At 72.2% G+C, this 53,655-nt stretch carries 65 protein-coding genes (1 of these 65 running past the window's edge); 23 read left to right on the top strand and 42 right to left on the bottom strand.

What is annotated here, in order from left to right; translation table 11 throughout:
- Positions 1-11: 11 nt before the first annotated feature.
- Positions 12-872: a PaaX family transcriptional regulator gene (locus FCN18_RS06895; RefSeq protein WP_228713702.1), complete on the top strand. Its 861-nt coding sequence runs from the start codon at positions 12-14 to the stop codon at positions 870-872.
- A gap of 152 nt (positions 873-1,024) precedes the next feature.
- On the opposite strand, the gene FCN18_RS06890 is transcribed toward FCN18_RS06895, so the two are convergent.
- Genes FCN18_RS06890 through FCN18_RS06880 form a run of 3 tightly spaced genes read right to left on the bottom strand, consistent with a single transcriptional unit; the run spans position 1,025 to position 2,453 of the window.
- Complete coding sequence (locus FCN18_RS06890; RefSeq protein ID WP_137093893.1) at positions 1,025-1,642, bottom strand: maleylpyruvate isomerase family mycothiol-dependent enzyme; 618 nt, start codon at positions 1,640-1,642, stop codon at positions 1,025-1,027.
- An 11-nt stretch (positions 1,643-1,653) separates the two neighbouring features.
- Positions 1,654-2,127, bottom strand: a complete 474-nt coding sequence (locus tag FCN18_RS06885) for an SRPBCC family protein (RefSeq protein ID WP_137093891.1) — start codon at positions 2,125-2,127, stop codon at positions 1,654-1,656.
- Positions 2,124-2,453, bottom strand: a complete 330-nt coding sequence (locus FCN18_RS06880) for an ArsR/SmtB family transcription factor (protein ID WP_137093889.1) — start codon at positions 2,451-2,453, stop codon at positions 2,124-2,126. The genes FCN18_RS06885 and FCN18_RS06880 overlap by 4 nt, the downstream gene beginning before the upstream one ends.
- Before the next feature lie 179 nt (positions 2,454-2,632).
- On the opposite strand from FCN18_RS06880, the gene FCN18_RS06875 reads away from it, so the two are divergent.
- The 3 genes from FCN18_RS06875 to FCN18_RS06865 all read left to right on the top strand — a co-directional run bounded on the left by FCN18_RS06875 (position 2,633) and on the right by FCN18_RS06865 (position 5,104).
- Positions 2,633-3,277 (top strand): alpha/beta hydrolase, encoded by a 645-nt coding sequence (locus FCN18_RS06875; RefSeq protein ID WP_112270664.1) that lies wholly within the window; start codon positions 2,633-2,635, stop codon positions 3,275-3,277.
- 26 nt (positions 3,278-3,303) lie between these two features.
- A complete protein-coding gene (locus FCN18_RS06870) occupies positions 3,304-4,086 on the top strand; it encodes an alpha/beta fold hydrolase (protein ID WP_112270286.1) in 783 nt (260 codons plus the stop codon).
- Positions 4,087-4,312: 226 nt separating this feature from the next.
- Positions 4,313-5,104, top strand: coding sequence for a class I SAM-dependent methyltransferase (locus FCN18_RS06865; protein WP_137093887.1), 792 nt, complete (start codon positions 4,313-4,315; stop codon positions 5,102-5,104).
- Positions 5,105-5,188: 84 nt separating this feature from the next.
- Here the strand turns inward: FCN18_RS06865 and FCN18_RS06860 are convergent, their stop codons facing one another.
- Positions 5,189-5,629 carry a DUF6292 family protein gene (locus FCN18_RS06860; protein ID WP_137093884.1) on the bottom strand — a complete coding sequence of 147 codons (441 nt, stop codon included), beginning with the start codon at positions 5,627-5,629 and terminating at the stop codon, positions 5,189-5,191.
- Positions 5,630-5,733: 104 nt separating this feature from the next.
- Between FCN18_RS06860 and FCN18_RS06855 the strand changes: the two genes are divergently transcribed.
- Entirely contained in the window at positions 5,734-6,093 is a 360-nt protein-coding gene (locus FCN18_RS06855; RefSeq protein ID WP_369973568.1) for a helix-turn-helix domain-containing protein, read from the top strand.
- Positions 6,094-6,100: 7 nt separating this feature from the next.
- A complete protein-coding gene (locus FCN18_RS06850; protein WP_206077821.1) occupies positions 6,101-6,523 on the top strand; it encodes a hypothetical protein in 423 nt (140 codons plus the stop codon).
- 44 nt (positions 6,524-6,567) lie between these two features.
- On the opposite strand, the gene FCN18_RS06845 is transcribed toward FCN18_RS06850, so the two are convergent.
- Complete coding sequence (locus tag FCN18_RS06845) at positions 6,568-6,963, bottom strand: DUF4383 domain-containing protein (RefSeq protein WP_137093882.1); 396 nt, start codon at positions 6,961-6,963, stop codon at positions 6,568-6,570.
- Positions 6,964-7,259: 296 nt separating this feature from the next.
- On the opposite strand from FCN18_RS06845, the gene FCN18_RS06840 reads away from it, so the two are divergent.
- The 3 genes from FCN18_RS06840 to FCN18_RS06830 all read left to right on the top strand — a co-directional run bounded on the left by FCN18_RS06840 (position 7,260) and on the right by FCN18_RS06830 (position 11,730).
- Entirely contained in the window at positions 7,260-7,934 is a 675-nt protein-coding gene (locus FCN18_RS06840; protein WP_112270281.1) for an IclR family transcriptional regulator, read from the top strand.
- Between the two features lie 118 nt (positions 7,935-8,052).
- Positions 8,053-10,365, top strand: a complete 2,313-nt coding sequence (locus FCN18_RS06835) for a cytochrome P450/oxidoreductase (RefSeq protein ID WP_137093880.1) — start codon at positions 8,053-8,055, stop codon at positions 10,363-10,365.
- 33 nt (positions 10,366-10,398) lie between these two features.
- Positions 10,399-11,730 (top strand): MFS transporter, encoded by a 1,332-nt coding sequence (locus FCN18_RS06830; protein ID WP_112270279.1) that lies wholly within the window; start codon positions 10,399-10,401, stop codon positions 11,728-11,730.
- Between the two features lie 257 nt (positions 11,731-11,987).
- Here FCN18_RS06830 and FCN18_RS06825 read toward each other — a convergent pair whose 3' ends face one another.
- Positions 11,988-12,203: a helix-hairpin-helix domain-containing protein gene (locus tag FCN18_RS06825; RefSeq protein ID WP_112270278.1), complete on the bottom strand. Its 216-nt coding sequence runs from the start codon at positions 12,201-12,203 to the stop codon at positions 11,988-11,990.
- A 54-nt stretch (positions 12,204-12,257) separates the two neighbouring features.
- Positions 12,258-13,007 (bottom strand): nucleotidyltransferase domain-containing protein, encoded by a 750-nt coding sequence (locus FCN18_RS06820; RefSeq protein ID WP_113641939.1) that lies wholly within the window; start codon positions 13,005-13,007, stop codon positions 12,258-12,260.
- A 44-nt stretch (positions 13,008-13,051) separates the two neighbouring features.
- Between FCN18_RS06820 and FCN18_RS06815 the strand changes: the two genes are divergently transcribed.
- Together FCN18_RS06815 and FCN18_RS06810 are read left to right on the top strand one after the other, a co-directional pair.
- Positions 13,052-13,720, top strand: coding sequence for a formylglycine-generating enzyme family protein (locus FCN18_RS06815; RefSeq protein WP_113641938.1), 669 nt, complete (start codon positions 13,052-13,054; stop codon positions 13,718-13,720).
- Between the two features lie 48 nt (positions 13,721-13,768).
- On the top strand, positions 13,769-14,638 hold the full coding sequence (locus FCN18_RS06810; protein WP_112270272.1) for a 3-hydroxybutyryl-CoA dehydrogenase: 870 nt from the start codon (positions 13,769-13,771) through the stop codon (positions 14,636-14,638).
- 147 nt (positions 14,639-14,785) lie between these two features.
- On the opposite strand, the gene FCN18_RS06805 is transcribed toward FCN18_RS06810, so the two are convergent.
- From FCN18_RS06805 to FCN18_RS06740, 14 genes are all read right to left on the bottom strand, one after another.
- Positions 14,786-15,292 (bottom strand): pyridoxamine 5'-phosphate oxidase family protein, encoded by a 507-nt coding sequence (locus FCN18_RS06805; RefSeq protein ID WP_137093878.1) that lies wholly within the window; start codon positions 15,290-15,292, stop codon positions 14,786-14,788.
- Positions 15,293-15,314: 22 nt separating this feature from the next.
- The gene (locus FCN18_RS06800; RefSeq protein ID WP_112270268.1) at positions 15,315-15,797 is read right to left on the bottom strand and encodes a nitroreductase family deazaflavin-dependent oxidoreductase; all 483 of its coding nucleotides are present in this window, start codon (positions 15,795-15,797) and stop codon (positions 15,315-15,317) included.
- Positions 15,798-15,884: 87 nt separating this feature from the next.
- Positions 15,885-16,487 (bottom strand): Asp23/Gls24 family envelope stress response protein, encoded by a 603-nt coding sequence (locus FCN18_RS06795; protein WP_112270266.1) that lies wholly within the window; start codon positions 16,485-16,487, stop codon positions 15,885-15,887.
- Positions 16,484-17,020 carry a DUF6286 domain-containing protein gene (locus FCN18_RS06790; protein ID WP_137093876.1) on the bottom strand — a complete coding sequence of 179 codons (537 nt, stop codon included), beginning with the start codon at positions 17,018-17,020 and terminating at the stop codon, positions 16,484-16,486. Before FCN18_RS06790 ends, FCN18_RS06795 begins: the two co-directional genes overlap by 4 nt.
- A gap of 12 nt (positions 17,021-17,032) precedes the next feature.
- Entirely contained in the window at positions 17,033-17,389 is a 357-nt protein-coding gene (locus FCN18_RS06785) for an Asp23/Gls24 family envelope stress response protein (protein WP_112270262.1), read from the bottom strand.
- A complete protein-coding gene (locus FCN18_RS06780; protein ID WP_110336139.1) occupies positions 17,386-17,562 on the bottom strand; it encodes a hypothetical protein in 177 nt (58 codons plus the stop codon). Before FCN18_RS06780 ends, FCN18_RS06785 begins: the two co-directional genes overlap by 4 nt.
- A gap of 28 nt (positions 17,563-17,590) precedes the next feature.
- Positions 17,591-17,872 (bottom strand): hypothetical protein, encoded by a 282-nt coding sequence (locus tag FCN18_RS06775; protein WP_228713700.1) that lies wholly within the window; start codon positions 17,870-17,872, stop codon positions 17,591-17,593.
- Complete coding sequence (locus tag FCN18_RS06770) at positions 17,869-18,189, bottom strand: hypothetical protein (protein WP_113641933.1); 321 nt, start codon at positions 18,187-18,189, stop codon at positions 17,869-17,871. The genes FCN18_RS06775 and FCN18_RS06770 overlap by 4 nt, the downstream gene beginning before the upstream one ends.
- A 3-nt stretch (positions 18,190-18,192) precedes the next feature.
- Positions 18,193-18,660, bottom strand: a complete 468-nt coding sequence (locus FCN18_RS06765; protein WP_112270258.1) for an Asp23/Gls24 family envelope stress response protein — start codon at positions 18,658-18,660, stop codon at positions 18,193-18,195.
- A gap of 26 nt (positions 18,661-18,686) precedes the next feature.
- Entirely contained in the window at positions 18,687-19,142 is a 456-nt protein-coding gene (locus FCN18_RS06760; RefSeq protein WP_137093874.1) for an Asp23/Gls24 family envelope stress response protein, read from the bottom strand.
- A 123-nt stretch (positions 19,143-19,265) separates the two neighbouring features.
- The gene (locus FCN18_RS06755) at positions 19,266-19,841 is read right to left on the bottom strand and encodes an anti-sigma factor (protein ID WP_137093871.1); all 576 of its coding nucleotides are present in this window, start codon (positions 19,839-19,841) and stop codon (positions 19,266-19,268) included.
- The gene (locus tag FCN18_RS06750) at positions 19,832-20,404 is read right to left on the bottom strand and encodes an RNA polymerase sigma factor (protein ID WP_112270255.1); all 573 of its coding nucleotides are present in this window, start codon (positions 20,402-20,404) and stop codon (positions 19,832-19,834) included. The genes FCN18_RS06755 and FCN18_RS06750 overlap by 10 nt, the downstream gene beginning before the upstream one ends.
- A 124-nt stretch (positions 20,405-20,528) precedes the next feature.
- The gene (locus tag FCN18_RS06745) at positions 20,529-21,500 is read right to left on the bottom strand and encodes a phosphotransferase enzyme family protein (RefSeq protein ID WP_137093869.1); all 972 of its coding nucleotides are present in this window, start codon (positions 21,498-21,500) and stop codon (positions 20,529-20,531) included.
- Positions 21,497-21,826 (bottom strand): hypothetical protein, encoded by a 330-nt coding sequence (locus tag FCN18_RS06740; RefSeq protein ID WP_137093867.1) that lies wholly within the window; start codon positions 21,824-21,826, stop codon positions 21,497-21,499. The genes FCN18_RS06745 and FCN18_RS06740 overlap by 4 nt, the downstream gene beginning before the upstream one ends.
- Before the next feature lie 84 nt (positions 21,827-21,910).
- Between FCN18_RS06740 and FCN18_RS06735 the strand changes: the two genes are divergently transcribed.
- A complete protein-coding gene (locus FCN18_RS06735; protein ID WP_206077820.1) occupies positions 21,911-22,744 on the top strand; it encodes a siderophore-interacting protein in 834 nt (277 codons plus the stop codon).
- Positions 22,745-22,869: 125 nt separating this feature from the next.
- Here the strand turns inward: FCN18_RS06735 and FCN18_RS06730 are convergent, their stop codons facing one another.
- Together FCN18_RS06730 and FCN18_RS06725 are read right to left on the bottom strand one after the other, a co-directional pair.
- Complete coding sequence (locus FCN18_RS06730) at positions 22,870-24,315, bottom strand: DUF4389 domain-containing protein (RefSeq protein ID WP_137093865.1); 1,446 nt, start codon at positions 24,313-24,315, stop codon at positions 22,870-22,872.
- 691 nt (positions 24,316-25,006) lie between these two features.
- Complete coding sequence (locus tag FCN18_RS06725; RefSeq protein ID WP_137093863.1) at positions 25,007-25,318, bottom strand: hypothetical protein; 312 nt, start codon at positions 25,316-25,318, stop codon at positions 25,007-25,009.
- 212 nt (positions 25,319-25,530) lie between these two features.
- Between FCN18_RS06725 and FCN18_RS06720 the strand changes: the two genes are divergently transcribed.
- Positions 25,531-25,725, top strand: coding sequence for a hypothetical protein (locus tag FCN18_RS06720; RefSeq protein ID WP_137093861.1), 195 nt, complete (start codon positions 25,531-25,533; stop codon positions 25,723-25,725).
- A 110-nt stretch (positions 25,726-25,835) separates the two neighbouring features.
- Here the strand turns inward: FCN18_RS06720 and FCN18_RS06715 are convergent, their stop codons facing one another.
- Both FCN18_RS06715 and FCN18_RS06710 read right to left on the bottom strand, forming a co-directional pair.
- Positions 25,836-26,057 (bottom strand): PLDc N-terminal domain-containing protein, encoded by a 222-nt coding sequence (locus FCN18_RS06715; protein WP_112270248.1) that lies wholly within the window; start codon positions 26,055-26,057, stop codon positions 25,836-25,838.
- Between the two features lie 44 nt (positions 26,058-26,101).
- Positions 26,102-26,830 carry a class I SAM-dependent methyltransferase gene (locus FCN18_RS06710; protein WP_137093858.1) on the bottom strand — a complete coding sequence of 243 codons (729 nt, stop codon included), beginning with the start codon at positions 26,828-26,830 and terminating at the stop codon, positions 26,102-26,104.
- Positions 26,831-26,934: 104 nt separating this feature from the next.
- Between FCN18_RS06710 and FCN18_RS06705 the strand changes: the two genes are divergently transcribed.
- Entirely contained in the window at positions 26,935-28,290 is a 1,356-nt protein-coding gene (locus tag FCN18_RS06705) for an MFS transporter (protein ID WP_137093855.1), read from the top strand.
- A gap of 13 nt (positions 28,291-28,303) precedes the next feature.
- Here the strand turns inward: FCN18_RS06705 and FCN18_RS06700 are convergent, their stop codons facing one another.
- On the bottom strand, positions 28,304-28,780 hold the full coding sequence (locus FCN18_RS06700; RefSeq protein ID WP_112270243.1) for a hypothetical protein: 477 nt from the start codon (positions 28,778-28,780) through the stop codon (positions 28,304-28,306).
- An 89-nt stretch (positions 28,781-28,869) separates the two neighbouring features.
- On the opposite strand from FCN18_RS06700, the gene FCN18_RS06695 reads away from it, so the two are divergent.
- Positions 28,870-29,622: a TetR family transcriptional regulator gene (locus tag FCN18_RS06695; RefSeq protein WP_228713698.1), complete on the top strand. Its 753-nt coding sequence runs from the start codon at positions 28,870-28,872 to the stop codon at positions 29,620-29,622.
- A gap of 93 nt (positions 29,623-29,715) precedes the next feature.
- On the top strand, positions 29,716-30,474 hold the full coding sequence (locus FCN18_RS06690; protein WP_137093853.1) for a phytanoyl-CoA dioxygenase family protein: 759 nt from the start codon (positions 29,716-29,718) through the stop codon (positions 30,472-30,474).
- 11 nt (positions 30,475-30,485) lie between these two features.
- On the opposite strand, the gene FCN18_RS06685 is transcribed toward FCN18_RS06690, so the two are convergent.
- On the bottom strand, positions 30,486-31,433 hold the full coding sequence (locus FCN18_RS06685; RefSeq protein ID WP_113641926.1) for an Lrp/AsnC family transcriptional regulator: 948 nt from the start codon (positions 31,431-31,433) through the stop codon (positions 30,486-30,488).
- A gap of 174 nt (positions 31,434-31,607) precedes the next feature.
- On the opposite strand from FCN18_RS06685, the gene FCN18_RS06680 reads away from it, so the two are divergent.
- Together FCN18_RS06680 and FCN18_RS06675 are read left to right on the top strand one after the other, a co-directional pair.
- Entirely contained in the window at positions 31,608-33,119 is a 1,512-nt protein-coding gene (locus FCN18_RS06680) for a peptide MFS transporter (protein ID WP_137093851.1), read from the top strand.
- Positions 33,116-34,330, top strand: a complete 1,215-nt coding sequence (locus FCN18_RS06675; protein ID WP_137093849.1) for a metal-dependent hydrolase family protein — start codon at positions 33,116-33,118, stop codon at positions 34,328-34,330. The genes FCN18_RS06680 and FCN18_RS06675 overlap by 4 nt, the downstream gene beginning before the upstream one ends.
- Here the strand turns inward: FCN18_RS06675 and FCN18_RS06670 are convergent.
- Positions 34,323-35,738, bottom strand: coding sequence for an amidase (locus tag FCN18_RS06670; protein WP_137093846.1), 1,416 nt, complete (start codon positions 35,736-35,738; stop codon positions 34,323-34,325). The two genes, FCN18_RS06675 and FCN18_RS06670, sit on opposite strands and share 8 nt — an antisense overlap.
- Positions 35,739-35,798: 60 nt before the next feature.
- On the bottom strand, positions 35,799-36,218 hold the full coding sequence (locus FCN18_RS06665) for a hypothetical protein (RefSeq protein ID WP_137093844.1): 420 nt from the start codon (positions 36,216-36,218) through the stop codon (positions 35,799-35,801).
- Between the two features lie 176 nt (positions 36,219-36,394).
- On the opposite strand from FCN18_RS06665, the gene FCN18_RS06660 reads away from it, so the two are divergent.
- Positions 36,395-36,685, top strand: coding sequence for a DUF1905 domain-containing protein (locus tag FCN18_RS06660; protein ID WP_112270230.1), 291 nt, complete (start codon positions 36,395-36,397; stop codon positions 36,683-36,685).
- A gap of 311 nt (positions 36,686-36,996) precedes the next feature.
- Here FCN18_RS06660 and FCN18_RS06655 read toward each other — a convergent pair whose 3' ends face one another.
- The 4 genes from FCN18_RS06655 to FCN18_RS06640 all read right to left on the bottom strand — a co-directional run bounded on the left by FCN18_RS06655 (position 36,997) and on the right by FCN18_RS06640 (position 41,797).
- On the bottom strand, positions 36,997-38,007 hold the full coding sequence (locus FCN18_RS06655) for a M14 family zinc carboxypeptidase (RefSeq protein ID WP_137093842.1): 1,011 nt from the start codon (positions 38,005-38,007) through the stop codon (positions 36,997-36,999).
- 629 nt (positions 38,008-38,636) lie between these two features.
- Complete coding sequence (locus FCN18_RS06650; RefSeq protein ID WP_112270226.1) at positions 38,637-39,050, bottom strand: CBS domain-containing protein; 414 nt, start codon at positions 39,048-39,050, stop codon at positions 38,637-38,639.
- Between the two features lie 514 nt (positions 39,051-39,564).
- Positions 39,565-40,572, bottom strand: coding sequence for a 2Fe-2S iron-sulfur cluster-binding protein (locus FCN18_RS06645; RefSeq protein WP_137093839.1), 1,008 nt, complete (start codon positions 40,570-40,572; stop codon positions 39,565-39,567).
- Position 40,573: 1 nt separating this feature from the next.
- A complete protein-coding gene (locus FCN18_RS06640; RefSeq protein WP_112270222.1) occupies positions 40,574-41,797 on the bottom strand; it encodes a cytochrome P450 in 1,224 nt (407 codons plus the stop codon).
- A 141-nt stretch (positions 41,798-41,938) separates the two neighbouring features.
- Between FCN18_RS06640 and FCN18_RS06635 the strand changes: the two genes are divergently transcribed.
- Positions 41,939-42,877 carry a helix-turn-helix transcriptional regulator gene (locus tag FCN18_RS06635; RefSeq protein ID WP_112270220.1) on the top strand — a complete coding sequence of 313 codons (939 nt, stop codon included), beginning with the start codon at positions 41,939-41,941 and terminating at the stop codon, positions 42,875-42,877.
- Positions 42,878-42,884: 7 nt separating this feature from the next.
- Here the strand turns inward: FCN18_RS06635 and FCN18_RS06630 are convergent, their stop codons facing one another.
- The 7 genes from FCN18_RS06630 to FCN18_RS06600 form a co-directional block, all read right to left on the bottom strand.
- On the bottom strand, positions 42,885-43,085 hold the full coding sequence (locus FCN18_RS06630; RefSeq protein WP_407675768.1) for an antitoxin: 201 nt from the start codon (positions 43,083-43,085) through the stop codon (positions 42,885-42,887).
- A gap of 131 nt (positions 43,086-43,216) precedes the next feature.
- Positions 43,217-44,740, bottom strand: coding sequence for a catalase (locus FCN18_RS06625; protein WP_112270216.1), 1,524 nt, complete (start codon positions 44,738-44,740; stop codon positions 43,217-43,219).
- The gene (locus FCN18_RS06620; protein WP_112270214.1) at positions 44,737-45,186 is read right to left on the bottom strand and encodes a Fur family transcriptional regulator; all 450 of its coding nucleotides are present in this window, start codon (positions 45,184-45,186) and stop codon (positions 44,737-44,739) included. The genes FCN18_RS06625 and FCN18_RS06620 overlap by 4 nt, the downstream gene beginning before the upstream one ends.
- 96 nt (positions 45,187-45,282) lie before the next feature.
- Positions 45,283-45,900 (bottom strand): GNAT family N-acetyltransferase, encoded by a 618-nt coding sequence (locus FCN18_RS06615; RefSeq protein WP_112270212.1) that lies wholly within the window; start codon positions 45,898-45,900, stop codon positions 45,283-45,285.
- A gap of 208 nt (positions 45,901-46,108) precedes the next feature.
- Positions 46,109-47,617, bottom strand: a complete 1,509-nt coding sequence (locus FCN18_RS06610; protein WP_137093835.1) for an FAD-dependent oxidoreductase — start codon at positions 47,615-47,617, stop codon at positions 46,109-46,111.
- A 3-nt stretch (positions 47,618-47,620) separates the two neighbouring features.
- Positions 47,621-48,538, bottom strand: coding sequence for an AurF N-oxygenase family protein (locus FCN18_RS06605; protein ID WP_112270208.1), 918 nt, complete (start codon positions 48,536-48,538; stop codon positions 47,621-47,623).
- An 82-nt stretch (positions 48,539-48,620) separates the two neighbouring features.
- Positions 48,621-49,478: an SMP-30/gluconolactonase/LRE family protein gene (locus FCN18_RS06600; RefSeq protein WP_112270206.1), complete on the bottom strand. Its 858-nt coding sequence runs from the start codon at positions 49,476-49,478 to the stop codon at positions 48,621-48,623.
- Positions 49,479-49,599: 121 nt separating this feature from the next.
- Between FCN18_RS06600 and FCN18_RS06595 the strand changes: the two genes are divergently transcribed.
- Positions 49,600-49,998 carry a hypothetical protein gene (locus FCN18_RS06595; protein ID WP_137093833.1) on the top strand — a complete coding sequence of 133 codons (399 nt, stop codon included), beginning with the start codon at positions 49,600-49,602 and terminating at the stop codon, positions 49,996-49,998.
- 18 nt (positions 49,999-50,016) lie between these two features.
- Here the strand turns inward: FCN18_RS06595 and FCN18_RS06590 are convergent, their stop codons facing one another.
- Positions 50,017-50,802, bottom strand: coding sequence for a three-helix bundle dimerization domain-containing protein (locus FCN18_RS06590; RefSeq protein WP_407675767.1), 786 nt, complete (start codon positions 50,800-50,802; stop codon positions 50,017-50,019).
- 391 nt (positions 50,803-51,193) lie between these two features.
- Positions 51,194-52,054, bottom strand: a complete 861-nt coding sequence (locus tag FCN18_RS06585; RefSeq protein ID WP_137093828.1) for a helix-turn-helix domain-containing GNAT family N-acetyltransferase — start codon at positions 52,052-52,054, stop codon at positions 51,194-51,196.
- Between the two features lie 103 nt (positions 52,055-52,157).
- On the opposite strand from FCN18_RS06585, the gene FCN18_RS06580 reads away from it, so the two are divergent.
- Together FCN18_RS06580 and FCN18_RS06575 are read left to right on the top strand one after the other, a co-directional pair.
- Entirely contained in the window at positions 52,158-53,483 is a 1,326-nt protein-coding gene (locus FCN18_RS06580) for an FAD-dependent oxidoreductase (protein ID WP_137093826.1), read from the top strand.
- A 166-nt stretch (positions 53,484-53,649) separates the two neighbouring features.
- Positions 53,650-53,655, top strand: the 5' end (the start) of a protein-coding gene (locus FCN18_RS06575) for an SAM-dependent methyltransferase (protein WP_137093824.1). Its footprint extends 828 nt past the window's final position; only the first 6 of its 834 coding nucleotides appear in the window; it begins with the start codon at positions 53,650-53,652; the stop codon falls past the right edge of the window.

Raw genomic sequence — 53,655 nt, 5'->3', positions numbered from 1 at the left:
CGCTCGGCCGGGTGAGGGCCAGGTCCATCGGTGAGCGCGTGCCGCCGGGTCACCCGGTGCGGCCGCAGTCGCTGATGCTGAGCTTCCTCGGGCTCTACCTGCTCGGCCGCGGCACCGCCGTCTACTCGGGCAGCGTCATCGACGTCTTCGCCAGGGTCGGGGTGTCCGAAGAGGCCGTCCGCTCCACGCTGAGCCGGATGGCGCGGCGTGGGCTGCTCACCCGAACCCGCGAGGGCCGAAAGGTCTACTTCGGACTCACCCGGCACGCGACCGATGTGCTCGAGGACGGGTTTCGCCGGGTCTGGGACGCGGGTGCGGTCAACCGCGACTGGGACGGTACCTGGACCCTCGTGGGTTTCTCGCTGCCCGACGGGCGCTGGCGCGACCGCCACGACCTGCGGTCCCAGCTCGGGTGGGCGGGGTTCGGCATGCTGCAGCACGGCCTGTGGATCGCCCCTGGCGTCAAGGACGCCGCCGCGATCGCCGAACGGCTCGGCCTGACCGAGCACGTCACCGTCTTCACCGCGCAGCACGCGAAGCCGACGGAATCGGCCGACCTCGTACACCGGGCGTTCGACACCGACGAGATCGCCGCTGGATACCACGCCTTCCTGGCCCGGTGGGACGTTCCCGAGCCACTGCCGGACGCACCCGACGACCTCGCGCGTCAGCTCCTGCTGCACACGGACTGGCTCCAGCTGGTGCGCCGGGACCCGCACCTGCCCGCCGAGCACCTCGACCGGGACTGGCCCGCCATCAGGGCCGAGTCGCTCTTCCGCAGGCTCGACGCCCGTTTCCGGGAGCCCGCGGCCCGCCTCGCGGCGGAGGTCATGGACGTGCTCGACGTCCGGTCAGGTGGAACACCCGGCTGAGCCGCCGGCACCGATCACGCCGGCTGGCCCGAACGTGATCGGTCACGCCCGTGCTGTTCGGCATCTCCGTGCGTTTTTGACCGGCGCTAGAAAGGGACCGGGGCGCGAAGGCCCCTACAGGGCCGAGTCGTATAGGTCGTTATACACTTCGCTCACCGGCGGCGACTGCGGCGCTTCAGCTCCGCCTGCCCCTCGCCGGACAGCTCGTCGACCACACTCGCCCTCCCCGCGATCGCCAGGAGCAACGCCTCGGCCTTGCCGCGCACCTCCGGTCCCCTGCCGTGCGTCCAGTCCAGGTCGGTCGCGACCAGCCGTAGCCCCCGCGCTCGCAGCGCCCCGCGGATGACGGGTGCGTACAGCGCGAACGGGAGCGCCTGCCGGAGCCGCTCGGCCGGAACCTCCCTCGGCAGCCCGAGCGGCCTGCGGATGTCCTGGTGGTGGATGAGGCCGTCGACGAGGCCGATCCGGCCGCCGAAGGCCGCGGTGAGTCCCCTCGGCGTGAGATGCCGAGCCAGCAGGGCGCGCAGCTCCTCCGGGTCGTGCGCCCCGTTGTCCGCGAGCCCGACGGCGTTGATCCGGCCCGGGGTGAAGCGCCCCCTCACGAGGCGTCGCAGGAGCCCCCGGCCGTCCAGCTCCTCGTAGCTGAGCAGGTGCGCCACCACGTCACGGACCCGCCAGCCCGCGCACAGCGACGGCACCTCCCACTGCTCGGGCGTCAGCGTCGCCAGCAGGTCGGCGAGGTCGGCACGTTCGGCGCGCGCCAGGGCCATCACGTCCACGGTCAGGCCGCCAGAGCCACGAACGCGGCCAGCGTGCCGTCCCAGCCGCCGGGCGAGTCGAAGACCGCGTACATCGCCCCGGCCTGGTCGCCGTACCGCTCCAGGTGCCGGTGGCGCAGCTCCAGCAGCGTCCGGCCGCCGGGCTCCTCGGTGAACGTGACCTCGACCTCGGTCTCCAGGTCCGGGTCGAACTTCCAGTCCGCGCCGATCTGCCAGAGCAGCACCACGCGGCCCGGTGGCGTCCACTCCGCGACACGGCCCCAGTCGCACTCGGAACCGTCGGCTCCCCGCTCGAACCAGCGACCGCCCTCGCGCGGCTCCACCACCACCTCGGCGAGCGCCGAGGAGCCGATCGAATGCTCCGAGGGCCAGAACTCGGTCATCCGGGCCGTGAACAGCGTGAAGGCCCGCTGCGGGGTGAGCGGGACGCTCACCTGCCGGTGGACCATTATCTCCGTGCCGGATTCGGCGCTCATGCCGGTCGCTCCTTCCGCTCGGCCTCGGCTTCGGCGAGGCGTGCGAAGTTGTCCAGGGCGCTGCCCCAGAACCCGTCCAGGTACTCCCGCACGACCGCGAGGCCGGCGGAGTCGATGCGGTACAGCCGCCGCGTGCCCACCGAGGACTCCGTCACCAGCCCGGCCTCCTTGAGCACACGCAGGTGCTGGGACACGGCAGGGCGCGAGATCGGCAGCCGGTCCGCGAGCACGCCCACGGCCAGCGGCCCCCCGGTCAACCGCTCCAGGATGGCGCGCCGGTTGGCGTCGCCGAGTGCGTCGAGGACGGCGGAGGCGGACACGCTCATACCGGTAAGTCTGAACGAACGGTAAGCCGTAGTCAACCGTTCGTCCAGACTTACCGATGCGCGGTCGTGCCGGACGCGCGCCATGGCGCCACGTGCTGCACGCCTCGTCGTCCGGGCTCGTGCCGCACGCCGCGCGCCTGGAAGGTCCCTGCCGACGCCCTCCGCCTAGGGTCGTGTTCATGAACCCGCACCTGGCTCAGCCGCCCGAGTTCGCGGGCGCTCCGTTCACCACCGCCCGCCTGGCGGCCCTCGTCGTACACGGCCGTGGCCAGGACCCCGGGTTCATGCGCGGTGTCCTCGACCGCATCGGGCTCGACGGCGTCGCCTGCGTGCTGCCGCGCGCGGCCGGGAACACGTGGTACCCGGCGAGCTTCCTCGAACCGCTGGAGGCGAACCAGCCGAGGCTCGACCAGGCGCTGGAGGCGTGCACGCGGATGCTGGACACCCTGCGCGACAACGGCTTCGGGCCCGAACGCACCGTACTGCTCGGCTTCTCCCAGGGCGCGTGCCTGCTCGCCGAGCACCTGGTCCGCCACCCACGCCGCTACGCCGGGGCCGCACTGCTCACCGGAGGCTACGTCGGGCCGCCCGGCGCGCCGCGCACGGCGCCGGGCGACCTCGCGGGCACGCCCGTGTTCCTCGGCAGCAGCCGTTACGACGAGTGGGTCCCGCTCGAGCGCGTCACCGAGACCGCGCGGCTCCTGCGTGAGCTGGGCGGCGACGTGACCACCGAGACCTACGACGACCGCGAGCACCTCGTGAGCGACCGGGCTGTCGCGGGCGCCCGGCGCGTGATCGAGAACGCGCTCCCGGCTCCGGGCTGAAGCGGGTCCGCTTTGTACGATCGCGTGTGCCCTACGCGCGAACCACCGACGACACGGCCCTGTACTACGAGGTCCACGGCGAGGGTGAGCACACGCTGCTCCTGCTGGCCGGGCAGTCCAACAGCCACCACTGGTGGGACTGCGCGCGCCCGGACTTCGACGCGGTGTTCCGCACCGTCGTGCTCGACTACCGCGGCATCGGCCGCAGCGGCAAACCGGACACCAACTCCTACAGCACCCGAGGTTTCGCGGCCGACGCGCTCGCCGTTCTCGACCACCTCGGAGCCGGGCGCGTGCACGTGTACGGCACGTCGATGGGCGGCCGGGTCGCGCAGTGGCTCGCCGCCGACCACCCCGAGCGGGTGCGCCGGCTCGTGCTCGGCTGCACCTCCCCCGGCGCGCCCCACGGCGTCGAACGCGACGACGAGGTGCGCCGCGCGCTCGCCCAGCCCGACGCGAGGGCGGCCCGGCGGGCACTGCTGGAGCTGATGTACACACCGGAGTGGCTGGCCACCCATCCCGGTCCCTACAACACGATCGGCGAGCGCGGCACACCCAGCCACGTGCTGCGCCGCCACCGCAGAGCCAGCGCCGACCACGACAGCTGGGCGGCGCTGCCTGCCATCGCCGCGCCGACGCTCGTGGTGCACGGCACCGACGACCGCTTCAACCCCACGGCGAACGCGCCGCTGCTCGCCGAGCGCATCCCGGATGCCCGCATGGAGCTGATCGAGGGCGCCCGGCACGCCTACTTCGAGGAGTTCCGCGCCGTGGCGAGCCCGCTGGTGCTGGACTTCCTCACCGCGTGAACCCGGCATCGTCCGCGCGCGTCGCGTACCAGGACCCACCCGGGGAAGGCGCCCCGACGCTGCGGCGAGGCCGAGCACGAGCCCGAGGCGGCCGCGGCGACCCGGCGTGCCAGCCGACCCGACGTCGAAGCCCCCTGAAGGCACAGTGAGGCGAGAGCGGCGACGCGCTCGCGTGGTAGGCGCAAGTTCGGCGTAACGGACAAACCGCTTACAACGACCAACCGGCATGACACTCTTCGCGATCAAGCGCGCTGCCGGACTGGGGCTCGCCTCGCTACAGCGCCTCCTCACGGCGGCGGGCTTGCGCCAGTCGGACCGCGCGCTCGCCGCCGACGCCCAGCGTTACTGGGACGACCCGGCCGACGAGAACTGGGCCGCGAACTCGCACTTCCGCGCCGCCATGGGCGACGACCTGTGGTTGCGCATGGGCAAGGAGCACCTGGCCGTCGTCGACAAGGCAGCCGGCGCGGTCGGGTTCGACCGGCAGCCGGACACGGTCCTGGACTGGGGCTGCGGCGGTGGCGCCAACGCCGTCGCGCTGGCGTCGCGCTGCGAGCGGCTCATCGGCCTGGACGTGAGCCGCGCGGCGCTCGCGGAGACCGAACGCCAGCTGCGGGCGAATACCGCGGCGAGCTTCCAGCCGGTGCGGGTGGACGTCGGCAAGCCCGAGGCCGTGCTCGACCAGGCGGACCGTCAGAGCGTCGACCTGATCGTCTCCTTCTACGTGTTCGAGCTGATCCCCAGCCCGGCCTACGGCGAGCGCCTGCTGCGGATCATGTACCAGCTGCTCGCGCCGGGCGGCATGGCCGTCATCCAGATCAAGTACGCGACCGGCTTCGGCACCACGGCACGTGGCTGGGGCTACCGGCGCGGCCTCGCGGAGATGACCACCTACCGCGCGGAGGTCTTCTGGCAGCTCGCCGAGGAGGCTGGTTTCGCCGACATCGCCCTGGTCAACCTGGTCGCACGCAACGAGCTGGACTCCCGGTACGCCTACTTCGCCCTCAAGCGGCCATGACCGCGGGCCCCGGCACCGAACGCGCAACTCGGCGCCCGGAACGCACGACTCGCGGCCCTGAGCGCACGACTCGCGGTCCGGCGGCTACACCCGTGCGAGCCCGGTGAGCGCCCTCGCGGGTTCGGCGTACTCGGCGAGCAGCATCGGGAGGTCGTCGGTCATGTGGGCATCCCGCAGCGCGGGCGGTTCGGGCGGGCCGGGCAGTTCGCCCGCGAACAGCCGCTCGGTGAACTTCGCGACGACCCTCGGCGGCGGGAGTATCCGGTCACCGAGATAGGCGAGCACCAGCAGGTCCTCGCCGCAGCGCGACTCCACCGCGCCCGCCCAGCCGTTCTCCTCGTCCCAGATCAGCGCGACGTCCCGGTCGGCGAAGCCGGGAAGCTGCCCGCTCAGCGCGACGTACGCGCTCACCGGCGTCTCCAGCTGCACGTACGAGCCCTGGCCGGTCAGGCCGAGCGCGTCCTCCACCAGACGGACGTACCGGCGCAATCCCCTCGCGGGTGCGCTGTGTGATTCCAGATCCATTTTCCGTCCCCGAGCAGGTTCCTCGAAAGATCAACCACACCTGAGAAAATCTATAGTTGGAACTACAGATTGAGTCAAGTCTGTTGTCTAGATACCCTGGCTACGTGGATGTAAACCGGTTGGATGACGAGGACTATCCGGCCTGGACCATGGGCCAGGCCGCCGACGCGCTCGAGGTGCAGCCCGCGTTCCTGCGGAGTCTCGACGCGGCCGACGTCGTCCAGCCGCACCGCTCGGCGGGCGGACACCGCCGCTACACGCGGCGGCAGCTCCGGCTGGCCGCGCGCATGCGAGAGCTGTTCGACAACGGCATGACGCTGGCCGCGGCCGAGCGCATCGTGCGGCTGGAGGACGAGCTCGCGGAGTCACAGGCGGAGAACCAGGAGCTACGCCGCAGGCTGGGCGAGCGGGACGGCGGCAATGGGTCCGGTTCGAGTGAGGGAGCGAAGACGCGAAAGGACTGAGGGGACGATGGCACTGCAGAACGTCTGGATCCGCACGCTCGGCGACGGGCTGATCCGCGCCGACCAGGTGATCGGGATCGGGAGCCGCCGCACGCCCGCGCTGGCGGGCAAGCCCGGCCGGTGGCTGGTCACGGCGGCGCTCGCGGCGCCGGCGGGCAGCGGCACGGCCGACGGCTGGGAGGTGACGAACCTGCACCGCACCCTTGCACAGGCAGACCAGGAACCGCGGCTGGCGCCCGAGACGCTGGCACGCCTGCTCTCCGAGCTGAGTGCCACCGGCGCGGCCGGGCTGATCACGCCGGCCGTCTGCGGTCCCGACCGCGGCGAGGTGCGCTTCGACTTCACCCCGTTCGACACCGGCGAGGCGCGCGGCGGAGGTCCCGCGCTCAGCACGGCGGCCCGGATCCCGGACGCCGTGCCGGTCGGTTAGGAACAGGCCCCCGGTGAAGGGCCGGGCCCTTCACCGGGAAGCGGTCAGTCCGCGGTCAGCCGTGGGGACACGATCGTCGCGAGCAGCAACGCGACGATCGCCACGCCGAGGTGCACGAGGTTGTCCACGGGGTCGAGGCCGAGCAGGCTGAGCGGCTGTTGTCGCCCGCCGAACACGCCGACGAACCACAGCACCAGGAAGGCGACGCCGACGCCGCGCAGGAAACGCTGCGCGCCGGGCACCGTCCGCGAGATGTTCCAGCCCCAGACACCGAGGCCGGCGTACGCGAGGCTCTGCGCGAACGACAGCTGCGGAAGCTCGGAGACGACCAGTGACGCGAGCCCGGTGACCGCGGCGAGCAGGAACGCCGCCGACATCACGGCGGCCACCGCGGGCAGCTGCCCGGCACGGGTGATCTCGGCCCTCACAACGCGGGACAACTCTCCCTCCTCTTTTCCAGGGCAACACGAATCGCCCGAACGAAGAAAACAAGTGTGATCAAGACGGCGAGCGCGCACCGGCGGTGAGTGCTCGGCCGCGTCGCTCGTATCTCCAGGTATAGCACGAGAAACCCCACGACGCCGCCCGGCCCGCCGGTGAGGTGATCCGACCGTTAAACCGTCCTGAATGGACACTGAATGCGCCGGGCCGGGCGCGGCGGAGATCCACCGGCCAGTGGCGCGTCCGGCACGCAGTAAGGTCGGCGGAGTACCGGCGGAGAAGGGGGCCCGAGCGCATGAGCACGCTGCAGACGCTGGACCGGGGTTTGCGCGCGCTCGAGGTGATCTCGCACTCCCCCGCCGGCATCTCCGTCGCCGAGCTGGCCAAGGAGCTCGGCATCCACCGGGCCATCTGCTACCGCATCGTCGCGACGCTGGAGGAGCACCTGCTCGTGTCCCGCACCGACGAAGGGCGGGTCCGGCTCGCGGTGGGTGTGGCCGTGCTGGCCTCACGGTTCGAGTCCCGGTTCACCGAGGACGCGCGGCCGTTGCTGCACGCGCTCGCCAACGAGACCCACGCGACCGCGTTCATCTCCGCCGCCGAGGGCAAGGACTGCGTGGCCGTGCTCGTCGCCGAGCCGGAGGGGACCGTGCTGACCGTCGGCTACCGCGTCGGCAGCAGGCACCCGCTCACGAAGGGCGCCGCGGGCATCGCCATCCTCGCCGCGCGGCCGGAGGACCCGGCCGACCCGGAAGCGGTGCGGCAGGCCCGCCGCGACGGCTACAGCCTCACGCGGGGCGAGCTGGAGCGGGGCGCCGTCGGTATCGCGGCGGGCATCCGCGCCCCCGCCGGCCTCGGCACGGCAGAGCACTGCGTCGGCGTCGTCGCCATCGACGGGCTCGACACCGATCTCGCGGCGGACGCCGTCATGCGCGCCGCCCGTGAGCTGGAGCAGCTGCTCTCCGCCTGAGCCGCAGGCGACCTTCTTGACTCTCCCCTGGCCCCCACTTACTCTCCTTCTGTTCGCTGACAGCGACAAGATGTTCGTTATTAGTAAAACACCAGCTCAGCATCGTGGAGGGCGCAGTATGAGCACAGGGTCGTGCCCGGTCGACCACTCGGCCATGGCAGCCGCGGGCTGCCCCGTGTCGGCCAACGCGGCCGCGTTCGACCCGTTCGGCGAGGCGTACCAGGCGGACCCGCCCGAGGCGGTCCGCTGGTCCCGCGAGGAGGAGCCCGTCTTCTACAGCCCGGAGATCGGTTACTGGGTCGTCACGCGCTATGACGACGTGAAGGCGGTGTTCCGCGACAACGTCCTCTTCTCGCCGTCCATCGCGCTCGAGAAGATCACCCCGGTCTCCGAGGAGGCCACCGCGACGCTCGCGAAGTACGGCTACGCGATGAACCGCACGCTCGTGAACGAGGACGAGCCGGAGCACATGCCAAGGCGGCGCGCGCTGATGGAGCCGTTCACGCCGGAGCACCTCGCCGGCCACGAGCCCATGGTGCGCAAGCTGACCAGGGAGTACGTCGACCGGTTCGTCGACGCGGGCAAGGCCGACCTCGTCGACGAGATGCTCTGGGAGGTCCCGCTCACCGTCGCGCTGCACTTCCTCGGCGTGCCCGAGGAGGACATGGAGACGCTGCGGAGGTACTCCATCGCGCACACCGTCAACACCTGGGGCCGCCCTTCACCGGAGGAGCAGGTGGCGGTGGCCGAGGCCGTGGGCAAGTTCTGGCAGTTCGCGGGCACCGTGGTGGAGAAGCTGCGGCAGGACCCCTCGGGCCCGGGCTGGATGCCGTTCAGCATCCGCGCGCAGCGCGAGCAGCCGGACGTCATCACCGACTCCTACCTGCACTCGATCATGATGGCCGGAATCGTCGCCGCACACGAGACCACGGCCAACGCCGCGGCCAACGCGATCAAGCTGCTGCTGGAGAACCGCTCGGTGTGGGAGGAGCTCTGCGCCGACCCCGCGCTGATCCCCAACGCCGTGGAGGAATGCCTGCGCCACTCCGGCTCAGTCGCCGCATGGCGGCGGCTCGTCACCGCCGACACCACGATCGGCGGGGTGCCGATCCCCCGGGGTGCCAAGTTGCTGATCGTCAACTCCTCGGCAAACCGCGACGAGCGGCACTTCGACAACGCCGACGCCTTCGACATCCGCCGCGAGAACGCCAGCGACCACCTGACCTTCGGCTACGGCAGCCACCAGTGCATGGGCAAGAACCTCGCCCGCATGGAGCTGCAGATCTTCCTGGAGGAGCTGACCACCCGGCTGCCGCACCTCGAGCTGGTGCCCGACCAGGAGTTCACCTACCTGCCCAACACCTCCTTCCGCGGGCCCGACCACCTGTGGGTGCAGTGGGACCCCTCGGCCAACCCGGAGCGCAGCGACCGCTCGGTCCTGCGGCGGCACCGGCCGGTGCGCATCGGTGAGCCCTCCACCCGAGCCATCACCAGGACGGTCACGGTCGAGTCGGTCGAGCCCGCCGCGGACGGCGTCGTCACGCTCACCCTCACCGACGGGACCGGCAAGCCGCTGCCGGCGTGGTCGCCCGGCGCGCACATCGACCTGGACCTCGACGGGCTGTCCCGCCAGTACTCCCTGTGCGGGGATCCCGCCGACACCCGCCGGTACCGCATCGCGGTGCTGCGCGAGCCGGAGAGCCGCGGCGGTTCCCGCTACGTGCACGAGCGGCTTCGGCCCGGCAGCACGCTGACGCTGCGCGGGCCCCGCAACCATTTCCGGCTCGACCCCGCCGCCCGGCACTACGTCCTCGTCGCGGGCGGCATCGGCATCACGCCGATCATCGCGATGGCCGACCACCTGCGCTCCGCGGGCGCGAGCTACGAGCTGCACTACTGCGGCCGCACGGCGAGCGGGATGGCCCTGCTCGACCGGGCCCGCCGCGACCACGGCGAACGCCTCACGGTGCACTGTGGCGAGGAGGGAGGACGGCTCGACGTGACCACCCTGGTGGCCGAGGAGCGCGACGGTGTCCAGGTCTACGCGTGCGGGCCGGAGCGGCTGCTGGCCGCGCTGGAGGAGCAGGCGGAGTCCTGGCCCGCCGACACCCTCCACATCGAACACTTCACGAGCATCAAGCGGGAGCTCGATCCCACCGTCGAGCACGGGTTCGACGTGGAGCTGGCCGACTCCGGCCTCACCGTGCACGTGGGCCCCGGTCAGACCGTGCTCGCGGCGCTGCGCGCGGCGAACATCGACATCTCCAGCGACTGCGAGGAAGGTCTCTGCGGCTCGTGCGAGGCGCCGGTGCTCGACGGTGACGTCGACCATCGCGACCTCGTTCTGACCAAGGCGGAGCGGGCCGCCAACACCGTGATGATGACGTGCTGCTCCCGCGCGTGCGGGAGCAAGCTCACCCTCGGCCTCTGAGCCGGTTCCCTCTTTCCAGAAAGGTTCTCGACAATGACGTCACCGGTGGAACACCCGGCCGCGCGCACCGCGCCCGGCGAGCGGGCCGGGTTCCGGCGCGTGCTGGCCGGCAGCATGGCCGGGGCAGTTCTCGAATGGTACGACTTCGCGATCTACGGCATCCTCGCCGCGACCGTGCTGGGACCGCTCTTCTTCCCCGGCGACAGCGGCATCGTGAAGCTGCTCCTCGCGCTGGCCACCCAGGGGCTCGGCTTCGTCGCCCGCCCGCTCGGCGGCATCGTGTTCGGCCACCTCGGCGACAAGTACGGCCGAAAGCCGATGCTCGTCGTCACCTTCCTCCTGCTCGGCATCTCGACCGCCATGATCGGCTTGCTGCCGACCTACTCGCAGATCGGGCTGTGGGCCACGGTGCTGCTCGTGGTGCTGCGCATGGTGCAGGGCTTCGCGCTCGGCGGTGAGTTCGGCGCCGCCGTGCTCATGGTCAGCGAGTACGGCGAGCCCAAGCGGCGCGGCTTCTGGGCCGCCTGGCCACAGGCCGGCGCTCCGCTCGGCACCGTGCTGGCGACCGTGGTGGTCACGTCCATCGGTGTGCTCTTCCCCGGCGACGCCTTCGACCGCTGGGGCTGGCGCCTCGCCTTCCTCGTCGCCATCCCGCTGCTGATCATCGGCTTCTGGATCCGGCGCAGCGTCGAGGAGTCCCCGGTCTTCCGGGCCGCGCAGGCCAGGGCGGAGACCCGGGCCGCCACCGAACGGCGGTCCAGCGTGCTCGAGGCGCTCTCCCGCCCGCGCCCGGTGCTGCACGGCCTCGGGATGCGGCTCGGCGAGAACATCGCCTTCTACATCTACACGGTGTTCGTGATCGCCTACGCCACCACGTCGTTCGGCTACGAGCGCGGCGACGTGATCATGGCGGTCACGTTCGCCTCGCTGGCGCAGTTCCTCGGCATGATCGGCGGCGGGCACTGGTCCGACCGCGTCGGCAGGAAGAAGGCCATGCTCGTGCCCGCCGTGGTGCTGGTGGTGTGGGCGCCGGCGTTCTTCTGGCTGGTGCAGACCGAGAGCCTGCCGATGCTGTGGCTCGGCGTGTGTGTCGGCGCGTTCTTCCACGGCATGCTCGCCGGTACCGAGGCCGCGTGGATCACCGAGCTGTTCCCCACGCGCCACCGCTACGCCGGCGCCTCACTGGTGTTCCAGGGTTCCTCGATCATCGCCGGCGCTCCCGCGCCGCTCATCGCGGTCTGGCTGATCGACTCGTTCGGCGTTGGCACGGTCATCGGCTACCTCGTGCTCACCATGGCGGTCACGGTCGTGGCGGTGGCGACGAGCCGTGAGACGAAGGGCGCCGATCTGGACACCGTCGAATGATTCAGCTCCGACCTCGCCGTAGGAGACCACGGACAGGACGTTCGAGCGCATGGGGACCCAGCGGTGGCCTCCGCGAACGCCAGCCCGGCTAGGCGGCACGGCGAAGGACGTGCCCGCGGCGGAGCCACGCCGGATCCGCCGCGGGCCACCCCGGCACGCCGCCAAGGCCGTCGTGGGGTCGGTGCGCTCGGGCGCCACGGCACGGCCCGGCACCGAAGCGGTGGCCCGGCGATCATCGCGAGCCTGGGCTGAGCGCCTCAGGACTCGGCGAACGCGAGCCCCCTGGCGGCCAGCTCCTCCTCCAGGATCCGGATCGCCTTGGGACCCACACCGTGGATCCTGAGCAGTTCACTGGCCGTGACGCGGGTCAGCTGCTCGTAGCGCGTGTAGCCGTTCAGGGCCAGCTCGCGCGGAGCGACCTTGCCCATCCGCCGGGGGAACTCGGTCGGCGCGACGGTCTCGGATTCCGGCATGCGGGCTCCTTCGGGTCTCGTTTCAGGTCGCGAACGTAGCAGCCACCACCGACATCACGTGGCCGCGTCGAACAGCTTCCCGGCCGCTGTGATCGCCTCCGCGAGTGCCTCCGGTTCGGCGCGCAGCGCGCCAACGATGGCGTCGATGTCGCGCAGGCCCGCGCGCGAGATGAGCCGCTTCTCGTTGGTGACCCACTCGCCGCGCGCGGCGAGGACGGCGTGTGCCGTCTCCGCGGCGGCGGTGGCCAGCGCGCCGGCGACCTCGGTGACCTGGCCGCGCGGGGCGAAGCCGCCGCGCGCGTACCCGAGGGTCAGCGCGGCCCGGCCCCGCCACATCGCCGGGGCGGTCCTCTTCAGCGCCTCGGGGTAGGCGGGCCTGGGCAGGACACCGTGCAGCACCCGGGCCAGCGCGAGCTCGGCGGCCACCAGGTAGCTGGGTATCCCGGCGAGGTGGAACATCAGCGGCTCCCAGTGGAACCGCCCCTGCTCCGCTTCGGCCAGCTCGTGCTCGACGACCTCCAGGTCGCGGTAGTGGACGTCGGTGTGGCGGCCGTCGATCGTCAGCCAGGCGCCGCCGTTGAAGACACCGCCACCCCACGCGCCGAGTTCGGTCACCTCCCCCTCCCAGCCGATCGCGCGCAGGTCGGCCGGGTCGAAGCCGCCGCGGTAGTACACGGCGAAATCCCAGTCGCTTTCCGGGCTGTGCGTCCCCTCGGCCCGCGAGCCGCCGAGGGTCACCGCGTGCACGCCGGGCAGCGCGGCCAGTCGTTCGACGACGTGGCCCTGGAACGCCTCGTCGTCCATTCTGCTTCGGTTCTCGTCCGGTCCCACAGTTAAGATCATCCACCATGGACCTCTCCGCGGGACACGCGATGATCGCTGTCCCGCCGGGGCGGGTGTCCCTGTCCGACCGCCGGAGCGCGAGCAGCTGGGCCGTCGACGTCGGCGGGTATCTGCTGTCCGCCACCCCGGTGACCCAGGGCGGGTACGAAGCCGTCACGGGGACGCGGCCGAGCACCGCCCGGGGCGAGAGGTTGCCGGTCGAGGGCGTGTCGTGGCTCGACGCTATCCGGTTCTGCGACGCCCTGTCCGTGCGGGAGGGGCTCGCGCCCGCCTACCACGGGGGCGGCGACCCGGTGTGGGACCGGGCCGCCGACGGGTACCGCCTACCGACCGAGGCCGAGTGGGAGCACGCCTGCCGCGCGGGCACCTCGGGCGCGCGGTACGGGCCGCTCGACGAGATCGCCTGGTACCGCGGCAACTCGGGCGAGCGCAGCCACGAGGTCGGTGGCAAACGCCCCAACGACTGGGGCCTGCACGACATGCTGGGCAACGTGTGGGAGTGGTGCTGGGACGCCTTCGCCGCGCCCGATCATCCCGGCTACCGCGTGCTGCGGGGCGGCGGGTGGTGCGACGAGCACTGGAGTTGCCGGGCCTCGGTCCGCAGGCGCGGCCACCCGGGCTTCCGGATCGACGACGTGGGCTTCCGTATCGCACGGTCCGTCCCCGCCGGATGAGATGTTCCTCGCACCAGAAAAGTCGGAAATCCTACTAATGTCGGCGGCGTGGACGACATCAAGAAGGTAGGCGTGGTCGGCGGCGGGCTCATGGGCTCTGGCATCGCCGAGGTGTGCGCCCGCGCGGGTCTGGACGTGAAGGTCACCGAGGTCGACGCCGCGGCGCTGGACGCGGCCCGCGCCCGCATCGGCGGCTCGCTCGACCGCGCGGTTCGCAACGGCAAGCTCACCGCCGAGGACTCGTCAGCCGCGGCGGACCGCCTCTCCTACACCACCGATCTCGACGAGTTCGCCGACCGCGACCTCGTGGTCGAGGCCGTCGCCGAGCGCGAGGACGTGAAGGCCGACGTGTTCGGCAGGCTCGACAAGATCGTGTCGCGGCCCGACGCCGTGCTCGCCTCCAACACCTCCTCGATCCCGATCATGAAGCTCGCGATGGCCACCGCGAGGCCCGAGCAGGTGGTCGGCATCCACTTCTTCAACCCCGTGCCCGTGCTCCCGCTGGTCGAGCTGATCCCGTCGCTGCTCACCTCGGAGCAGACGGCGGAGCGCGCGTCGGCCTTCGCCACCGGCGTGCTCGGCAAGACGGTGGTGCGCGCGCAGGACCGCGCCGGGTTCGTCGTTAACGCCCTGCTGATCCCCTACCTGCTCTCGGCGATCCGCATGCTCGAGTCCGGCTTCGCCGACGCCGAGGACATCGACAACGGCATGATGCACGGCTGCGCCCACCCCATGGGACCGCTGCGCCTGACCGACCTGATCGGCCTCGACACCACCAAGGCCGTCGCCGAGTCGATGTACGCCGAGTTCAAGGAACCGCTGTACGCCCCGCCCCCGCTGCTGCTGCGCATGGTCGACGCCGGGCTGTACGGCAAGAAGTCCGGCCGCGGCTTCTACGACTACACGAAGAAGGGCTGACCCGGCCGCCCTCGCTCACCCGTCGCGTCGCCGCCCGGCCCGATCCGTCGGTTCCCCGGAGGGCCGCGTCAGGTGGTGCCGCTCGCGATGCCTGAATCGCCGTGAATGCCCAGCGACTCCCGTTCACGTGCCTTCGCCGGACGCGACTCAGGACGGCTCCTGCGCCGTGCTGCCCGCCAGCGGCATCGCGGGCAGGCCCAGTTTGCGGTGGTCCCACGAACGGGTGCGGACCGGGTCGAGCCGGATGATGACCCGCTTGTTCATCATCGCCTCCACGACGGGCCGCACGGACTCGTCGTACGGGCCGGTGTAGCGCTCGTAGACGTCGATCGCCGTCTGCCAGTACTCGTCGGAGCCGGTGTCGTCGATGATCGTGGCCTTGGCCTCGATGGAGACGCCGCGGAGCTGGTCGTAGGTCTCACCGGCCTCGACGAGGACGACGGCGGTGGGGTCGCGCCGCAGGTTCACCGCCTTCTGCGACTTGGCCTTCGTCTCGAAGTAGATCGCGCCGTCGCGGTAGCCGTACCACATCGCGACCAGGTGGGGCACGCCGTTCGCGCCGACGGTCGCGAGCGTCGCGGTGCGGCTGCGGCGCAGGAAGTCGTCGATCTCCTCGGCGGTCATCACGATCTGGGCACGCTGGTTGGCTCCCACGCGTTCGCTCCTCACTGTCCGGTCAACGGGGCTCGAGGATCATGACCGGGATCTCGCGCGACGTCCAGCTCTGGTAGGTCCCGAAGTCGGCGTAGAGGTCCAGCAGAAGGGGCCACAGCGCATCGCGCTCGGCCGCGTCCGCCGTGCGGGCGCGGACCGGGACGAGCTCACCTTTGATCTGCACCGTCGTGTCCGGCGAGGACAGCAGGTTGCGGTACCACTGCGGGTGTTCCGGCCTGCCGCCCTGGGAGGCCACCACGACGACGTCGGCGCCGTCCCGCAGGAAGATCAGCGGCGTGGTGAACACTCTGCCGGAGCGGCGGCCGCGGTGGTCGAGCAGCAGGGTCGGCGCGGGTTTGCGCAGCGCCGCGCCGACGCGCCAGTGGTAGCCGACGCGTCCTCCGCTGCGGCGATAGGCCCAGACATGGCATCGGGACATCCAGCGGAACACCTTCGGCAGCAACGGCGAGTCGAGCGCGCGGGGTCTCGCGGCTGGCAGCGGCATCGCGGCTCGGACCCTCCCGAAGCTAGAACACGTTCTCACTGTCGGGCATGGTGCCAGGTCGGCCCGCGCAACTTCAAGACCGCGGGCTCACCGCACGCGCCGGCGCGGGCTCGCGCCCAGCTCGATGCGCACGGCGACGGGCAGCGTCTCCACGCCGAGCGCCGTCCGCGCCCTCGCGAGCACCTCGGCGTCGAGGTCCCGCCAAACCCGCCGCAGGTCCGTGCCCTCGCGCAGCCAGACCTGCAGCCGCAGCGCGGGTTCGCCGGGATCCCCCACGGAGCGGACCTTGGCCTTGGTGACGCCGTCGACCGCCTCGGTGTCGGCCTGCACGGCGGCGGACAGCGCGCCCGCGGTGACGGTCAGCGCGCGACCCTCGGTGCGGTCGAGCCGCAGATCGGGCTTCGCCTCAGGCCGCAGCGACCGGAAGCACCACCACAGTCCGAACACCAGCAGCGCCAGCCCGGCCACGATCGCGACCACGCGCAGCACCACAGGCTCCCGCGCGGCGAGCCACTCGGTCACAGCGGGGTCGAGCACCGGGCGCCGGGCGCGGTAGGTGCCGAACCAGCCGGCACCCAGCACGAGCACGGCCGATCCGGCGAGCAGGGCGAGCAGCCCCGTGACGAAGGTCAGCGAACGTTCGGTGCCCTGGGAGCGGGCGAGAGCCTTGGCGGAGGCGGGTCTGCTCATCGGCGGTCCCGGGGAGAGTCGACGACGACGGAGATCTTCGGGCGCCGCACCAGCGGCAGGTCGGCGATCAGCCCCGTGACGCTCTCGGTCAGGCGCGGCCGCAACTGCTCCTCGCTCTCGAACGTGCTGGACGCCCGCACTCGCACCTTGCGCGCGCTCGCCGTCACGGACGCGGACGTGACGTTGTCCTGCGCCCGCACGTGGGTGCCGACCACGCGGGCCAGCGAACGTGGAGAGGTGGTGACGCTGACGTCGGTGGCCGGATCGGTGAGGCGGACGTCCCTTCGCCGCGCGACGGCCGAGGCCAGCAGCAGGACGAGCCCGCTCACCGCCACGGCGACCGCGGCGACACGAACCGAGAAGGAGTCCCAGCCGGTGTTCGCGAGCGCGTCGCGCCAGGCCGGCCACGGCGCCACGAGCGGCACGTCGGCCGGGCGCCACCAGTGCCAGGCGACCTCCAGCGCCAGCAGGGCGCCCGCCCCCGCGACGGCCAGCCCGAGCAGTGTCGACAGTAGACGGACTAGTACACGCACGGCGTCTTCCCCTCAGCTCACCCGCGTGCGTGTCTCGGCCAGCAGCGCGGATACCGTGACGTCGAGCGCGCGCACCCGGTACGAGGTGATGCGCTCGACCTCGTCCGTCACGGCCGCGCGCACCCGCTCCACCACCTCGCCGACGGCCGCGGGGTAGCGCAGGGCCAGCTCCAGTGCCAGGTCCACGTCGTTGCCGTGCCCGGAGACCTTCACGCTGGCGCCGCGCAGCCCCGAGCCGAGCCCGGACACCCGGCGCGTGGTGCGCTCGGTCCCGTCCACGCGATCGGCGGCGTGCTCGGCGACCTTGCGCACCACGGCGTGGGCGATCTCCAGCGTGCCGCGCTCCTCCGCAACGGCCGCGCCGGTCACCGGTCCCTGCCCCGGCCGAACAGGTCGGACAGGTCGAGCTCGCCGTCGAGTGCCCTGCCCACGACGAGGCCGATCACACCCACGGCCAGCGTGACCAGAAACGCGGCGAAGCTCTGCGAGGCCGCGAGGCCAAGCACGAGACCGCCGAGCAGACCGGTCTGGGTTGCGTTCATCGTTGTTGATCTCCTCGGTTGTCTCGGTTCATCGGACGCGGCGGTGCCGCCGGCGACGCCGCCACCGGGCGAGCACTCCGGTGATTCCCCCGCGCCGGGTGGTGAACACCACCGGCGCGTCGGACCGGTCGCGGCCCGGGTCCCGCGAGCTCTCGCTCTCGCCGCCGGTCTCGCTCTCGCTCTGGCGGAACCGGGCCACACCGGCGACGAAGACGTCGGGATCGCCGCCGACGTCGGGATGGTGCCGGCGGACGAACGCACGGAACTCTGCCCGCCGTCGCACCTCCCGGCAGCCCGGTTCCGCGGTCACCTGGCCCGCCTCTGCTCCGGCGTGTCCTCGCGGACGTGGACGATGTCGGCGACCTCCACGTTCACCGGCACGGTCCCCGCGATCGCCCGCACCCGCGCGCGCAGGTCGTCGAGCACACCGGGCAGGCTGTCGTCGAGGCGCAGCACCACGCCGAGGTCCACCGGCTCCCCCTCCCCGGTCACGCGAACGCCCACGACCTTGCGACCGGGCAGATGGGTGGCGAGCGTGCCGCGCACGCCGCCGTCGAGCCTCACCACCGAAGGATGGGCGCTGAGGTCCCTGGCGATCGCGTCCGCGAGTCGTTCGGTTGCGCTCATGGTTCACTCCACCCGGGTGCTGGTCTCCTCGACCTCGTCGTCCTCGGGCACGTGGATGTCGTTGACCGCGATGTTGACCTCGATGACCTCGAGGCCGGTGATCTCCTCGACGGTGGTGATCACGTTGCGGCGGACGGCCCTCGCGACGTCGACGATCCGCGCGCCGTACTCCACGACCACGTCGAGGTCGACCGCGGCCTGTTTCTCCCCCACCTCCACCGAAACACCCGACGTGGTCGCGGTGCCCGAGCCGGGAATGCGCTCGCGGATCGCTCCGAAAGCGCGGGACACGCCGCCGCCCAGCGCGTACACACCGGACACGTCGCGGGCCGCGATACCGGCGACCTTCTGCACCACCGAGGACGCGATGGTGGTCTTGCCGGCCGTGCCGTCCTCGTTCAGCGTGGTCGTGGAACCGGCCCGCGTGGCGGGCGAGGTGCCCGTGTCGCCGCTGCTGTTGTTCTGTGCCATGGAACTACTCTCCTCGATCGCTCTGGTCACCGCACACGGCTCAAGGCCGCGCGCTCTCCGTTGTCACCCGGCATGTGGACGTGCTCGACAGCGATGCCGGCCTCGACCGCCTCGAGTCCGGTCAGGTCCTCGACGGCGGCGATGGGGTTCGCGCGGCCGGCCCGCGCCACCGCGGGAATCGGCACGCCGTGGTCGAGCACGACGCGCGTGTCGATCGCCGCCCGCTTCTCGCCGACCCCCACCGACACGCCCTGTCCCGCGCTCGCGCTCGCGCCGGGAACGCGGTCCCGCAGCGCTGCGAGCGCCCTGGTCGCACCACTGCCGAGGCCATGGACACCGGACACCTCGCGCGCGGCCGTTCCGGCTGTCCGGCGGACCACGGTGGTGGCGATGGTCGTGGCGCCCTGGCCGGTCACGAGCAGGCCCGTGACAGGCCACGCGGCCCGTCTGTCCACAGTGGCCGCCGGTGCGGTGCTCGTCATCGTGCTGACTCCTCGTGCCTGGGACGAACCGGGGTCTGGCACCCCGTCACCCATCACGACACGGGCGGCACCGAAACGTCACGGCTGATCGCGGCGATGTCGCGACGATCACCCGATCAGGTGTCATCTGTCGTCGACATCGGCCACATCGATGTCCAGCACGGAAAGCCGCACCCCGACGCTGGCCGTGCACGCGGCCGCCGCCCGGTGCCGCACCACGGCCAGCAGCTCCGAAAGGTCGGCCCCGTACGTCACGGTCACCGTCAACCGTCCTTCCACGACGGTCGTGCCATCCTCGTCCACGCCCATGGCGCGCAGGAGACACCGGCGCGCGCGCACCCCGTCGATCGCGTCGACGGCGAAGCGCACGACGGCGGCGACGGCCCGATCGCTCACCTCGGTGCGGCCAGGCCGCCCGGCGTCCAGCGGCAGCATCGCGGGGGGCGTCCTCGGTTCAGCCCGCACCGCGGCCATGATCCGCTCGGTCAGGTCGCGCGAGGGCCGCGGCCGTTCGGCCCTCAGCTCGCCGGTGGCGGCACGCAGGTCACCGAGTCCCCGTAGCGCCGTCGAGCAGTGCGGGCAGGTCAGCTCGTGCTCATCGGCCCGGCCCCGCTCGACGGCGTCCAGCCTGTCCCACAGCCCGGCGAGCGACCGGCCACACGGCAGGTCGTAGTCCGCCTCTGGCTGGTTCAGCGCCATGGCCGCATCACCTCCGCGAGCTGGGCCCGGGCGCGGGCGATCCGGCCCCGCACCGCGGCCGTCGTACCACGCACGATCTGGGCGATCTCCTCGTAGGACCGCCCGTGGACCTCCCGCAGTAGCCAGCAGGCCCGCTGCTCGGGAGTCAACCGCTCCAACGCCTCCAGCAAAGCCGCCACCTGGTCGTTGAGCTCGGCCGCCGGCTCCGGCTGGGCCTCCACCCGCCGTGTCGCGGTGGTGTCCGGGTCCACGTCGGCCACCGGACGGCGCGACCGCAGCACGTTGAGGCAACGGTTCGTGGTGGAACGGTACAACCACCCGACGAAGGCGGTGTCCTCGTGCAACTGGCCGAGCCGCCGCCACGCCGTCAGGAACACCTCCTGCACCACGTCCTCGGCCTCGCCCGAACCGGCCAGCATCCGCAGCGCGAGCCGGTACATCGGCCCCTGGTACCGGCGCACGAGCTGCTCGTAGGCGCGCATGTCACCGCCGCGGGCGCGCGCCACCAGCGCCTCGTCGTCGAGCGCCGCCACGGCGCCCGGCACCCCGGTCCCGGCCCTCATCGGCCGGCCGGTCCCCGTCCCGACCTCATCGTGCCTCCCTCGTGCCTCACCCGCCGTCGCAGGTTCAGACACCCTCCCGGGCGAGACGTCACGCACACCGGCGCCAGCATAGGTGTGAGGTGCGCTACCGCGCCTGTCCGAGCAGGCCGAGCGGGGAGAGCACGTCGGCGACGTAGCCGAGGCCGGTCTCCCGCTCGCCCGGTGTGCTGCGCGGGTCGAGCACGAGCCGCGCAGGCTCGGCGACGTCCTCCAGCACGCGCACGCCGCGGTAGTAGGCCAGCAGCCCCGGGTCCGGCTCGTGGTACCCGTAGCCCTCGGCGAACCAGCCCTGCTGCTCGGCGGTGACCGACGCCGCCGCGATCACGCCTCCCCCGAGCACGAACATGAGGTCACGCTCGGGCGGGGCGAGGACGGCGTCGTCGAAGTCGATCAACACGACGTCGCCCGCGCTGGTGACGATGAGGTTTCCCAGGTGCGGATCGGCGTGGCACGGCACCGCCAAGGGCAGCCCGGTGCGCTTCCGCAGCTCCGCGCCGAGGCGGACCGTCCGCTCGCGCACCGCGCGCAGCGCGTCCCGGTGAGCCAGCCACAGCTGCGCGAGGCGTTCCCCGTGCGCGTCCCGAGGGCGCCCTTCGAGCTCGGCGTCGACGCGGTCGAAGAGGGCGGCCCACCGCCGCGGGTCGAAGGTCTCTTCCGGCACCCAGCGGCGCAGGGCACCGTCCACCGGCACGGCGTGCAGTGCCGCGATCAGCCTCCCGTAGGCGTTCCACCGCGCACGGTCCATTCCGGACTCCAGCGCGGTGGCACCGTCGACCCAGTCCACAACCGACAGTCGCAGGCCGTCGGCGTCGGCCCACAGCTCACCCCCGCGGGTGCGCCGTGGCTGTGGTGCGTACCGTGCGCCGAGCGCGGCGGGGACGACCAGTCCGGCCGGGGAACCGCCCGCGGTCGACTTCACGGCGAACGCGCGACCGTCGGCATCGGTGACCCGGTACAGCCGGGCGGTGTTGTCCGCTCCCCGGTCCACCGGTTCCACCTCGGCGACGCGCAGACCGTACAGCTCGGCGAGCCGCGCGCGCAGGCGCTCCGGGGTCACGAGGCGGGACCCGGCGCACGGCACCGGCGGGCGAGCCCGCCGAGTACACGCCGCTCGCCGTCCTGCCGGTGCACGAGCTGTTCGGTGACACCGTGCCTGCCGGCCGAGCACCGGTTGACCCCAGTCACGGGCGGGCGGGTCCAGCTCGGCGACCGGGTCCGCCAGCGCGCCGACGCGGCGTCGGGCGCGTCGCGTTCCAGGCCCCGCCGCGGCACGAACCGCTCGCGCAAGGCGTGCGGCGTCCCGGCACCGTCGCGCCGCACCAGTGTGTCCGCCGCGTCGAGCAGCGCTGCGCGCCACTGCCCGGCGGGTCTCGTTCGCGTCACCACACTCCCTCCGGCCGCGACACAGGCTACTGTGCCACAGACACGCAATGGGGTAAGTTGAGCCTAACCTAAGCAGGAGGCGTGATGGCGCGTACGAACCTGTCGTCCACCAGGGTCAAGCCGGCGACCACGGGACTGCTCACCCTCGAGGTGCTGCGGCGCGAACGGATCTCCGAGCACTTCGCCAGGGTCACCCTGGGAGGGCGCGACATCGAGCGGTTCACGCCGATGGGCTTCGACCAGTGGTTCCGGCTCTTCCTTCCGGTCGCCGAGAACTCGCTGGCGCGCCTGCCCAACAAGCTCAACACGCTCGCGTACGCGAGGTACCTCACCATCTCCAGGACCGAGCGCCCGGTGCTGCGCAACTACACCGTGCGCGCGTACCGGCCCGACGGCCCCGCCGGACCAGAGCTGGACGTCGACTTCGTGCTGCACGGCACGCCGGGCGACGGGACCGCGGGCCCCGCCGCCACCTGGGCACAGACCTGCCGGCCCGGCGACCCGGTGGCCATTCTCGACGAGGGCATCGGGTTCAACCCGGACCCGGCGCTGCGCCGGGTCCGGCTGGTCGCCGACGAGACCGGCCTGCCCGCCGTCGCCGGCATCCTCGCCGCGCTGCCCGCCGACCTGGCAGGCGAGGCGGTCATCGAGGTGCCCGGCGAGGACGACCGCCAGAAACTCGAGGCGCCGCAGGGCGTCGAGCTCCACTGGGTCGTGCGCACCGGCCACGCCGCGAGGCCCGGCCAGGCCGCGCTCGAGGCCGCCACCGCGATGGAGCTGCCGGGTGAGCGCTTCTACGGCTGGGTGGTCGGGGAGCAGACGCTGCCCAGCACCCTGCGCCGCCACTGGATCCGCGCCGGCGTGCCCAAGGAGGACATCATGTTCTGCGGCTACTGGCGCGCGGCCAAAGCCCACTGAGCGCTCCACCGCCCGGTGAAGGCGACCATGCCTGCGTGGAGGCGAACTCAGTGGCGCACAGCGTCTCCGTTCGGGTGGCAGGGAGACGGGTGGGCGCAGTGATGGTGGCCTTCACCGCGGTCGGGTTATCCGTGCGGGGCGCGCGCAGGCTCGCCGGTGGGTGGTTTGCTGCCTCGCGGGTGCTCGGCCGCAAGATGCGCGGCCCTGCCGATCAGGAGGCCGCCTGCGCCCAGGAGGAGCACGCCGAGCACGAGGGCCCCACCGCCGACCCACGGCAGCGCGGGCACGGTCGCCCCGGCCTGCGCGCGCACGCTCACGCCGCGGCCGCGATCGGCGTTGAGCACGACGACCGTCCAGTCGCCCACGTCCACAGGGGTGCGCACGGTCCGGGTTCCGGTGCCGCTCGACTGCGCCGTCCAGATCCCGGCCGTGGCGGGCGGCGTGGCCGGCGCGCCTCCACTGTGGACGGTCATCGCCGCGGAGCCGTCGTCGTCGACGTCCCGCACCGTCGCGTACTCGGTGCCCGCGAGGTACCTGGCCGCCTCGTCCGACGGCGCGATGCCGACGAAAAGGGCCTCACTCGGATCGGTCGAGGCCGCCCGGACTCGCACATCGCCGAGGGCGGCCCCGACCCACTCGGGCGCGCCGGCGAACCGGGCCGCCTCGGTCGCGAGTGCGTAGGTGCCGGTGTCGAACGTGCCCGACGCCGTGAGGAAGCCATCCGCGTCGCGCTGGCTCCGGTCGGCCCACAGCATGGCGACGCCCCCGGTGATCGGTCCCATCGCCACGAGAGCGAGCACGGCTCCGACCACCACGGCCGTGATCCGGCCCGGCGTCCAGCCGCCCGGCCGGGCCGACGTGGCGCCGGAGCGCGGCGCCGGAAGCGGACCCTCGGGCTGCCTCGACGGCTCGCCGCCACCGAGGTCGAGCCGGAAGGGCGGGTACTCGTCGGTCATGAGCCCGGCGTAGGCCGCGACCCGCACCACCCACCGGTCCATGCCAAGCACGAAGTCGTACACCGGTCGCGGGTAGGAGCCGGTGAACAGCAGCACAAACCCGGCCACCAGCACCAGGATCCCGATCAGGCCGCCGCCTGCCCAGGTGGTGTCGTCGCTGTCGCCCGGCCACCACAGGAACCACAACCCGCCGCCCGCGAACAGCCCCACGACGATGTAGTGCGGTATGGCCAGCAGCCACCACTTCACCAGCACCAGGCCGCGGGACAGCCGCACGGGATAGTCGACGTCCAGGTGCGCCGGGTAGTCCGGCACCTCGGCCAGGGTGAAGGGCGGGTACCGGTCGGTGCCCAGTCCGGCGTAGGCGTAGTAGTGCACGCGCCACGTCCACCGCAGGACGCCGACGTTGAAGTCGAAGATGCCGCGCGGATAGCGGCCGGTGACGAGGATCGCGAAGAACGCCACCACCGTCAGCACGCCGAACGCGAGCCACAGCACCGAAAGCACCAGGTAGTGCGGGATCGCCAGCAGCCACTTCACCAGCCACAACCAGCGGGACAGACCGGGGTCCAGCTCCGCTTCGACCCGGACGGGATAGGGATTCGCGTTCGTCATGCCGAAGCACCTCCTCACCTTGCTCGCGCTTCTGCCCTGACGGTGCGCCACGGACCCCGCCGCCGGACAGGAGCGAAGGTCCCCTGGGGTGGGTGGCTTCCGGCCCTGCCGGACCCCACGCGAGCCCGGCAGGGCGGGGCGACGCCGTGGCGAACGCGCGCTCAGGCCGACGCGCCGACGCAGGAGACCTGAGCACTCCGGGAACGCCCACCGCCAGCACTTCGGCCTGGCGGTCGGTCTCGCTGTCGAACCGGTCGGTGATCGTCACCTCGCCCGCGTGCACCGCGACGGTCCACCTGCCGGGGCCGCCGAAGGTCGCGAGCCGGTGCTGGACGTCGCGCGCGAGCGCCTCGTCGCTGCGCGCGAGCATCCGGGCGAGGTCGCGACGGCTCTCGATGCCGACCACCTTGTTCCCACCACGACCGGCAGGCTGCGCGGCCCCCTGTCGAGCATGTCGCTCACCACGTCCACGACTTCCCCGACGTTTTCGCGCGCGCCAGCCGCCACGGCGGGCACGGTCATCACGTCGCCGACCGGTCGCCCACCAGGCGACGGGCGGCCGGGCAGGTCGGCGCTGCCTCGCGTGGTTCGCCGACCACGACCACCCTGCTCCCGGCTGCCTCGGCGAGGCGGGCTCGGGCCGGTGGACTCGTCCGGCCGCCACTCCGGAGGTGACTGACGGGTCCCGGCGTCAGCGCTGGGCCGTGCGCAAGCCGTCGTCGAGTCCCTCGACCGCGGCCTCCACGGCGCTGCGCGCGCACCGGCCGACCGCGCGGGTGCGCACCGTGCGGCCGTGCCAGACGGCCGTCGCGTCGGTGCGGACCGCCGCGGGCATGGCCGGATGCCGGGTGCGGGACATCCGCACGTTCAGCGAGTCGATCGGATAGCGGGCGCAGAGCGCACGGGTCCGCTCGAGCGCGTAGTCCAGGAACGCCGGGTCGACGCCCGAGGCGGCCTCGACGTGAACCGTCGGCGCGGGCCGCCCCGGCAGAGATGTCGTCACAAACGCGACGATCCCCGCCGACGGGCGTCCGGCACAGGGCCCTTGGTCCCTATTGTCGCTGACCTTAGCCCGGACCGGCAGCGGGTCGCCGCCCCAAGACTGGCGTGCATGGAACGTCCCGTGCGCGTGCGCGAGACCCCGAACCGGACGGTGCTCGCGCTGCGGCAGAAGGCCGCGCCCGGGCGGCTGGGCGAGGTCATCGGCCACCCGAGGTGCGCTACCTCGGCGACTTCCCGGCCAGCGAGCTCGACCTGGAGATCCACGTGCCCGTGCCCGGCTTGCCCGGGACGGGCCACTCCGGCGGCGCGCGGGTGCTGGAACTGCCCGCCACGACGTGGGCGAGCACCGTCCACGAGGGCGCCTTCGACCGCGTCGGCGAGGCGTACCGGCGTTCGAACACTGGATGACCGAGCACGGCTACCGCCGCGGCGGGCCGCCGATCGAGTTCTACCTCGGCGAGCGCGCCGCGGCCACGTACCGGATCGAGGTGGCGATCCCCATCGCGCGCTGACCGCGTTCAGCGCCTGCCGAAACACAGGTAGGCGGCGGGGCCGATGAAGTTGATCCCGATGACGAGGCCCCAGACCCGTTTCGGACCCCGCACCGAGGCCTCCGGCCTCCTGGCGAGATCGGCCCACGCGTAGCCCGCGAGCGCGAACTGGACCACCGCGCCGGAGCCGATCACCATCCGCTCCCCAGGGGAGAGTTCCCTCCAGCCACGCCGCTTCCTCCGCTCCATGGGAGGCAGTATGCCCGCCCGGCGTCCCCGTCGCCCTGGCGGTCTCACCCCGTGCGCTGCGCGAGGAAGACGAACTCGCGACCGGGACGGTCCGGCGCCCCGCGCACGTCGAGCACCCGGAATCCCTCGGCGGCCAGGCTCGCCTCGACCTCGGCCCGGTCGCGGAACCGGATGGTGGAGTCGGAGGTGAGCACGGCGCCGTCGGAGAGGAACCGGTAGACGTGGCGGAAGGAGACGAGCGGCGGGCTCACGTCGGTGACCTCCAGCCACCGCCGCACCCGGCCGATCCCGGGGACGTCCACGGTGACCACCCTGGTGTCGGCGGCCCAGTCCTCCCACGCCCGCCGTTCGGGACGCCTGGTCTCGAACACGAGGTGGCCGCGCGGACGCAGGGCGGCGTGGACGCCCCGCAGGGTCTTCGACCAGGCCTCGTCGGTGAGGAACACCTGCGCCACGTTGCCGGTCAGCACGGCGAGGTCGGCGCCGAGTGCGGGCAGCGTGGTCGCGTCGCCGTGGATCCAGGTGATCTTCCCGGCGGGGTCCTTCTCCCTCGCGATCTCGAGCGACGCGCCGGCCGGGTCGGCCCCGACCACGGTGCGGCCGCTGTCGGCGAGCAGCGTCGCCAGGGAGCCCGTCCCGCAGCCCACGTCGACGACCCGGCGCGCGCCCAGCTCGTCGGCGACGGCGAGGTAGGCCGAAAGGTCGTCGCGGTCCCCCTCGAAAGCGTCGTAGACGGGCGCGAGGCGGCGGTGGGCGAAGATCGGGTCGGGCACCCGGCGACCCTATCTCGGCCTTGCCTTCGGGGAGCGTATTAATTACCGTCCATTCGGTCGTTTAGGGCGACCTCCCCGATCCCCGCTCGAACAACGGAGTTCCAATGCCCACCGAGAAGGCCGCGGCCGCGCGCCGGCAACGCAGATCGACCGAGGAGCGCAGGGTGCTCGTGAGCACCCTCGCCGGGACCACCATCGAGTGGTACGACTTCTTCATCTACGCGCAGGCCGCGAGCCTCGTACTGGCGCCGCTCTTCTTCGCTCCCGTCGGCGAGCACGCACCAGGACTGGCCACGGTCATCTCGCTGGCGACGATCGGCATCAGCTTCCTCTTCCGTCCACTCGGAGCCGTCGTGGCCGGCCGCTACGGCGACCGCCTCGGCCGCAAGAAGATGCTCGTGCTCACGCTCGTGCTCATGGGCGCCGCGACCGCGTTGATCGGTGCGCTGCCCACGTATGCCGACATCGGGCTGGCCGCTCCGATCGTGCTGATGCTGCTGCGCATCCTGCAGGGTTTCTCGGCAGGCGGCGAATGGGGCGGCGCGGCACTGATGTCGGTCGAGCACGCGCCCCTCCACCGGCGCGGGCTGTTCGGCTCCTACCCGCAGGCCGGCGTGCCGCTGGGGCTCATCCTCGCCACCGGCGTCCTGTGGATCACCACCACCGTCACCACGCCGGAGCAGTTCGAGAGCTGGGGCTGGCGCGTCCCGTTCCTCTTCTCCGTGGTGCTGATCGGCATCGGCTACGTCATCCGGAGGGCCGTCGAGGAAAGCCCCGTCTTCCGGGAGATGCTGGCGAAGAAGAAGCAGTCCGCCGCGCCGCTGCGCGACGTCTTCCGCGGCAACACCAGGCAGATCGTCCTCAGCGCGCTGATCTTCGTCGCGAACAACGCCGCCGGGTACCTCGTGATCGCCTACTTCCTCAACTACGGCGTCGCGACTCTCGAGCTGCCGAGGTCGTCGGTGCTCCTCGCGATCGTCATCGGCTCGCTGGGCTGGCTCTCGGCGACCGTGTACGGCGGCGCGCTCTCCGACCGGCTCGGCCGGGTGCGCACGTTCCAGCTCGGCTACGGACTGGTGTTCGTGTGGATGATCCCGCTGTTCCTGCTGATCGACACGCGCAACATCTGGCTCTTCGGCGCCGCGATCTTCGTGCTGACCATCGGGCTCGGCCTGTCCTACGGGCCGATGTCGGCGATGTACGCGGAGATGTTCCCCGCGGCCGTCCGGTACTCCGGCGTCTCCATCGGCTACGCGCTGGGCACCATCCTCGGCGGCGCCTTCGCCCCGATGATCGCCGAGCTGCTCATGCAGCGGACCGGCTGGTCGGGCTCGGTGGGCGTCTACATCATGGTGCTGTGCGTGGTCTCGTTCGCCGCGGTCTCCGCCGTCAAGGAGACCAGGGGCGCCGAGCTGCGGGCCGCCTCGGACCACCAGGACAACGCCGACGTGCCCACGTAGGCGCCCCGAGGTCTCAGCGGGCGCCGCCGGGCACCAGCGTCCGGAACAGCGCGCCGGGCGTCGACGAGCGGATGGTGGCCAGCACGGCGCCGAGGCTCGGCAACCAGCGGCGATGGGCGTCGGGCTCGACGATCCACCTGGCGTGGATCTCGGGCCTGCGCCAGTCGGGCAGCGGCACCGTGGTGCCCGCGGGCAGCACCCTGACCTGTTCGGGCGGCGGCGCGTCACCCCAGGCGGGCAGCTCGGCCTCCACCAGCAGGACGCTCATCATCTCGCGCTTGGTGGGTATCGCCAGCACGGGACCGAGGCAGTCCTGCCTGGCGAGCCCGGCCAGCACGGCCTCCGACTGCGCCTTCGGCATGGCCACGGCGCCGATTCCCGACCCGATCACCAGATGCGGGCCGGTCGCCTCCCACCGCACGGGCCAGCCGAACACGCCACGGTAGTCCGGAAACGCCGGCCTCGTTACCAGGTCTCGCTGCAGCTCCATGGCGCTCCTCGTCTCCACGGCACCTCGGGTATGTGTCGATGCTAACGGCACTCCGTGCCATTAGCAATGGGTCCTGGTAAGTTCGGCGCGTGTCGGTGGAACCTCAGCAGACGGGCCGCCGCCGGGTCGGCCGGACCACGGAGGGTCGCAGGCTCCTGCGGCGCACGCTCACCGTGGCGGCGATCGACCTGTTCCTCGAGAGCGGCTACGAACAAACGACCGTGGACGACATCGCGGCGGCCGCCGGCGTGGGACGGCGGACCTTCTTCCGGTACTTCCGCTCCAAGGAAGACGCCATCTTTCCCAGCCACGACGAGGTTCTGCGCGACATCGAGCGCCTCTTCGCCGAGGCCGACGACCGGCAGAACCCCATCGAGGTGGCCTGCGCGGGCGTCACCCTCGTGCTCGACTCGTACCTGTCCGACCCCGACGTCTCGGTCAAGCGCTACACGCTGACCCACACCGTGGCCCCCTTGCGGGACAGGGAGGTCGCCAGCGTCGACCGCTACCAGCGCGTGCTCGCGCGGTACCTGCGCGCGCGGTTCGAGACCGACGGGCAACCACTCGCGGATCTCCGGGCGTCCGTGGCCGCCGCGGCCGTCGCCGCCGCGCACAACCACGTGCTGCGCCGGTGGTTGCGCAGCGGCGGCACCGAGGACGCGCATGCCATGGCGCGCAAGGCTTTCCAGCTGGTGGTCGACGCCTTCTCCACGGAGCAGCCCCGGCGCGAGACCGGCGACGACGAGACCGTGGTGGCGGTGCTGCGCAGCTCCGCGTCACTGGCGGAGGTCGTCCAGCAGATCAGCGCGTCCCTGCGGCCCGCGGGCGGACACCCTCAGTAATGGCACTACGTGTCGTTACAGGGACCGTCCACACGGCATCGCCACGGTGAAAACCGGTGGCCCCCGCCGGGTGCCGCACACCAGGATGACCGCGTGGGCCTGAGTGCTGAGCAGATCGACCGGTTCGTGACCGAGGGCTTCGTCAAGCTGCCGGGGGCGTTCCCCCGCGGCGTCGGGAAGCGGTGCGTCGATGAGTTGTGGCAGGCCACGGGCTGCTCCCCCGGCGACCCGGCGACGTGGCGCGAACCGGTCGTCCGGCTCGGCGGGTTCTCGACCCCACCCTTCCGCGAGGCGGCCACCACCCCCGTGCTGCACGAGACGTTCGACGCCCTCGTCGGCGAGGACCGCTGGGTGCCGCTCGGTGGGCTCGGCACGTTTCCGGTGCGCTTCCCCAGCGAAGCCGAGCCCGGCGACGACGGCTGGCACGTGGAGGCGAGTTACGCCGGGACACAGGGCGAACCGCGGCTGAACCTGCGTTCCCGCAACCGCGCACTGCTGCTGCTGTTCCTGTTCTCCAACATCGGTCCCGACGACGCGCCGACCCGGATCCGGGCGGGCTCCCACCTCGACGTCCCACCGCTGCTGGCGAAGGCGGGCGACGAGGGCCGCGAGTGGATGTCCCTGTGCGTCGACGCGGTCGAGGCGTCGGCGCACCGCCCGGTCACGCTCGCGACCGGCGAGCTGGGCGACGTCTATGTGTGCCACCCGTTCCTGGTGCACGCGGCCCAGCCCCACCGGGGCACACGGCCGCGGTTCATGGCGCAGCCACCGCTGACTCCGACCGGCCTGCTGGATTTCGACACGCCACACCCCAGCCCCGTCGCGAAAGCGGTACTCGACGGACTGCGCTGAACCTCGTGGAGTCAACTGTGGACGGACGCGGGAGCAGCCGCGAGCGGCAGCGCCCGGTCGCTCTCCTCCTTGATCGCGCGCAGATGCGCCCACGACTCGACGGTCCGGACGCCGGGCAGTGCGCGCAGGCGTTCCAGCGTCGCCAGCACCTCGTCGAGTGAACCCGCCCGGATGGTGCCGATACCGTTGCACCAGCCGACACCGGTCGCGAAGCAGTCCACCTCGTCGAGCGCGGCGACCTCCCTGGCGACCGGCTCGGTCTCGCCGACCACGTTGAGCGCGAACCCCACGGTGTAGGTCCGGCTGAGCGGGTTGAGCCGGACCAGCGCGCCGACGTGCACCACACCGGACTCCAGCAGGCGCAGCACCCTCGCCCGGGTGGCTCCCGGCGAGAGTCCGCTGACGCTCGCGAGCTCCGCGAAGGACGCGCGCCCGTCGACCCGCAGGTGGGCGAGCAGCGCGTGGTCGGAGGCGTCGAGCTCGATCTCGCTCAGCGGACCGGGGCTCTCCAGCGGCCCCGGCGGGAAGTACGGGTCCTTCCAGATCCGCAGGTACGTGATCGCCTGCACGGCGCGCACGGCGGGGACGGCCTGGACCCGCGCGAGGCCGCGCGCGAACGCCTCCATGTCCTCGGTGCGCAGCTCGGCGGTGACCGCGAACCGGCCCGCGGTGGTGGTGACGAAGGAGATCTCGTCGAGCTCGGCGATCTGCTCGGCGACGGGCGCCGCCGGCCCGTGCGTCTCGACGATCACGTGGCCGAGCTGGTTGAGCCCGAACACGGCGGGATGGATGGCGCCGACCAGCCGGATCCCGCCCTCCCCGAGCAGCCGCTGCACGCGCGCCTTCGTGGTCGACCTGGCGAGGCCGACCAGCCGCGCCAGCGTCTCGTAGGATGCCCTGCCGTCCCGGTGCAGCGCGCGCACGAGCTGCTCGTCGATCTCGTCCAGGTTCGCTCGCACGCGAGCCAACCTAACGCATCCCGGTTCGATCGCCGAATAGCACGCACACTCAGGTACCGAAGACCGTAACAGCGACCGAGTCCATCGATCGCCGCCGAATCGTCTATTGATCACCCGATAGGGCAGATGTATCGTCTGCTGCCAATCACGGGTCTGGCCGAAGGGTGCGGTGGGATGGGCAGTACGGATACGGATCGCGCGTTCTTCGGCCAGCCCCGCGGCCTGGTGGGGTTGTTCTTCGCCGAGGCGTGGGAGCGGTTCTCCTACTACGGCATGCGGGCGCTGCTGCTGTACTACATGACCGACCGGATGCTGGACGGCGGGCTCGGGATCGACTCCGCCGACGCCCGGTCCCTCATCGCGGTCTACGGCTCCGCGACCTACCTGGCTGCGATCCTCGGCGGCTGGATCAGCGACCGGCTGCTCGGCGACCGGCGCGCGACCCTGCTCGGCGGCGTCCTGATCATGTGCGGGCACATCTGCCTGGCGATCCCGGCCGGCGCTGGTGCGCTGTTCGCGTCGATGATCTTCATCGCCAGCGGCACCGGGCTGCTGAAGCCGACGATCTCCTCATCCGTCGGTGACCTCTACGCCCGGGACGACCCGAGGCGCGACTCCGGTTTCAGCATCTACTACATGGGCATCAGCGTGGGCGCCGTGGCCGCTCCGCTGGTGGTCGGCACGGTCGGCCAGACGTACGACTACCACCTCGGATTCGGGATCGCGGCGGTCGGCATGGCGGTCGGCCTGATCGTGTACGTCCGCACGCAGCGGCACCTGAGCCCGCTCAGCGACCGCCCGAAGAACCCGTTGCGGCTGCGGGAGGTTCCGCGTGGGCGGCTGGCCGGCGTGCTCGCGGGCATCGCGGCGCTCGTCGCGATCATCGTCGGGACCGTGGCGACGGGAACGCTCGACGCGGGCGGGGTCGTGAACCTCATCAGCGTGGTCGCGATCGCCGTTCCGGCCGCGTACTTCACGGTCATGCTGCGCAGCGGGCGGACCACCGCCGTCGAACGCGCGAGGGTGCGCGGCTACATCCCGATGTTCGTCGCCGCGGTCGCCTTCTGGTGCATCCAGGAGCAGGGCGCGACGGTGATCGCTCAATACGCCGACGAGAGCACCGACCTGGGTGCGCTCGGGTTCACCATCCCGGCGTCATGGTTCCAGTCGGTCGGCTCGCTGGTGCTGATCGTCCTGACGCCGTTGTTCGCGGTGCTGTGGCTGCGGCTCGACCGGTCCACGCGGCCACCGTCGCCGGCCCACAAGTTCGCCGTGGGCCTCGCCATCGCGGGCCTGTCGTACCTGCTGCTCGTGCTGCCCGCGCTGGGTGGCGGGCAGACCAACCCGCTCTGGCTGGTCGCCAGCCTCGCGGTGGTGACGATCGGCGAGATGTGCCTTTCGCCGATCGGGCTCTCCGCGACGGCGCGGCTCGCGCCCGCCGCGTTCGCCACGCAGACGATGGGCCTGTGGCTGTCCTCGAACGCCGCGGGCCAGGGCATCGGCGCCCAGCTCGTCAAGTTCTACGACGCCGGTTCGGCGGCGGCCTACTTCGGCCTGCTCGGCGCCGGCGCGGTCGTGATCGCGCTGCTGCTGCTCGCCGTCACTCCCCTGATCCGCAGGCAGACCGAACGGAAGGCGCCGAGCGGTGAACCCGGCGCCGAGACCTTGAGTGGAGTTCAGCGATGAAGCGCACCGTCTTCCGCGGCGGCACCCTGTTCGACGCGGTGTCCCGGACCGCCGCTCCCGCCGACGTGGCGGTGGAGAACGGCTGGATCGTCGACGTGGGCACCGGCCTCGACGGCGACGAGGAGGTGGACTGCGCCGGCCGTGGTGTCCTGCCCGGACTGATCGACTGCCACGTGCACCTGACGATGACCGGTTCGGACATCGTCGAGAGCGCGCAGCAGCCGTTCTCGCTCCAGTTCTACGAGGGCGCCCTGAACATGGCGAAGACACTGGCCGCGGGCGTCACCACCGTCCGCGACGCCGCGGGCGCCGACCTCGGCATGCGGGTCGCGCGGGAACGCGGCCTGATTCCCGGGCCCCGGATGCAGCTCTCGCTCAACATGCTGAGCCAGACCGGCGGGCACGGCGATCCGTGGTGGCCGTCGACCTGTGTGCTGGACCTGCTCCCGCCGCACCCGGGCCGTCCGCCCGTGATCGTGGACGGGCCGGAGGAGATCCGTCGCAAGATCAGGGAACTCGTGCGCGCGGGCGCGGACGTCATCAAGGTCGCCACGAGCGGCGGGGTCGTGTCGAGCGGAGCGGGGCCGCGGATCCCGCACTTCCGCGACGACGAGATCAGCATGATGGTGACCGAGGCCGCGGCGGCCGGGCTGCACGTCATGGCGCACGCGCACGGCGAGGGCGCGAAGGCCGCCGTGCGCAACGGGGTCCGCTCGATCGAGCACGGCCACTTCCTCGACGACGAGACGCTCGCGATGATGGCCGACCGCGGCACATGGCTCGTTCCGACGCTCAGCGCGGGAGTCGGCCTGCGGCAGGCGATCGAGGCCGGTGTCCCCTACCCCGAGCACATCGTCGAGAAGATCCAGGCGCCGAGCGACAACAGCGTCCGGCGCGCCGTCGAGGCCGGGGTGCGGATCGCGATGGGCACCGACGCTCCCCTCTACCCGCACGGCGAGAACCTCCTCGAACTGGAACTGCTCGTCGAGCACGGCCTCACCCCGGCCGACGCGCTGCACGCGGCGACCCTGTCGGCCGCCGAGCTGATGGGGCTCGACGCCACGCTGGGCTCCCTCACCCCCGGCAAGCGGGCCGACCTCGTCGTCGTCGACGGGGACCCGCTCGACGTGCACGACCTCGGAAAGCGCGTCCTGGCCGTCTACCAGGACGGGCGGGCCGTGCACGTCGCCGACCGGGACCCGGTCAGCTGAGTGCGGGAGCGCGCCCGCCGTACCCGGTGAGCTGCTCGAACGCGTACCCCACCTGCAGCACGAAGAAGTCGGCCCTCGGCGGGCCGACGAGTTGCAGCCCGACGGGCAGCCCGCCCTCGGTGAACCCGCCGGGTACGGACAGCGCGGGATTGCCCACTGTGGACACGAAGTAGCACGACCGCATCCAGCCGAGGTAGTCCTCCTGCGGGATGCCGCACACCGAGGTCGGGTACTCCTGCCCGGCGTCGAAGGGCAGCACCTGGCACACGGGCAGCAGCAGCACGTCGTAGCGGGTGAAGAACTCGCGCACGCGGTGGTAGAGCCGGGTGCGTTCGGCCTCGGCGCGGCCGAGCTCCGGTCCCGTCAACGCACGGCCCTGCTCGACGTTGCGCCGCAGCGCCGGCTTGACGGCCCCGGGATCGCGCTGGACGAGCTCACCGTAGGCCTGTTCGAACTGCCACGCGCGCAGCGTGCGGAACACCTCGTCGGCGCCGGTGAAGTCCGGGCAGTCCTCCTCGACGACGCAGCCGAGCCGCTCGAAGAGCTTCACCTGCGGGCTCAGCACCTCCAGCACCCCGGGCTCCACCGGCACCGCGCCGCCGAGGTCCGGCGACCACGCCACGCGCAGCCCGGTCAGGTCGCGCTCCAGCGGACGGCGGAACGTCTCGCCAGGGTCGGTCAGCGCGATGGGGCTGCGGTCGTCCGGGCCCGCCAGCACCGACAGCGTCAGCGCCGCGTCGGCCACCGTGCGCGCCATCGGACCCTGCACGCCGAGGCGGGTGAAGCCCAGCGCGGCCGGGTAGCCGGGCACCCTTCCCGGCGAGGGCCGCAGGCCGACGACGTTGCAGAAGGAGGCCGGGTTGCGCAGCGAGCCGCCCATGTCGCTGCCGTCGGCGATGGGCTGGAAGCCCGCGGCGAGCGCGGCGGCGGCCCCACCGCTGCTGCCGCCGGCGCTGCGCGTGAGGTCGTAGGGATTGCGCGTGGCGCCGAAGACCGGGTTGAAGGTGTGCGACCCCGCGCCGAACTCCGGGGTGTTCGTCTTGCCGATCGTGATGGCGCCGGCGGCCCGCAGCCGCTCGACCACGAGGTCGTCCTCGTCGGGCACGAAGTCCGCCAACGAGGGCGAGCCGAACGTGGTGCGGATGCCCTTTGTCAGGTGCAGGTCCTTGTGCGCGACGGGAAGCCCGTGCAGCGGGCCCGGCTCCTCACCCGAGGCAAGGCGGTCGTCGGCGGCCTTCGCGTCGGCCAGCGCCCGCTCCGGCACGAGCGTGACGATCGCGTTGACGTCCGGGTTGTGCCGGTCGATGCGGTCGAGGTGGGCGCGTACCAGTTCCTCGGCGCTGAGCTCACGTCGCCGGAGCGCCGCGAGCTGGTCCAGGGCGCTGAGGCGGCAGAGGTCGTCGTTCACCGGTCCTCCCAGGTTCGATCACGACCAAGGGTGGGCGCCGACCGGTTCGCCGGCAAGGGGTCAGCCGTGCTGGTGCTCGTGCCTGCGCCGGTAGACCAGCCAGGCCATCGCCACGAACATCACGGCGTGGCCGACGCCCATCAGCGCGCCCCCGGAGATCAGCCCGGCCCAGTACGGCACCAGGAGCACCACGAACGGCACGTACATCGCCGCGGTCATCTCGGCCACCGCCGGGAGGCTGTGTCCGCGCACGAGCATCCACGCAGCCATCGCGACGGCCATCTCCGTGGCCATGATCATTGCCCGCACGTCGGTGTACTCGAACACGGCCGACCAGCCCGCCGCACCGAGGCCCCAGCGCACCAGCGGCCCGAGGATCGCCATGCCCAGGCCCATCGCGGCCGACATCTCGAGGTAGTGCAGCACCGCCCTGCGGGTGACCGAGAGGGAACGCGAGGGACGAACGTCTGTCGTTGTCATGAGACCTGACCTCCCAAGCAGTGATGGATACCTCAGCTATCCATAATGGGAACCTACACTATCCATCTCGGCTCGTCCATGGCGTCACGAACTTTTCTCCACGGCGATGTCGAGAAGGGGGCCACCGGCTTCGACCCGACAGCGAACCGCGCTCCACCCCCGGCGAGGAGGACGTCATGACCGGCAAGCACCCTGGACCGCTGAACAAGGAGTTCACCGCGACTCTGCTCAAAAGCCCGGCCAAGGGCGGCTGGACCTATGTGGTCCTGCCGGGCTCCGCCGAGTTCTTCGGCACCCGAGGGCTCGTCAAGGTCCGCGGCACGATCGACGGCCACCCGTTCCGCGCGTCGTTCATGGCGCTCGGCGACGGCACCCACAAGCTGCCGGTGAAGACCGACGTCCAGCGCGCGATCGGCAAGAGCGAGGGCGACACCGTGCACATCCGGCTGCGCGAGCGCCTCGGCTGACCCCGGCGGCCCCGCACACCGCCCGGCCGCCGACGGTGATCCCGACGTGATCCGATGGCATCGGCAACCTCGTGGGGCTCACGCCCTACGCCACATACGCCCGCACCGGGACGTCCCCGCGTCCCCCCGTGGAGGAGAAGGTCGAGCTCTCCGCCAAGGTCAGCGCCTGATCGGCCGGACTGCGGTGAAGGCCAACCTGCCCGCGCCCACCCGTCTCCCCACCACCCAAACGGAGACGCCCCGCGCCACGGTGCCCGATCAACGCAGTGATCGTGGCCTTCACCGCAGTCGTCAGCCGCGGGCTCGGCCGGTCAGTCGCCGCTGTCCACGAGGAGGGCGCCAGCGGCCCGCGGCAACGGCTCACCGCGCGGCGGGATCCGCTCCGCCTCGCCGGGATCGACCGTGCCGAGCGAGCCGTCCGCGGCGCTCCGCGCGATCGCCAGCATCGAGCTCAGCGCCGAGGCGATCTGCGCCTGCTCGTGCTCGTCGCCCATGTCGCTCAGCTCGATGAGCACGCTGCCCTTGCCGAGCAGCCCATAGGCGTTGCGGGCGATGCCCTCGTAGTCGCCGCCGGGATACTGCGTGGCGTTCCCGCCGGCTTCGGTCATCGCCCGGTGCGCCACCGCCGAGACCTGCTTGGCCAGCGCGACCGCGGCGGGGTCGACGCCGGGATGGGTCGGCCACATCAGCGACGCGGTGATCTCCCTGCCGTCGTCGTCGACGTAGCGGCCCTGCATGTGGTAGTCGACCACGATGTCCGGGTCGAAGTTCGCGTGGTGGGCCTGGATGAGTCCCGCCTCGGTGGCGGGGTTGTCCTCCGGCGCGACCGCCGGGTCGTGGTACCGGTTGATGTCGTAGCCCTTGCCCGCCTCGCCGTACTCCGGCTGGGCGTCGGGATCGTAGTTGTAGCGCCAGTTCTGCTCGTGCCCGTCCGGGTTGGCCCGCACGATGATGTCGACGGTGACCCGCGAGCGCAGCCAGCGCTGGTACCTGCTCTGGCCGACGCCGGTCTCCCGCAGGAACTCCAGTGCCGCCGGGGTGCCGAGGGGCTCGTCCCCGTGCTGCTGGGTGACGTAGAGGATGCGCAGCGGTCCGTGGCCGACCCGTGCGCTCCACACCGGCCTGCCCTGGTTGGACCTGCCTATCTCGGACACGTCGACCGCACCCCGGCTCCGCCATTCCAGCGCGTGCAGTTCCCAGGCCAGTTCGGCGGTGCTGGGCCGGGTGTCGACCGGCCGGTCACGTGGGGTGGCCTGTGCCGGCGAGACGAAACCGAGTACGGCGACGGCGGCGAGCAGTCCCGTGAACGTCGATCTGATCATGACCGGCCAGTCTGCCGCCCGGCGTGGCAGGCTCGCTACGTCCGTTCGACGGGTTCCGGGCCATCGGCCACGCTGGCCACCAGTGGTCGCACTCCCAGGTCTCGGCGACCCGCGGAAACACGTCGCGGCGCAGAGGCACGGTCGGCACGTAGCTGCCCCACCGTTCCCGCTCGGGGCGGCGGGCCACGCCGAGGTCCCAGCGGCCCGGTTCGCCGGTCAGCACCCCGGGGCGGGTTCGCCGCCGGGTAAGGCGAACGCGGCGCTCCGGGGCACGGCGTCGAGCGAACCCGGGCGCCCGGCATGACCTCCGTCGGCCCTCCCCGGCCCCGCGCCGCCATGACGCGACCGTGGTGTGCGCCGAGGCCCGCCGGCACGACGCCACCGCGACCGTTGCGCTCCGGGCGAGCCGACCGATGCACGTCGGCCAGCGCTCGAAGGCCCCAGCGCCACCCTCGGATCGCCACGCGCACCGGGCAGGCCACGCACACTCCCGTTGACGTCGAACTCGCGCGTGCCGAGGCTCGCCTCGCCGAGCGGCACCGCGCGCGTCCCCGACGCGGTCCAGCGGCACGTCCGGATCGACCGCGTCGGCCACCGGTGGGCCGGCCCGGTCATCCCCTCCGGGTACCTCAGCGCGAGATCGCCTCGAGCAGGTCGCCAACCTGCGGATCGTCCAGCGCACGGGCCACGTCGGCCTGCGCGACGATGCCGACGAGGTCGTGGCCGTCGATCACCGGCAGCCGGCGCACCTGGTGCCGGGACATGGTGCGGAAGATCTCGTCGGCATCGTCGTCCGCGCCGATTGTCACGGCCTCACCCTGCGCCAGGTCGCCCGCCCGCACGGCACGCGGGTCCTTGCCCTCCGCCAGCACCTCGACCACGATGTCGCGATCGGTGAGCATGCCCTTGAGCCGGTTGTCCTCACCGCAGATCGGCAGCGCGCCGACGCCCAGCTCGGCCATCCGCTTGGCGGCGTCCAGCGCGGTGTCGCTGGTGCGAACGCACGCGGGGTCCCTGGTCATGATGTCGCGGGCCTTGGTCATCGCGAGCTCACTCCCTTCGCTGGACCCAAGGTCAGGTCCACCCCAGCGGCATACCCGCGGTCGGCGACGCCAAACGCCAACGTCCGCGCATTCCGATGTGGACACCACGGGGCCTGCGGCACGCCACGTCGGTGCGCGCGGGCTAAGGAGCCGCTTCCCGGCGGATCGGCCCTGGCTCGCCGGGAGCACAGTGTCGGGCATGTTGCTCACCGGACTCACGATCGCCGCGCTGGTCGTCACCGGCGCGGCCCCCGTCCAGGACAACGACGTCAGCGCGCACCGGCGTGTTCGACGCTGCGCCCTACCCCGTCGGGGTTCCCGCCGACTGGAACGGAGCCTCCTGCTCCGAAAGTGAAGCCACGGCTGCTGGACGAGGCTCGTAGGCTTATGTCCAGACTGGACAGTCGCACCCGCGAACGGGGCTCAGCGCGACAGCGGTTCGTGGCCGCAGGGGGAACGGCCGACCCGGCGATCGGAAGTCGCGATCAACCGAGTGGGATCGCCTCCGGCCGGGTCACATCGCGTCGGCCGGAGTGAACTTCTCGCGGTGGATGTGCCGGGGAGCCATGCGGCGGCGCTTGAACGCCTTGACCCCGGCCTCCACCATCGGCGGCGGCCCGCACAGCCAACCCGACCAGCCGCGCGCGCTGCCGACGTCCTCGACGAACGCGTCGGTCGGGAAGCCGCCGCGGTAGGCCGGGTCCGGCTCGTCCGACAGCACGGGGACGAACTCGAAGTTCGGGTGCTCCTCCCCCAGCTCGCCAAGGCGGTCCAGGTCGTAGAGGTCGGCCGCGCCGCGCACGCCGTGGTAGAGCAGCACCTGACGGTCCGGGTGCCGCCGCAGCGCCGTCCTGGCGATGCCCTCCAGCGGCGCGAGGCCGGTGCCGCCGCCGATGAGCGCCATCGGCCCGCCGTCGTCCTCGGCCTCCGGCGGCAGGTGGAAGTCCCCGAACGGGCCGGTGGCGTCCACGGTGTCCCCCGCGGCCAGCCCCGCGAACAGCCAGCCGTCGGTGGCGACACCGCCGGGCACCCGGCGGACGTGCAGTTCGAGCACCTTGTCCTCGTCGGCGGTGTTGGCCAGCGAGTACTGCCGCCGCGCACCCGAGCCGGGCACCACGAGCTCGACGTACTGTCCCGCCTCGAACGCCAGCGGCTCGGCCAGGCCCAGCAGCACGCGACGGGTGTCGCGGGCGATGTCGGAGACCTCCAGCACCGTGGCGGTGAGATCCCGCAGCGGGTGCGTCGTGCGGCCCTCGGGCGCGCCGCCCACGGTGACGTCCGCGACCGGCCTGGCCTGGCAGGCCAGCGCGAGGCCGGCGCCGCGCTCCTCCTCGGTGAGCGTGTCGAGCGGGGACGCCCCGTGGTCGACCTCGCCGGAGAGCACCGTGAGCTTGCACGTGCCGCATGTGCCCTGGTTGCACGAGTTCGGCATCCACACCCCGGCCCGCAGGCACGCGTCGAGCAGGGTCTGGTCGGCGGCGCACTCGACCCGGCGGCCGCCGACGCTCACCGCGAAGGCCATCTCAGACCTCCCACGTGACGTGCAGGCTCGTCGGGCCGCGGAAGCCCCAGCCCCAGAACTCGACGCCCTCGCGCGTGTCGCGCTCCAGGTTCGGGATGGCCTCGAACAGCTCCTCCAGCGCGATCCGCATGACGTGGTTGGCGAAGTAGATGCCGGCACACGCGTGGTTGCCCGCGCCGAAGGCGAGGTGCGGCAGCGGCGGCCGGTGCAGGTCGTAGGTCGACGGCGCCTCGTACTGCCCGGTGTCGTGGTTGGCGGAGCCGTAGGACAGCATCACCGGGGTGCCCTCGGGAAGGTCGACACCGGCGATCGTCACGGGTTTGGTCGAGATGCGCGCGGTGGCCGACCAGATCGGCGACGTCCAGCGCAGCCCCTCCGAGATCGCCCTCGGGATCAGCGCCGGGTCGTCCACCACCTCCTCCAGCTGCTCGGGCCTGGAGAACAGACCCACGAGCGTGGACGCCATGCCGTGCCCTGGCTCCTGCATCGCGCCGAGCAGGTAGACGTAGATCGTGGGGTAGATGTACTCGCGGTCGCGGGTCTGCCCAGGAGGCATGCCGTCGTGCAGCCAGTGCGAGATCGCGCTGTCGTCCGGGTGCTCGATCCACCTGTCGATCAGGGGGTCGACGATCGCGCGGATCTCGGCCTTCGCCTGGTCGCCCTCGGCGAAGCCCTCCGGATTGGCGAACTCGCCGTTCTCGTCCACCGCGGCGTTGGTGAACGAGCGGCTCAGCTTCGCGAACCACTCCCTGAGCTTGTCGGACTCGACGTCCTGCAGGCCGAGCAGGTCGCCCAGCGAGCGCACGCTGACCGGCTCGCAGTACTGCGCCACCAGCTCAGCCTGGCCGTCGTTCTCGAACCGCTCGAGGTAGCGGCGGGCGATCGGGCGCACGAGGTCGTCGATCCAGCGGTCCACCTCGACCGGCTGCAGAGCCGGCTCGACCATGGAACGCAGGTCGGCGTGGATGTCGCCGTTGACCCCGATGATCGCCGGATGCCCGAACGTCCGCCCGCCCGCCGGCGTGATCACAGCCTCGAAGTCAGGGCTGGTCGCTACCTCGCGGCACACCTCGGCCGTCGAGGCGACGTACGAGCCCAGCACCGGCACGTAGGCCAGCGGCGCCTCCGCCCGCAGCCGCTCGTACGCCCGGTACGGATTGCGCTCCAGCTCGGTCATGGTGACGTCGTTCAGCCAGGCCAGATCGGGCCGCTCGGTCGTCGTCATCTTTCTCGGTCCTCCCACGTCGTTGTCCGGGATGGACGGGAAGGTAAGCGGCCGCGGGCCGACCGGGCGACACGCTTCGCGCGGCTCCGGCACGGATCGCGCGGCGAGTTCGTGACCTGGCTCTCAGGTACCCTTTCCACCATGCGCGCACGGCGTAGTGCCGCACCCCGGGACTGGGATCAGGCCTCCCGGGAGGTGGCAAAGGCGTACTTCCCGCACGAACTGCGGCTGGTCGGCGGCGGCCGCGACCCCCGCCTGACCCTGCGCACGCTCGATCTGGGACCGGTGCTGGTCGGCCACGTGGGCTGGGGTGCCGACGTGCGGATCGCGTGTGACTACCCCGGCGCCTACGAGATCAACCTGCCCTTGACCGGGCACCTGGAGAGCCGGGGCCGGTACGGGCCGGTGACCTCCGTGCCGGGGCAGGCCACGGTGTTCCGCGCGGACACGCCGTCGCTCATCAGCCACTGGGACGCGACGTGCACGGTGCTCGGGGTCAAGTTCGACAGCGGGTGGTTCGAACGCGAGGCCGAGCGGGTGCTCGGCGGCGACCGCGTGACCGTCCGCGGCGGACTGCCCGACCAGCTGGATCTGGGCGACGGCCGGGGCCGCGCGTGGCGGCAGCTCGTCGGGAGCCTCGCCACCCACCTGCATGATCCCGAGCTGTTCGGCGAATGCGATCTGGTCCGCGCGCAGCTCGCCGGCGCGGTGGCCGCCGGGTTGCTGTTGGCCGGCTGCCCCGACGCGGGCGCGGGCCCGTTGCCTGCGCCGCGCGCGATCAGGCGCGTCGTGGACCAGCTGCACGACGACCCGGCCCGGCCGTGGACCGCGGGCGAGATGGCCGCCGTGGCGGGCACCAGCGTGCGGCGGCTGCAGGAGGGCTTCCGCCAGTGGCTCGACCGCACACCGACCGAGTACCTGATCGGAGTCCGCCTGCAGCGCGCCGACGCGGACCTGCGTGCCGATCCGTCGCTGACGGTCAGCGACGCGGCGGCCAGGTGGGGTTTCTCCAGCGCCAGCCGGTTCGCCGCGGCGTACCGGCGGCGCTACGGCGTCGCGCCCTCGCAGGCGCGCCGCTGAGCGCGGGCTACTGCTGTCCCTGCTGTCCCTGCTGGTTCTGCTGGTCGCCTCCGCCGCCGCGCAGGTAGTCCTTCGCCTTGTCGGCGCCCTGGTCGATCTTGTCGGCGTGGTCGCCGAACCTCGACTTCGCCGCGTCGGAGGCCTTGTCGATGCCCTGCTCGGCCTTGTCCGGGTTCTTGCCGAACGCTTCCTTGGCCTTGTCGAACATGTTCACGGCGAACCTCCTCGTTGATACCGGCCGCTGCTCGGCCGTTCACGCGGAGGGTTCGTCGGGGCCGGGCACCGGCAAACGGCGCCAGGACCGACGCCATGCGTTCGAGCGAACCCACCCGGGTGAGGTCAGGCCTTCTTCTGCATGCTCCGGCGCGCCGGGTTGCTCTGCTCGGCGGCCTTGGGGTCCTTCTCGTCCTGCTTGGCCCGCACGCCTTCGCGGATCCGGTCGCCGATGTTCTTGTCGATGTTGTGCCAGTACTCGAAGGCGCGCTCCAGCACGGGCTCGGACACGCCGTTGAGCAGGTGCCCCACCACGTTGTCCACGAGCCGGTCGCGGGCGGCGTCGTCCAGCACCTCGCGGACCATCGTTCCCGGCTGGCCCCAGTCGTCGTCCTCCGCGTGGTCGACGTAGGCGGAGCGGACGATGTGTCCGTCGGTCTCCCAGGTCGGCGGGCTGCCGTACCGCTCGGTGTCGGCGGCCGGACCGCCCTTGGAGTTCGGCGCGTACACCGGGTCCGTGGTCTTGCGGTAGGCCATCGCGCCGTCCTTGGAGTAGGTGTTGACCGGCACGACCGGTGCGTTGACCGGGAGCTGCTGGTAGTTGCCACCGATGCGGTAGCGGTGCGCGTCGGCGTAGGAGAACAGGCGGGCCAGCAGCATCCGGTCCGGGCTCGGTCCGATGCCGGGCACGAGGTTGTTCGGCTGGAACGCGGCCTGCTCGATCTCGGCGTGGTTGTCCGTGGGGTTGCGATCCAGCGTCATCCGGCCGACCTCGGTCAGCGGGTAGTCGCCGTGCGGCCACACCTTCGTCAGGTCGAACGGGTTGAAGCGGTAGTTCGCGGCGTCCTCGTACGGCATGATCTGCACGTAGAGCGTCCAGCTCGGGAAGTCCCCCTCGGCGATGTGCTCGAACAGGTCGCGGGTGTGGTAGTCGGTGTCAGCCGCCGCCATCTGGTCGGCCTCGTGCTGGGTGAAGAACTCGATGCCCTGGTCGGTCTTGAAGTGGTACTTGACCCAGAACCGCTCGCCGTCGGCGTTCACCCACATGTAGGTGTGCGAGCTGTAGCCGTTCATGTGCCGCCAGGTGCGCGGGATGCCGCGATCGCCCATCAGCCACGTCACCTGGTGCGCCGACTCGGGCGACAACGTCCAGAAGTCCCACTGCATGTCGTGGTCGCGGAGATTGTTGTCGGCGCGGCGTTTCTGCGACCGGATGAAGTGCTGGAACTTCATCGGGTCCTTGACGAAGAAGACCGGCGTGTTGTTGCCGACCATGTCGTAGTTGCCCTCGGAGGTGTAGAACTTCAGCGCGAAGCCCCGAGGGTCCCGCCACGTGTCGGGACTGCCGCGCTCACCGGCCACGGTGGAGAAGCGGGCGACCAGCTCGGTCTTGGCGCCGGGCTGGAACAGCGCCGCCTTGGTGTACCGGCTGACGTCATTGGTCACCTCGAAGCGGCCGAACGCGCCGCTGCCCTTGGCGTGCGGCTGACGCTCCGGGATGCGCTCGCGGTTGAACTGGGCCATCTGCTCGATCAGGTAGGCGTCCTGCAGCAGGATCGGCCCGGCAGGCCCCGCGGTCAGCGAGTGCTCGTCGGTCTCGGCCGGAATGCCGGCGTCCGTGGTGGTGAAGGGGCGCGTCCGTTCGGTCATGCCGTTCTCCTCTTCTCGGTGCAGGCGGGGCACAGGCCCCAGAACACGACCTCGGCTTCCTCGATCCCGAAACCGTGGTCGTCGACGGGTGCCAGGCACGGCGCGTCGCCGGTGACGCAGTCCACGTCCTGCGTGCGGCCGCAGTCCTGGCAGACCAGGTGGTGGTGGTTGTCGCCGACCCGGCGCTCGAACCGCGCGGGGTGCCCGGCAGGCTGGACCGAGCGCACCAGCCCGGCCGTGACGCAGGCGTGCAGCACGTCGTAGACCGTCTGGTGGGACACCGAACCCAACTCGTCGCGCACGCCGGCCAGGACAGCGTCGGCGGTCGCGTGCGGATGCCGGTCGAGCCAGGTCAGCACCGCTCGCCGGGGAGCGGTCACCCGCAGCCCCGCGGATCGCAGCAGCGTCGCCACGTCGTCGGCGGGCGCGGTGGTTTCGCGTCGCATCCCCGCGGCCTACCCAGACTGGACTCGCTCAAAACAGCGCGAGTTGGGCGTTCCCGTACGCGGACTCGCAGTGCGGAACGGGGAACTCGCGCGGGACTAGTCGATCTCGGCCTGGCGCGGGCGCTCCGGGAGCAGGCTGCCGCTCATCACCTGGTCGAGATCGGCGGGGCGGAGCCGGAAAACCTGCAGCGTCAGCCCGAAGTACTTCCCGGTCTCCCCCACCCACTGCATGCCGTTGCGACGGACGGTCGCGGCCGCGCGCTTGTTGCCGGGCCGGACGACGGCGAAGATCTCGTCGATGTCGTGGCTGAACGCCCACCGGGCCAGCGCGTGGGTGGTCTCGCTCGCGTAGCCCTGGCCCCAGTAGTCGGGGCGAAGCTGCCACCCGATCTCGAAGTCCTCGTTGCCCGGCGGCAACGGCAGCAGGATCGCACCGCCGACCACCAGGTCGTCCTCCTTGCGCTGGATGGCCCAGCGGCCCGCGGGCGGCGGCATCCGGTCGGCCTCGGCGATCCAGTGCTGCAGCAGCAGCCGCATCGCCGCGAGGTCGGGAACCAGGTCCATGGCCGGACTCAGCCAGCGAGCCACGGCGGCCTGGCCGTAGATGGACAGCGCCGCCGGGGCGTCGTCGATGTGCCAGCCACGCAGGATCAACCGCTCGGTCTCCAGCGTCGGCCTCCCCGACGACGGCTCCGGATCGGGATTCCACGCCATACCGATGCTCCCGTCCCCAGGCCGGGCATCGCGGAAACATCCCGCCCCGCCGCCCGGCATCGCCGATACTACGCCCGCGCCGGCGCGAGGTCAGCACGAGCGCGCGCCGTGGCGTCCCCAGCGGCGGCCGAAGCCACCCCCGGACCATCCCGTGTGGACATCACCGGGGACCACCTCGAGGCGGAAAATCACGGCCGCCGCAACGAGTTCAGCCGCGGCGAAGGAACCGCGCGAGCGGCGACGACGGCCTCCGCGCGGGCCGCACCCTGCCCGCCACGACGTCGTCGAGGAGCGTTCCCACGGTCTCGTTCGCGCACGCCTTGTTGGCGCCGATGCCGCCGGAAGGACCGCGCTTGATCCAGCCGACGACGTAGGTTCCCGGCCGCCCCTCCACGCGCCCGCCGGTGTGCGGGATCGTGCCGGTGCCGGTGTCGAACGGCAGCCCGGGCACCGGGGTTCCCCGGTAGCCGACCGCCCGGACCACGTGCCCCGTCGCGATCTCCACCTCGCCGTGCGGGCCCGTGACGCGGAGCCCGCGCACCTGGGTGTCGCCGAGGATCTCCGCCGGAGCGGAGTGGAACCGGAAGACGATGCGCCGCCGCCCGTCCGGCGGAGCCACCGACCAGTCGACGGCCTCGCGTGTGGCGGCGCGCAACAGGCCGGCCTTGCCGGAGGGCTCCGTCGCGTCGATCGCCTCCGCCGTCCGTGGGTCGTGGTCGTCGACCACGAGCTCGAGGTCGTCCCGTCCGGTCAGCGCGAGGAGCTCCGGCCGCGTGAAGGCGGCCGCGTCGGGCCCCCTGCGCCCGAGTAGCACGACCTCGCGGACCTTGCTCGACCGAAGCCGCTCCAGCGCCTCCGGTGCGATGGACGTGCCCGCCAGCTCGTCCGGGTCGGTGATCAGGATCCGGGCCACGTCGAGTGCGACGTTGCCGTTGCCGATCACCACGACGCGCTCGGCGGAGAGGTCGAGCACATCGGGCTGGGCGTCGGGATGGCCGTTGTACCAGGCGACCACCGACGTCGCCGCGACGCTGCCGGTGAGGTCCTCGCCGGGGATGCCGAGGCTGCGCGCCGACGCGGCTCCGACGGCGTAGATCACCGCGTCGTGCCGCCCGGCCAGCTCGTCGACCGTGACGTCCCGGCCCACCTCGACCCCGAGGCGCAGCCGCAGCCGCGGATGCGTGTGGAACCGCGCGAAGGTCTCGCCGATCTTCTTCGTCGACGGGTGGTCGGGTGCGACGCCGTACCGGATCAGGCCACCTGCGACGGGCAGCCGGTCGATCAGCGTCACGTGCGCGTTGGTGTGCAGCAGCAGGTCCTCGACGGCGTACATGCCGGCGGGCCCGGTGCCCACCACCGCGATGTCGAGCGGGGCGAGGTCGCTCGGGATGGTCCGGGTGAACACCGGCGGGTTCCACGGGTGGAAGTTCGGCGCCGGGTCGGCGGCCTCGGCGAGCGGGTCCCGGCCGGTGTAGTAGTCGGCGTTGATCCCGGCGTACGCCTTGAGCGGGCCGGTGAGCGCGTCCACCGGGAAGATCGCGTCGACCGGGCACGCGTCGGCGCAGGCGCCGCAGTCGATGCACGCGCCCGGGTCGACGTAGAGCATCTCGGTGGTGCCGAAGTCCGGCTCGTCCGGAGTCGGATGGATGCAGTTGACGGGGCAGACCGCCACGCACGAGGCGTCGTTGCAGCACGTCTGCGTGATCGCGAAGGCCATGGGTCAGATCAGGTTCGCGCGCCTGTACCAGCGCATCGACGCCTTGGTGAGCAGCCCGGCGGAGTCGAGGAACTCCATCAGGCCCGAGCAGCTCGACCGCAGCATCGACTTGTGGTGCTCGTTGGCCCTCGCCTCGCGCAGCGCCCGCTTCGTGTCGAGCCCGGCGTTGGCGTAGACCTTCGGGCTCACCATGCTGCTCACGATGAAGTACGCGGCGATGGCGACCACCAGCGCGTTGTACTGCCTGCGCAGCCTGCCCGCACCCTTCAGCCGCTCCCTGGTCTCCTCGCGCGCGAACTTCATGTGCCGCGACTCCTCCACCACGTGGATGTTGTTGATCGTGCGCACGAACGGCACCACGCGCTCGTCGCGCATCCAGTCGCGCTGCATCACGTCGAGGACTTCTTCGGCGACGAGGATCGCGGCGTAGGCCGCCTCGCCGGTCGCGGTGGTCTTGAAGAAGCGGCCGAGCTCCACGGCCAGGCGGCGCGGGCGGTAGGCGGGCGCGCGCAGCTTCGCGGCCCCGCGGGCGAACATGATGGAGTGCCGGCACTCGTCGGCGATCTCGGTCAGCGCCCACTGGAACGCGGGGTCGGTCGGGTCCTTCGCGTAGAAATCCCTCAGCACCATCTGCTGCAGGATCATCTCGAACCAGATGCCGGTGCTCGCCACCGACGCCGCCTCCTGGCGGGTGAGCTCACGCTGCTGCTCCGGCGTCATCTCCGCCCAGTAGGGCGTGCCGTACAGCGTGCTCCACTCCGGGCTCGCCCCGTGGTAGGCGGTGTCGAGCGGGGTCTCCCAGTCGACCTCCGTCACGGGGTCGTAGGACAACGTCTCCGACGAGTCCAGCAGCCGCCGGGCGACCGCCTGCCGGTCGGGCTCGGACGTGTGCGCGTGCTGGGTGGTGTCGGCGCTGGTCATCGTTGCTCCCTGGCGACGTTTTCCTGTTACCGCGATTTACAGTTACCAACGGTAACACGAACTTGGGCGGGCACGCGAGCGGTCACGGGTGCCCGGCGTGGGGCGCGGGCGCGCGGGCCGTGAGCACGCGGCCGGTCTCCGGGCCGCTGAGCAGGCGTTCGAGGTTCTCCTCGAAGCCGTCGGCCATGCGCCAGTCCGCCGTGAGCACGAACAGGGTGCGGCCGTCGCCCCCTCCGAGCGCGCAGGCGAACCCGGCGTGCTCCAGCCGGATCGTCTCCAGCACCGCTCCCCCTTCGGCCACCCGGACGCACGTGGGCCCCTCCTCGTCCCAGCCCGGGGTCCAGATGGCGCCGTCGGCGTCCAGCACCATGCCGTCGCCGGGCACCCGTGCCCACACCCGCCGGTTCGTCAGGCCTCCGTCAGGGCCGATGTCGAACGCGGTCAGGGTGCCGGCGAAGGACTCCGCGATGACCAGCGTCCGATCGTCGGGGGTCACCACCATCCCGTTGGGGAACGCGATCCCGTCGGCCACCTCGCGCACCTCGCCGTCCGGCGTGACCAGCGCGATGAACCCTGGCGCCTCACCCTCGCCCGGGTTGAAGTCCGTGCCGCCGTTGACGTAGATCCGGCCCCGGCCGTCGACGACGATCTCGTTGAGCCCGCCCGGCAGCCCGCTGAGCTCGACATGGTCCACGAGCGAACCGTCGGCCTCCTGGCGTAGCAGCCGTCGCTCGGGCCCGGCGACCACCAGCAGGCGCCCGTCCGGCAGCCAGTCGATCGAGAACGGCAGCGTGGTCGGAACCGTGGCCATCACCTCGGCCCTGCCGTCAAGGCCGACGGCCAGCACCTCGCGCGTGCCCCAGTTCGACAGCCACAGCCTGCCGTCGTGCCAGCGTGCCGACTCGCCGATCCGCAAGCCGCTCAGCAGTACCTCGCTCATCGTGTCCGCTCCTTCGGTGTCGGGGAACCAACCCTGCTCACCCTCGACACGAACGGGGACCGGCCGGATCGACAGCCGTTCACGGCGGCGTGCGGCGCGCTGTTCGGCCTGGCACAAGCTCGTGCAGGGGCACTCACCTCTGGACCCGGGTCCGGCGCTGTGGCCGATCGCGGGGACGCTCTTCCCGCTGTCGCTGGCGTCGGCCAACCTCGCCCGCCGGTTCCGGCTGCTCGCCGTGACGCGCGTCGGGCTCGCGATCGTGGTCGCCGGGATGGTGCTGCTCGGGCCGGCCACCCACACCTCGTCGGCGCGTCCGTCAACGGAGGCGCTGCCCGAGGCGGCGGACGGCTCGCTCACGGGCGTGCTGGCCGTCGCTGAGCCGTCCGGCCCGGCGGGAGGCCGGCTCGTGGACGTCGCGCAGAAGGCGTTCTCCCACGGCAGGCGGCACAGCCGGCTCGCGGCGGCCGGGATCGTGACGGCCGCGCCCGCCGCGTGCATCCGCGTGCCGCGCTCGGGCTGAGCCGTGACCGGCCGGGCGCTACGCCGGCACGGCGTGGCGGCTCAGCAGCTGTTCGGTCCGGCGTACCGCGGCCGCGCGCTCGGCGCCGTTGACCGCGAGCGCCCGCACCACCGGGTCCTCCGGGCCCCGGCGTCCGCGCAGCTCCGCCATGCGGTCCGCGAACGACACCCGCAGACCGTCCGGGCTCGTGGTCATGTCCGCGTACCACAGCGCGTCGCGCACGGGCCCCCGCTCGTCCTCGAACTCCGCCAGCTGAGGCCCCAGGCCCTCCAGCTCGGCCACCGCAGCGGCCCCCGCGTGGTGCGCCACCAGCGCGCACACCCGCCGGGCCACCCCGTGCTCGGCCAGGAACCGGGCCCCGTCGAGCTGGTGGAACCCCAGCACGTTCAGCGCGCTCGCGTAGCCGATGTCGTGCAGCCACGCCGAGGCCACGAGGACATCGCCCTCCTCGGGGGACAGCACGCGCGCGACCTCCTCCGCCCGCTCGGCGACCCCTTGGGTGTGGGCCCACCGTCGGGGCAGCTCGACGGCGAGGATGCCCCTGGCCGTTCGCCGCGCCCAGTCCGCGAGGCGCTCTCCGGAGGAGTGTCTCGGCGCGACGGCCCTGAACTCGGCGCGGACTGCCCGTTCGACCAGGATCGGCACGAACGTCAGCACCCGGGCCCGCGCGAACCGCGCCCTCGCCCGCTCCACCCAGTCGTGCACCACCTGTGCGGGCACCCGGTCCTGCTCACGCACCAGCCGCGCTTCCAGTTCCCGGATCTGCTGGTCCACCTGCGACTGCGGCAGGCGACTCCCCGTCAACCCCTCCACCATGGCACCAGCCCCGCTCCCTCCCCTGGCGGCCGAACAAACAAACGAGCCCCGAGTCTCGGCCCCCGACCGGCCCACCGCAAGTGTCGGACGTCCCGAGAGAACGACCTCACAGCCGAGCCGCCGCCTCGACGGCCGCGTTCACCGCGGCCCGCCCACCGCGGCTACCGCGCGAGCGGAGCCGCGGCAGCTGATCTGGTTGCTCGCCAGCACCGAGGAGCCGCACGTCAGCCGTACCGCCGCCCGGACCTTGCCCAGCCATCGCTGTCCCGGCACCTGCGCGGCTGGAGCGCTCCACCGGTGCCGAGCTCGCCGCCAGCGACTCCCACGAGGTCCGGCCAACCCCGCCGGTCACGCCTTCATCGAGTGCCCGCAGACTGACTCACGCGCAGTCCGCGCACTGGGCGACCGCGCCGGCGCGCCGCTCGAGCAGCACGGTGTCGTGCCAGGTGTCACCGATCTTGGCAATGCGCTCGCGGATGCCGACCGTGCGGTAGCCGGCGGAATGGTGCAGCCCGATGCCGGTGCGGTTCTCCGCGAGGATCGACGCCTGCAGCGTCCACAGCCCCGCGGCGTCGGCTTCGACGACCTGCTGCCGCAGCAGAGCCTTGCCGACCCCGCGGCCCCGGTCACCCGCGCCGACGTAGACGGAGCTCTCGGCCACCCCCGAGTAGCAGTCGCGGGACGAGACGGGGCTCAGCGCCGCCCAGCCCGCGATCCGTCCGCCGAGCTCGGCGACCCATCGGTGCCCGGGCAGCCAGCGCGCGTCGAGGGAGGCGCGGCTCGGCACGGTCGTCTCGAACGTCGCGATCCCCGTGGCGATGCCCTCGCCGTAGATGCGCCGGACGTCGGCCCAGTCGCCGGGGCCGAGCGCGCGCACCCGCACGTCGGCGGGTGGGTCGGCGGGGCAGCACGGCGGCGGCGTGACGGTGCCCATCACGACGTCGGCGGCGTGCGGCAGGCCGATGCAGCAGGCCTCGTTCACCACGACCCTGGTGGCGGTTCCCTCCTTGTGCAGCCGCACGAAACCGAGGTCGGCGAGCTTGCGCACATGGTGGGAGCACGTGGACTGACTGATGCCGAGCCGCGCGGTCAGCGCGCCGACCGTGCTACCGCCCGCCGCCGTGGCGACGGCGTGCAGCAGGCGCACCCGCGTGGGGTCCGCGAGGCAGGAGAACCAGTCCGCGTAGGTGGCGGCGTCCTGGTCGGCGAGCAGCCGCGGCACCGGCGCCGTGATGGTCATGCGGCTGATTATCGGCGAGCCGCGACTCTTGCGTCAATCGAGATCCGTCGATAGATTCCGAGTCAGCTTCATCGACAGATATCGATGGAAAGGGGATCCGGAGATGAACGGCGAACTGCCTGTCGTGGTGGTCGGCGCGGGCCCGGTCGGGCTCGCAGCGGCCGCGGAGTTGCGCGAACGCGGTCTCGAACCGCTGGTGCTGGAACGGGGTCCGGCGGCAGGGACGGCGGTCGCGCAGTGGCACCACGTCCGGCTGTTCTCGCCGTGGCCGGAGCTCGTCGCTCCGGCGGCCGTCAGGCTGCTGGAGCCGACGGGCTGGCGGCCACCGGACCCCACCTACCCGACCGGGCGGGAGTGGGCAGAGCGGTACCTGCGCCCCCTGGCCGCCGCGCTCGGCGAGCAGGTCCGCTTCGGTGCCGAGGTGGTCGGCGTGGCCCGGCGTGGCCGCGACCGCGTGGTCGACGCCGGGCGGGAGACCGAGCCGCTCACGGTGCACGTTCGCCGGTCCGGCGGTGGCGAGGAGCGGATCACCGCGCGAGCCCTGATCGACGCCTCCGGCACGTCGGGAACGCCGAACCCCCTCGGCGGTGACGGGCTGCCCGCGCTCGGGGAGCGGGCCGCAACCGGCCGGATCACCTACCAGGTGCCGGATCTGACCGACTCCGCCGTACGGGACCGCTACGCGGGCAGGCACGTCGTGGTCGCCGGCAGCGGACATTCGGCGCTCACCGCGCTCGTGGCCTTCGCCGGGCTCGCCGAGAACGACCCGGCCACGCGCGTCAGCTGGGTGCTGCGGCGCGGCACGGTGGGCGACGCCTTCGGCGGCGGCGCGGCCGACCAGCTGCCAGCCCGTGGCGCACTGGGCGCTCGCGCCCGCGAGGCCGTGGCCACGGGCGCAATCCGGGTGGTCACCGGGTTCCGCACCCGGGCCGTCGAGTCCGGTTCGGACGGCAGGCTCACGCTGGCGCCGGACGCCGGCGACCGCATCGAGGATGTCGACGAGGTCGTCGTGCTCACCGGGTTCCGCCCGGACCTGTCGTGGCTGTCGGAGCTGCGGCTCGAACTCGACGCGACGCTGCAGGCCCCCGTGGCGCTCGCTCCGCTGATCGATCCGAACGTGCACTCCTGCGGCACGGTGTACCCCCACGGCGTCCGGGAACTGTCACATCCCGAGCCCGGCGTGTTCCTGGCCGGGATGAAGAGCTATGGCCGCGCGCCGACGTTCCTCGCGTTGACCGGATACGAGCAGGTGCGCAGCATCGCCGCCGCGCTGGCCGGCGACCGGGCGGCCGCCGAGCGGGTCGAGCTGGTGCTGCCGGAGACCGGGGTCTGCGGAGGTGCGGGCGTGTTCGACGAGCCTTCCCAGGACGGCGGCTTCTGCGGCACGCCGGCCGGGGCGGAGCCGATCTCGCTGTCGGCCCCGCACTGACGCTGACGCGGCGTCCGCAGTGAAGGCCACCATGCCTGCGTTGAACGCAGTGAAGGTGGCCTTCACTGCGGCTGGCGTCTAGCGGCTACTCGACGAGCCACACCGGTGTGCGCTCCGGCCCGGGGACCGTGCACACTGTTCTCGATCTCGACGGTGAGCACGGAGGATGCGG

Source organism: Prauserella endophytica (genome assembly GCF_005146945.1).
In the GTDB taxonomy this organism is placed as follows: domain Bacteria; phylum Actinomycetota; class Actinomycetes; order Mycobacteriales; family Pseudonocardiaceae; genus Prauserella_A; species Prauserella_A endophytica.
The sequence above is the reverse complement of the archived record's forward strand: the minus strand, read 5'-3'. Positions and strand labels throughout refer to the sequence as shown.

Coding starts and splice junctions, on each gene's coding strand:
- FCN18_RS06770 (WP_113641933.1), bottom strand. CDS start 18,189: ATGAGCGCAACCGAACGACTCGCGGACGCGATCGCCAGGGACCTCAGC.
- FCN18_RS06760 (WP_137093874.1), bottom strand. CDS start 19,142: ATGACGAGCACCGCACCGGCGGCCACTGTGGACAGACGGGCCGCGTGG.
- FCN18_RS06615 (WP_112270212.1), bottom strand. CDS start 45,900: ATGGCGTGGAATCCCGATCCGGAGCCGTCGTCGGGGAGGCCGACGCTG.
- FCN18_RS06585 (WP_137093828.1), bottom strand. CDS start 52,054: ATGACCATCACGGCGCCGGTGCCGCGGCTGCTCGCCGACCAGGACGCC.
- FCN18_RS06885 (WP_137093891.1), bottom strand. CDS start 2,127: ATGAGCGCCGAATCCGGCACGGAGATAATGGTCCACCGGCAGGTGAGC.
- FCN18_RS06605 (WP_112270208.1), bottom strand. CDS start 48,538: ATGACCAGCGCCGACACCACCCAGCACGCGCACACGTCCGAGCCCGAC.
- FCN18_RS06675 (WP_137093849.1), top strand. CDS start 33,116: ATGAAGCGCACCGTCTTCCGCGGCGGCACCCTGTTCGACGCGGTGTCC.
- FCN18_RS06890 (WP_137093893.1), bottom strand. CDS start 1,642: ATGGCCCTGGCGCGCGCCGAACGTGCCGACCTCGCCGACCTGCTGGCG.
- FCN18_RS06750 (WP_112270255.1), bottom strand. CDS start 20,404: ATGAGGGCCGGGACCGGGGTGCCGGGCGCCGTGGCGGCGCTCGACGAC.
- FCN18_RS06830 (WP_112270279.1), top strand. CDS start 10,399: ATGACGTCACCGGTGGAACACCCGGCCGCGCGCACCGCGCCCGGCGAG.
- FCN18_RS06815 (WP_113641938.1), top strand. CDS start 13,052: ATGGACCTCTCCGCGGGACACGCGATGATCGCTGTCCCGCCGGGGCGG.
- FCN18_RS06780 (WP_110336139.1), bottom strand. CDS start 17,562: ATGAACGCAACCCAGACCGGTCTGCTCGGCGGTCTCGTGCTTGGCCTC.
- FCN18_RS06650 (WP_112270226.1), bottom strand. CDS start 39,050: ATGACCAAGGCCCGCGACATCATGACCAGGGACCCCGCGTGCGTTCGC.
- FCN18_RS06665 (WP_137093844.1), bottom strand. CDS start 36,218: ATGACAACGACAGACGTTCGTCCCTCGCGTTCCCTCTCGGTCACCCGC.
- FCN18_RS06635 (WP_112270220.1), top strand. CDS start 41,939: ATGCGCGCACGGCGTAGTGCCGCACCCCGGGACTGGGATCAGGCCTCC.
- FCN18_RS06730 (WP_137093865.1), bottom strand. CDS start 24,315: ATGACGAACGCGAATCCCTATCCCGTCCGGGTCGAAGCGGAGCTGGAC.
- FCN18_RS06660 (WP_112270230.1), top strand. CDS start 36,395: ATGACCGGCAAGCACCCTGGACCGCTGAACAAGGAGTTCACCGCGACT.
- FCN18_RS06840 (WP_112270281.1), top strand. CDS start 7,260: ATGAGCACGCTGCAGACGCTGGACCGGGGTTTGCGCGCGCTCGAGGTG.
- FCN18_RS06850 (WP_206077821.1), top strand. CDS start 6,101: ATGGCACTGCAGAACGTCTGGATCCGCACGCTCGGCGACGGGCTGATC.
- FCN18_RS06880 (WP_137093889.1), bottom strand. CDS start 2,453: ATGAGCGTGTCCGCCTCCGCCGTCCTCGACGCACTCGGCGACGCCAAC.
- FCN18_RS06580 (WP_137093826.1), top strand. CDS start 52,158: ATGAACGGCGAACTGCCTGTCGTGGTGGTCGGCGCGGGCCCGGTCGGG.
- FCN18_RS06800 (WP_112270268.1), bottom strand. CDS start 15,797: ATGCCGCTGCCAGCCGCGAGACCCCGCGCGCTCGACTCGCCGTTGCTG.
- FCN18_RS06640 (WP_112270222.1), bottom strand. CDS start 41,797: ATGACGACGACCGAGCGGCCCGATCTGGCCTGGCTGAACGACGTCACC.
- FCN18_RS06875 (WP_112270664.1), top strand. CDS start 2,633: ATGAACCCGCACCTGGCTCAGCCGCCCGAGTTCGCGGGCGCTCCGTTC.
- FCN18_RS06825 (WP_112270278.1), bottom strand. CDS start 12,203: ATGCCGGAATCCGAGACCGTCGCGCCGACCGAGTTCCCCCGGCGGATG.
- FCN18_RS06860 (WP_137093884.1), bottom strand. CDS start 5,629: ATGGATCTGGAATCACACAGCGCACCCGCGAGGGGATTGCGCCGGTAC.
- FCN18_RS06795 (WP_112270266.1), bottom strand. CDS start 16,487: ATGAGCAGACCCGCCTCCGCCAAGGCTCTCGCCCGCTCCCAGGGCACC.
- FCN18_RS06645 (WP_137093839.1), bottom strand. CDS start 40,572: ATGGCCTTCGCGGTGAGCGTCGGCGGCCGCCGGGTCGAGTGCGCCGCC.
- FCN18_RS06755 (WP_137093871.1), bottom strand. CDS start 19,841: ATGGCGCTGAACCAGCCAGAGGCGGACTACGACCTGCCGTGTGGCCGG.
- FCN18_RS06600 (WP_112270206.1), bottom strand. CDS start 49,478: ATGAGCGAGGTACTGCTGAGCGGCTTGCGGATCGGCGAGTCGGCACGC.
- FCN18_RS06715 (WP_112270248.1), bottom strand. CDS start 26,057: ATGGAGCGGAGGAAGCGGCGTGGCTGGAGGGAACTCTCCCCTGGGGAG.
- FCN18_RS06835 (WP_137093880.1), top strand. CDS start 8,053: ATGAGCACAGGGTCGTGCCCGGTCGACCACTCGGCCATGGCAGCCGCG.
- FCN18_RS06765 (WP_112270258.1), bottom strand. CDS start 18,660: ATGGCACAGAACAACAGCAGCGGCGACACGGGCACCTCGCCCGCCACG.
- FCN18_RS06630 (WP_407675768.1), bottom strand. CDS start 43,085: ATGTTCGACAAGGCCAAGGAAGCGTTCGGCAAGAACCCGGACAAGGCC.
- FCN18_RS06610 (WP_137093835.1), bottom strand. CDS start 47,617: ATGGCCTTCGCGATCACGCAGACGTGCTGCAACGACGCCTCGTGCGTG.
- FCN18_RS06865 (WP_137093887.1), top strand. CDS start 4,313: ATGACACTCTTCGCGATCAAGCGCGCTGCCGGACTGGGGCTCGCCTCG.
- FCN18_RS06680 (WP_137093851.1), top strand. CDS start 31,608: ATGGGCAGTACGGATACGGATCGCGCGTTCTTCGGCCAGCCCCGCGGC.
- FCN18_RS06700 (WP_112270243.1), bottom strand. CDS start 28,780: ATGGAGCTGCAGCGAGACCTGGTAACGAGGCCGGCGTTTCCGGACTAC.
- FCN18_RS06820 (WP_113641939.1), bottom strand. CDS start 13,007: ATGGACGACGAGGCGTTCCAGGGCCACGTCGTCGAACGACTGGCCGCG.
- FCN18_RS06705 (WP_137093855.1), top strand. CDS start 26,935: ATGCCCACCGAGAAGGCCGCGGCCGCGCGCCGGCAACGCAGATCGACC.
- FCN18_RS06625 (WP_112270216.1), bottom strand. CDS start 44,740: ATGACCGAACGGACGCGCCCCTTCACCACCACGGACGCCGGCATTCCG.
- FCN18_RS06620 (WP_112270214.1), bottom strand. CDS start 45,186: ATGCGACGCGAAACCACCGCGCCCGCCGACGACGTGGCGACGCTGCTG.
- FCN18_RS06655 (WP_137093842.1), bottom strand. CDS start 38,007: ATGATCAGATCGACGTTCACGGGACTGCTCGCCGCCGTCGCCGTACTC.
- FCN18_RS06735 (WP_206077820.1), top strand. CDS start 21,911: ATGGCGCGTACGAACCTGTCGTCCACCAGGGTCAAGCCGGCGACCACG.